56 protein-coding genes, 3 tRNA genes and 1 riboswitch (1 of these 60 running past the window's edge) are annotated in these 55919 nt (G+C 69.1%); of the genes, 24 read left to right on the top strand and 35 right to left on the bottom strand.

Going from position 1 to position 55919, the window contains the following annotated elements; genetic code table 11:
* Positions 1 to 466, top strand: the final stretch of a protein-coding gene (locus JL108_RS14985) for an RNA degradosome polyphosphate kinase (RefSeq protein WP_205199039.1). It extends 1610 nt beyond the left edge of the window; the window shows 466 of its 2076 coding nt (coding positions 1611–2076); its start codon lies off the left edge, out of view; it ends in the stop codon at positions 464 to 466.
* Between the two features lie 175 nt (positions 467 to 641).
* On the opposite strand, the gene JL108_RS14980 is transcribed toward JL108_RS14985, so the two are convergent.
* The 4 genes from JL108_RS14980 to JL108_RS14965 all read right to left on the bottom strand — a co-directional run bounded on the left by JL108_RS14980 (position 642) and on the right by JL108_RS14965 (position 4889).
* The gene (locus JL108_RS14980) at positions 642 to 1796 is read right to left on the bottom strand and encodes an ABC transporter permease (RefSeq protein ID WP_205199020.1); all 1155 of its coding nucleotides are present in this window, start codon (positions 1794 to 1796) and stop codon (positions 642 to 644) included.
* A 5-nt stretch (positions 1797 to 1801) separates the two neighbouring features.
* Entirely contained in the window at positions 1802 to 2971 is a 1170-nt protein-coding gene (locus JL108_RS14975) for an ABC transporter permease (RefSeq protein WP_205199019.1), read from the bottom strand.
* Positions 2972 to 2974: 3 nt separating this feature from the next.
* Positions 2975 to 3958, bottom strand: a complete 984-nt coding sequence (locus tag JL108_RS14970; RefSeq protein WP_205199018.1) for an ABC transporter ATP-binding protein — start codon at positions 3956 to 3958, stop codon at positions 2975 to 2977.
* Positions 3959 to 4241: 283 nt separating this feature from the next.
* Entirely contained in the window at positions 4242 to 4889 is a 648-nt protein-coding gene (locus JL108_RS14965; RefSeq protein WP_205199017.1) for a hypothetical protein, read from the bottom strand.
* Between the two features lie 95 nt (positions 4890 to 4984).
* Between JL108_RS14965 and JL108_RS14960 the strand changes: the two genes are divergently transcribed.
* Genes JL108_RS14960 through mnhG form a run of 6 tightly spaced genes read left to right on the top strand, consistent with a single transcriptional unit; the run spans position 4985 to position 11152 of the window.
* Positions 4985 to 7843: a Na+/H+ antiporter subunit A gene (locus JL108_RS14960; protein WP_205199016.1), complete on the top strand. Its 2859-nt coding sequence runs from the start codon at positions 4985 to 4987 to the stop codon at positions 7841 to 7843.
* A 37-nt stretch (positions 7844 to 7880) separates the two neighbouring features.
* Entirely contained in the window at positions 7881 to 8363 is a 483-nt protein-coding gene (locus JL108_RS14955; RefSeq protein ID WP_143914510.1) for a Na(+)/H(+) antiporter subunit C, read from the top strand.
* Positions 8360 to 9976: a Na+/H+ antiporter subunit D gene (locus tag JL108_RS14950; protein WP_205199015.1), complete on the top strand. Its 1617-nt coding sequence runs from the start codon at positions 8360 to 8362 to the stop codon at positions 9974 to 9976. Before JL108_RS14955 ends, JL108_RS14950 begins: the two co-directional genes overlap by 4 nt.
* Positions 9973 to 10515, top strand: coding sequence for a Na+/H+ antiporter subunit E (locus tag JL108_RS14945; protein WP_205199014.1), 543 nt, complete (start codon positions 9973 to 9975; stop codon positions 10513 to 10515). The genes JL108_RS14950 and JL108_RS14945 overlap by 4 nt, the downstream gene beginning before the upstream one ends.
* Entirely contained in the window at positions 10512 to 10832 is a 321-nt protein-coding gene (locus tag JL108_RS14940) for a monovalent cation/H+ antiporter complex subunit F (RefSeq protein WP_205199013.1), read from the top strand. The genes JL108_RS14945 and JL108_RS14940 overlap by 4 nt, the downstream gene beginning before the upstream one ends.
* Positions 10829 to 11152, top strand: a complete 324-nt coding sequence (mnhG, locus tag JL108_RS14935) for a monovalent cation/H(+) antiporter subunit G (RefSeq protein WP_205199012.1) — start codon at positions 10829 to 10831, stop codon at positions 11150 to 11152. Before JL108_RS14940 ends, mnhG begins: the two co-directional genes overlap by 4 nt.
* A 95-nt stretch (positions 11153 to 11247) precedes the next feature.
* On the opposite strand, the gene JL108_RS14930 is transcribed toward mnhG, so the two are convergent.
* The 5 genes from JL108_RS14930 to JL108_RS14910 form a co-directional block, all read right to left on the bottom strand.
* A complete protein-coding gene (locus JL108_RS14930) occupies positions 11248 to 12036 on the bottom strand; it encodes an exodeoxyribonuclease III (protein ID WP_205199011.1) in 789 nt (262 codons plus the stop codon).
* Between the two features lie 156 nt (positions 12037 to 12192).
* Positions 12193 to 13479 carry a class I SAM-dependent methyltransferase gene (locus JL108_RS14925; RefSeq protein WP_205199010.1) on the bottom strand — a complete coding sequence of 429 codons (1287 nt, stop codon included), beginning with the start codon at positions 13477 to 13479 and terminating at the stop codon, positions 12193 to 12195.
* Entirely contained in the window at positions 13476 to 14834 is a 1359-nt protein-coding gene (locus JL108_RS14920; protein ID WP_205199009.1) for an FAD-binding oxidoreductase, read from the bottom strand. The genes JL108_RS14925 and JL108_RS14920 overlap by 4 nt, the downstream gene beginning before the upstream one ends.
* 98 nt (positions 14835 to 14932) lie before the next feature.
* Entirely contained in the window at positions 14933 to 15586 is a 654-nt protein-coding gene (locus JL108_RS14915) for a pirin family protein (RefSeq protein ID WP_205199008.1), read from the bottom strand.
* Positions 15579 to 15926 (bottom strand): metallopeptidase family protein, encoded by a 348-nt coding sequence (locus JL108_RS14910; protein WP_240191120.1) that lies wholly within the window; start codon positions 15924 to 15926, stop codon positions 15579 to 15581. Before JL108_RS14910 ends, JL108_RS14915 begins: the two co-directional genes overlap by 8 nt.
* 82 nt (positions 15927 to 16008) lie before the next feature.
* Here JL108_RS14910 and JL108_RS14905 point away from each other — a divergent pair.
* Positions 16009 to 16084: transfer RNA gene (locus tag JL108_RS14905), tRNA-Glu, on the top strand.
* A gap of 260 nt (positions 16085 to 16344) precedes the next feature.
* Here JL108_RS14905 and JL108_RS14900 read toward each other — a convergent pair.
* Positions 16345 to 16566 carry a hypothetical protein gene (locus JL108_RS14900; protein ID WP_205199006.1) on the bottom strand — a complete coding sequence of 74 codons (222 nt, stop codon included), beginning with the start codon at positions 16564 to 16566 and terminating at the stop codon, positions 16345 to 16347.
* A gap of 274 nt (positions 16567 to 16840) precedes the next feature.
* Here JL108_RS14900 and JL108_RS14895 point away from each other — a divergent pair, with 274 nt between their 5' ends.
* Both JL108_RS14895 and gluQRS read left to right on the top strand, forming a co-directional pair.
* Positions 16841 to 17041 (top strand): hypothetical protein, encoded by a 201-nt coding sequence (locus tag JL108_RS14895; protein WP_205199005.1) that lies wholly within the window; start codon positions 16841 to 16843, stop codon positions 17039 to 17041.
* An 87-nt stretch (positions 17042 to 17128) separates the two neighbouring features.
* A complete protein-coding gene (gene gluQRS, locus JL108_RS14890) occupies positions 17129 to 18004 on the top strand; it encodes a tRNA glutamyl-Q(34) synthetase GluQRS (protein WP_205199004.1) in 876 nt (291 codons plus the stop codon).
* 10 nt (positions 18005 to 18014) lie between these two features.
* Here the strand turns inward: gluQRS and JL108_RS14885 are convergent, their stop codons facing one another.
* Genes JL108_RS14885 through JL108_RS14870 form a run of 4 tightly spaced genes read right to left on the bottom strand, consistent with a single transcriptional unit; the run spans position 18015 to position 21092 of the window.
* On the bottom strand, positions 18015 to 18917 hold the full coding sequence (locus JL108_RS14885) for an ABC transporter substrate-binding protein (protein ID WP_205199003.1): 903 nt from the start codon (positions 18915 to 18917) through the stop codon (positions 18015 to 18017).
* Positions 18914 to 19609, bottom strand: coding sequence for an ABC transporter permease (locus JL108_RS14880; RefSeq protein ID WP_205199002.1), 696 nt, complete (start codon positions 19607 to 19609; stop codon positions 18914 to 18916). The genes JL108_RS14885 and JL108_RS14880 overlap by 4 nt, the downstream gene beginning before the upstream one ends.
* Entirely contained in the window at positions 19609 to 20286 is a 678-nt protein-coding gene (locus tag JL108_RS14875; RefSeq protein WP_143914496.1) for an ABC transporter permease, read from the bottom strand. Before JL108_RS14875 ends, JL108_RS14880 begins: the two co-directional genes overlap by 1 nt.
* Positions 20283 to 21092 carry an ABC transporter ATP-binding protein gene (locus JL108_RS14870; RefSeq protein ID WP_143914495.1) on the bottom strand — a complete coding sequence of 270 codons (810 nt, stop codon included), beginning with the start codon at positions 21090 to 21092 and terminating at the stop codon, positions 20283 to 20285. Before JL108_RS14870 ends, JL108_RS14875 begins: the two co-directional genes overlap by 4 nt.
* 148 nt (positions 21093 to 21240) lie before the next feature.
* Between JL108_RS14870 and JL108_RS14865 the strand changes: the two genes are divergently transcribed.
* Positions 21241 to 21314: transfer RNA gene (locus tag JL108_RS14865), tRNA-Asp, on the top strand.
* Between the two features lie 70 nt (positions 21315 to 21384).
* Here JL108_RS14865 and JL108_RS14860 read toward each other — a convergent pair.
* Positions 21385 to 21735, bottom strand: coding sequence for a hypothetical protein (locus tag JL108_RS14860; RefSeq protein ID WP_205199001.1), 351 nt, complete (start codon positions 21733 to 21735; stop codon positions 21385 to 21387).
* Between the two features lie 79 nt (positions 21736 to 21814).
* Between JL108_RS14860 and JL108_RS14855 the strand changes: the two genes are divergently transcribed.
* The 4 genes from JL108_RS14855 (at position 21815) to JL108_RS14840 (ending at position 24670) form a co-directional block, all read left to right on the top strand.
* Positions 21815 to 22426: a malonic semialdehyde reductase gene (locus tag JL108_RS14855; protein ID WP_143914493.1), complete on the top strand. Its 612-nt coding sequence runs from the start codon at positions 21815 to 21817 to the stop codon at positions 22424 to 22426.
* A 76-nt stretch (positions 22427 to 22502) separates the two neighbouring features.
* Positions 22503 to 22576 (top strand) — tRNA-Phe (locus tag JL108_RS14850).
* 284 nt (positions 22577 to 22860) lie between these two features.
* On the top strand, positions 22861 to 23496 hold the full coding sequence (locus tag JL108_RS14845) for a hypothetical protein (protein WP_205199000.1): 636 nt from the start codon (positions 22861 to 22863) through the stop codon (positions 23494 to 23496).
* A gap of 289 nt (positions 23497 to 23785) precedes the next feature.
* Positions 23786 to 24670 carry an MBL fold metallo-hydrolase gene (locus tag JL108_RS14840; RefSeq protein ID WP_205198999.1) on the top strand — a complete coding sequence of 295 codons (885 nt, stop codon included), beginning with the start codon at positions 23786 to 23788 and terminating at the stop codon, positions 24668 to 24670.
* A 109-nt stretch (positions 24671 to 24779) separates the two neighbouring features.
* Here the strand turns inward: JL108_RS14840 and JL108_RS14835 are convergent, their stop codons facing one another.
* Positions 24780 to 25238 carry a MarR family winged helix-turn-helix transcriptional regulator gene (locus JL108_RS14835; protein ID WP_205198998.1) on the bottom strand — a complete coding sequence of 153 codons (459 nt, stop codon included), beginning with the start codon at positions 25236 to 25238 and terminating at the stop codon, positions 24780 to 24782.
* A gap of 91 nt (positions 25239 to 25329) precedes the next feature.
* On the opposite strand from JL108_RS14835, the gene JL108_RS14830 reads away from it, so the two are divergent.
* The 4 genes from JL108_RS14830 (at position 25330) to fmdA (ending at position 28736) form a co-directional block, all read left to right on the top strand.
* Positions 25330 to 26421 (top strand): substrate-binding domain-containing protein, encoded by a 1092-nt coding sequence (locus JL108_RS14830; RefSeq protein ID WP_205198997.1) that lies wholly within the window; start codon positions 25330 to 25332, stop codon positions 26419 to 26421.
* Between the two features lie 97 nt (positions 26422 to 26518).
* Positions 26519 to 26803, top strand: coding sequence for an FmdB family zinc ribbon protein (locus JL108_RS14825; RefSeq protein WP_205198996.1), 285 nt, complete (start codon positions 26519 to 26521; stop codon positions 26801 to 26803).
* Between the two features lie 3 nt (positions 26804 to 26806).
* Positions 26807 to 27418: an AmiS/UreI family transporter gene (locus JL108_RS14820; RefSeq protein WP_205198995.1), complete on the top strand. Its 612-nt coding sequence runs from the start codon at positions 26807 to 26809 to the stop codon at positions 27416 to 27418.
* 70 nt (positions 27419 to 27488) lie between these two features.
* The gene (fmdA, locus tag JL108_RS14815) at positions 27489 to 28736 is read left to right on the top strand and encodes a formamidase (protein WP_143914487.1); all 1248 of its coding nucleotides are present in this window, start codon (positions 27489 to 27491) and stop codon (positions 28734 to 28736) included.
* 60 nt (positions 28737 to 28796) lie between these two features.
* On the opposite strand, the gene JL108_RS14810 is transcribed toward fmdA, so the two are convergent.
* The 8 genes from JL108_RS14810 to JL108_RS14775 form a co-directional block, all read right to left on the bottom strand.
* The gene (locus JL108_RS14810) at positions 28797 to 29117 is read right to left on the bottom strand and encodes a monovalent cation/H(+) antiporter subunit G (RefSeq protein WP_205198994.1); all 321 of its coding nucleotides are present in this window, start codon (positions 29115 to 29117) and stop codon (positions 28797 to 28799) included.
* The gene (locus JL108_RS14805) at positions 29114 to 29371 is read right to left on the bottom strand and encodes a monovalent cation/H+ antiporter complex subunit F (RefSeq protein ID WP_205198993.1); all 258 of its coding nucleotides are present in this window, start codon (positions 29369 to 29371) and stop codon (positions 29114 to 29116) included. The genes JL108_RS14810 and JL108_RS14805 overlap by 4 nt, the downstream gene beginning before the upstream one ends.
* A gap of 31 nt (positions 29372 to 29402) precedes the next feature.
* Entirely contained in the window at positions 29403 to 29753 is a 351-nt protein-coding gene (locus JL108_RS14800; RefSeq protein ID WP_205198992.1) for a Na+/H+ antiporter subunit E, read from the bottom strand.
* Positions 29750 to 31225, bottom strand: a complete 1476-nt coding sequence (locus JL108_RS14795) for a monovalent cation/H+ antiporter subunit D family protein (RefSeq protein ID WP_205198991.1) — start codon at positions 31223 to 31225, stop codon at positions 29750 to 29752. The genes JL108_RS14800 and JL108_RS14795 overlap by 4 nt, the downstream gene beginning before the upstream one ends.
* A complete protein-coding gene (locus tag JL108_RS14790) occupies positions 31222 to 31536 on the bottom strand; it encodes a sodium:proton antiporter (protein ID WP_205198990.1) in 315 nt (104 codons plus the stop codon). The genes JL108_RS14795 and JL108_RS14790 overlap by 4 nt, the downstream gene beginning before the upstream one ends.
* On the bottom strand, positions 31533 to 34247 hold the full coding sequence (mbhE, locus tag JL108_RS14785; protein WP_205198989.1) for a hydrogen gas-evolving membrane-bound hydrogenase subunit E: 2715 nt from the start codon (positions 34245 to 34247) through the stop codon (positions 31533 to 31535). Before mbhE ends, JL108_RS14790 begins: the two co-directional genes overlap by 4 nt.
* Before the next feature lie 737 nt (positions 34248 to 34984).
* On the bottom strand, positions 34985 to 37240 hold the full coding sequence (locus JL108_RS14780; RefSeq protein WP_205198988.1) for a SpoIIE family protein phosphatase: 2256 nt from the start codon (positions 37238 to 37240) through the stop codon (positions 34985 to 34987).
* A 47-nt stretch (positions 37241 to 37287) separates the two neighbouring features.
* A complete protein-coding gene (locus JL108_RS14775) occupies positions 37288 to 37881 on the bottom strand; it encodes a helix-turn-helix domain-containing protein (RefSeq protein ID WP_143913568.1) in 594 nt (197 codons plus the stop codon).
* A 65-nt stretch (positions 37882 to 37946) separates the two neighbouring features.
* On the opposite strand from JL108_RS14775, the gene JL108_RS14770 reads away from it, so the two are divergent.
* From JL108_RS14770 to JL108_RS14760, 3 genes are all read left to right on the top strand, one after another.
* A complete protein-coding gene (locus JL108_RS14770) occupies positions 37947 to 38876 on the top strand; it encodes an NAD(P)/FAD-dependent oxidoreductase (protein ID WP_205198987.1) in 930 nt (309 codons plus the stop codon).
* A 166-nt stretch (positions 38877 to 39042) separates the two neighbouring features.
* The gene (locus JL108_RS14765; RefSeq protein WP_205198986.1) at positions 39043 to 40470 is read left to right on the top strand and encodes a hypothetical protein; all 1428 of its coding nucleotides are present in this window, start codon (positions 39043 to 39045) and stop codon (positions 40468 to 40470) included.
* Complete coding sequence (locus tag JL108_RS14760; protein ID WP_143913574.1) at positions 40460 to 41503, top strand: hypothetical protein; 1044 nt, start codon at positions 40460 to 40462, stop codon at positions 41501 to 41503. Before JL108_RS14765 ends, JL108_RS14760 begins: the two co-directional genes overlap by 11 nt.
* 231 nt (positions 41504 to 41734) lie before the next feature.
* Here the strand turns inward: JL108_RS14760 and JL108_RS14755 are convergent, their stop codons facing one another.
* The 5 genes from JL108_RS14755 to cobN all read right to left on the bottom strand — a co-directional run bounded on the left by JL108_RS14755 (position 41735) and on the right by cobN (position 49577).
* Positions 41735 to 42526: a sulfite exporter TauE/SafE family protein gene (locus JL108_RS14755; RefSeq protein ID WP_307837280.1), complete on the bottom strand. Its 792-nt coding sequence runs from the start codon at positions 42524 to 42526 to the stop codon at positions 41735 to 41737.
* A 76-nt stretch (positions 42527 to 42602) separates the two neighbouring features.
* Complete coding sequence (locus JL108_RS14750) at positions 42603 to 43355, bottom strand: cobalt-precorrin-6A reductase (protein ID WP_205198985.1); 753 nt, start codon at positions 43353 to 43355, stop codon at positions 42603 to 42605.
* 16 nt (positions 43356 to 43371) lie between these two features.
* Positions 43372 to 44853, bottom strand: coding sequence for a cobyric acid synthase (locus JL108_RS14745; RefSeq protein ID WP_205198984.1), 1482 nt, complete (start codon positions 44851 to 44853; stop codon positions 43372 to 43374).
* A gap of 238 nt (positions 44854 to 45091) precedes the next feature.
* Positions 45092 to 45841, bottom strand: a complete 750-nt coding sequence (gene cobF, locus JL108_RS14740; protein WP_205198983.1) for a precorrin-6A synthase (deacetylating) — start codon at positions 45839 to 45841, stop codon at positions 45092 to 45094.
* A 157-nt stretch (positions 45842 to 45998) separates the two neighbouring features.
* Entirely contained in the window at positions 45999 to 49577 is a 3579-nt protein-coding gene (gene cobN / locus JL108_RS14735; protein ID WP_205198982.1) for a cobaltochelatase subunit CobN, read from the bottom strand.
* Positions 49578 to 49603: 26 nt separating this feature from the next.
* Positions 49604 to 49736: riboswitch (cobalamin riboswitch) on the bottom strand.
* Between the two features lie 101 nt (positions 49737 to 49837).
* On the opposite strand from cobN, the gene JL108_RS14730 reads away from it, so the two are divergent.
* Together JL108_RS14730 and JL108_RS14725 are read left to right on the top strand one after the other, a co-directional pair.
* Entirely contained in the window at positions 49838 to 50056 is a 219-nt protein-coding gene (locus tag JL108_RS14730) for a hypothetical protein (RefSeq protein WP_205198981.1), read from the top strand.
* Positions 50057 to 50078: 22 nt separating this feature from the next.
* Positions 50079 to 50333, top strand: coding sequence for a hypothetical protein (locus JL108_RS14725; protein WP_205198980.1), 255 nt, complete (start codon positions 50079 to 50081; stop codon positions 50331 to 50333).
* A 127-nt stretch (positions 50334 to 50460) separates the two neighbouring features.
* Here JL108_RS14725 and JL108_RS14720 read toward each other — a convergent pair whose 3' ends face one another.
* The 6 genes from JL108_RS14720 to JL108_RS14695 form a co-directional block, all read right to left on the bottom strand.
* Positions 50461 to 51210 (bottom strand): class I SAM-dependent methyltransferase, encoded by a 750-nt coding sequence (locus JL108_RS14720; RefSeq protein WP_205198979.1) that lies wholly within the window; start codon positions 51208 to 51210, stop codon positions 50461 to 50463.
* Positions 51207 to 52208, bottom strand: coding sequence for an ABC transporter substrate-binding protein (locus JL108_RS14715; protein WP_143913587.1), 1002 nt, complete (start codon positions 52206 to 52208; stop codon positions 51207 to 51209). The genes JL108_RS14720 and JL108_RS14715 overlap by 4 nt, the downstream gene beginning before the upstream one ends.
* Positions 52205 to 52855, bottom strand: coding sequence for a ferredoxin (locus tag JL108_RS14710; protein ID WP_205198978.1), 651 nt, complete (start codon positions 52853 to 52855; stop codon positions 52205 to 52207). Before JL108_RS14710 ends, JL108_RS14715 begins: the two co-directional genes overlap by 4 nt.
* Entirely contained in the window at positions 52837 to 53646 is an 810-nt protein-coding gene (locus tag JL108_RS20620; RefSeq protein WP_143913589.1) for an ABC transporter ATP-binding protein, read from the bottom strand. Before JL108_RS20620 ends, JL108_RS14710 begins: the two co-directional genes overlap by 19 nt.
* Before the next feature lie 162 nt (positions 53647 to 53808).
* Positions 53809 to 54825 carry an iron ABC transporter permease gene (locus tag JL108_RS14700; RefSeq protein WP_205198977.1) on the bottom strand — a complete coding sequence of 339 codons (1017 nt, stop codon included), beginning with the start codon at positions 54823 to 54825 and terminating at the stop codon, positions 53809 to 53811.
* Positions 54826 to 54869: 44 nt separating this feature from the next.
* Positions 54870 to 55847, bottom strand: coding sequence for an ABC transporter substrate-binding protein (locus JL108_RS14695; protein ID WP_205198976.1), 978 nt, complete (start codon positions 55845 to 55847; stop codon positions 54870 to 54872).
* Positions 55848 to 55919 lie beyond the last annotated feature (72 nt).

Below are 55919 nucleotides of genomic sequence, written 5' to 3'. Positions count from 1 at the left end.
GGGGACGATCCGGATCAAGGTCAACGCGCTCGTCGACGAGGAGATGATCGACGCCCTGTACGAGGCATCGCGCGCCGGCGTGCGCATCGATCTCATCGTGCGAGGCATATGCGCCCTCCGCCCCGGAGTTCCGGGACTGAGTGAGAACATCCGGGTACACAGCGTGCTCGGTCGGTTCCTCGAGCACAGCCGGGTGTTCTGGTTCGCCGGCGGCGGCGAGCCGGAGGTGTGGATCGGCTCGGCCGATCTGATGCACCGCAACCTCGATCGCCGCGTCGAGGTACTCGTCCGGGTGCCCTCGCAGCAGCACGTCGACCAGCTCTCGGAGCTCCTCGCGACGATGGCCTCCCCCGAGACGATGTCCTGGCATCTGGACTCCGAGGGGGCGTGGACCCGCTACGGCGACCAGGACATCCAGGCGAGCCTCATCGACCAGGCCCGGTCTCGCCGTTCCCGCCGCGACTGAGGACGCGTCCCGGCGCACCGGCCGGGAGGAGGGCGAGGTGGCGCATACTCCGGGTCTACTTCACGGCCTTCTTCCCACCCGTGGGCGGAACCGATGTACGCCTTACCGCCGCGTTGGCCACACTCTGTCGCAAGCCTAACGACAGGGGTCGCGGAGTGGACCGGGCAGCGAGTGCTCAGAGCGAGCGTTCGACGCTGCGGCGCAGGCTCCAGGTGCCGGCGGCGAGGACCACCGCGGCCATCGCCACGAGCACACCCAGCTGCGGCAGGATATCGATCAGCCCGCCGTCATGACGCTGGATATCGGCGAAGGCGTCGTAGGCCCAGGCATGCGGGGTGATGTGGGCGACCCTGCGGAGGGTGTCGGAGAAGATCTCCAACGGGGCCATGCCGCCGCCGAGACCGGCCAGCACCAGGCCCAGCCCGACGCCGATCCCGCTCGCGGCCGCCTCATTGTCGACGAGCGAGCCGAGCAGCATGGCCGCTCCCGCCGCCACCGCACCGAAACACGCCAGGATGAGGACGGCCAGCAGCGGATCGCCCCAGTCGACATCGAAGATCAGCGCGGTGGCGACCATGATGTACAGGCCCTGGAACATCGCGATGGCGAATCGTCCGGTCGCCTGGCCCATCAGCACCTGCCCCGATCGCACCGGCGCCGAGAGCGATCGGGCGATCACCCCCTCGCGCCGGGCCTGGATCAGGGTCGCCGACCCTGCCAGCGAGGTCAGGAAGACGAACAGCAGCAGCTGCGAGGTGGCGCCCACCTCGAACTGGCCGACGCCGGAGAAGGCCTGTGCGACGTCGTCGACATCGCGGACCGTGACCCCAGGTGGCGTCACCCGCTCCTTCGCGGCATCGAGGGCCGACTCCGCCGCGGGTGCCTCGATGCCACGCTGCGTGAGCGCATCGAGCTCGGCGCGATCCAGTTGGAGCGTCTCGACCGCCGTGGCCACCTGTTGTCGCATGGCCATCCCCGCCGCTCCCGCCGCGGGCACGACCTCCAGCTCGATGCGGTCGCCACGCGCGTAGGCATCCTCCGCGCCATCGGCAAGGATCAGCCCGGCGGCGGCCCGGCCTCGTGACACCTGTTCGAGCGCCTCGTCCTCATCCGCGACACGGACGGACAGATCCTGCGACTCCAGCTGAGCGACCACGGCATCGCGCAGCGCCCCGCTCTCGCCCACGACCTGCACGCCGCCTTGGGTGCCACCGCCGCCGAAGGTCGAGCCCAGCACGAACACCAGCAGCATCGGGAACACGAAGACGAAGAAGATATTCGACTTGTCGCGCAGGAAGCGCAGCAACTCCGCCCACGCGACGGCTGCCACGGCCCTCACAGGGACGTCCCACGGTCGGGCACCAGGCGAGAGATCGCACCGACCACGACGGCGAAGCCGAGCATGATGAGCACCGGTCCGACGATGTCGGACACACCGCCGCCCCCGGAGGTGATCCCCAGACCACGGACGAAGGCGGCGATCGGATTCAGGTCCAAGAGCCTGGCGAGCAGGCCCGACGCGGCCAGCGGGAAGAACGCCCCACCCGCGACGCCCAGGGTCACCGCGATGATCGACTGCGCGATATTGGCCTGCTCGGCGGTCTTGGCCACGCGCGCGATGACGAACATCAACGAGGCCGCCGCTGTCACGACCGACAGGACCAGCAGGCCCACCGCCGGCAGCGAGCCGAAATCGACACCGAACATGAGGCCGCCCACCACCAGCAGGATCGTCGTCGCCACGATGCCGAGCAGGAAACTGACCAACCCCTTCGAGATGAGCACAGCGCTCGGGCGCATCGGCATCGACAACAGGCGCGGGAGGGTTCCCTGGTCCCGCTCGGCGTTCAGGGAGAGCACGCCGAAGCCGACCGTGAAGAGCAGGAACAGCCCGGCCTGACCGGCGACCAGCGCCCCGGAGTCGCTCAACTGCTCGTCGGAGGCCTGCCCGTCGACCAGGGAGATCGACGGCTCGGCGGTGGCCACGTCCTGCGCGATGGCCTCCAGATCCGTCGGAGGCACGCCGAGCGCGCCGGCCGCCTGTGTCGCGACCGTCGCGGCCCCGAAGCGGTCGACGATGCCGGTGAGCACCGAGGTCAGGACCTGGCCCTCCAGCCCGGCGCCGTCACCCTCGATGACGGTGATATCGCGCCCGTCTCCGCTGCTCAGGCCTTCGCCGAAGCCCTCGGGTATCAGCAATCCGATGGTGGCGGTCCCGTCGCGAGCCTCGGCGCGAGCCCGATCCTCGTCGACCTGGTCCACGGTGATCGACAGCCCGTCGATGCCCTCGAGCGCGCTGACGATGGCGCCGGCGGAGGCATCGCCCTGGGGAACCGAGGCGGCCACCGTCATGTCGCCGAGTTCGGTGCCCTCCTCGGCCCCTCCGATGATCAGGTTCAGGATCCCCATGAGCGCGAGTGGGACGACGATCGCGAAGATGATGACCGACCGGTCGCGGATGCGCTGTTTGAGGTCTGCGGCGGTCATCGTCCAGATGCGGCCCATAGGTCAGTCCCTCAAGGCCTTGCCGGTCAACTGGAGGAACACCGACTCGAGATCCGGTCGGGTGATCTCCACATCGGCCAGTGACATCCCGGCACCGGTGGCTCGTGTGACGATCTCGGCGACGGCGGTGGGCGCATCGTGGACCGTCAGCCGCAGCGCGAGACCGTCGTGGTCGACCTGCTCGACCGCGGACAGCTGCCGGAGGCTCTCGATCGCCTGCGGGAGGTCACCGGTGCCGGCCAAGCGGATCTGGTCCACACCCCCGGTGAGCCGGATGAGCTCGTCACGCGTGCCCTCGGCCTGGATCCGGCCGGTGTCGATGATGCCGATCCGGTCGCAGAGACGCTCGGCCTCCTCCATGTAGTGGGTGGTGTACAGCACGGCCATTCCAGCGGTAGACAGCCGCTCCACCGATTCCAGGATGGAATTGCGGGACTGCGGGTCGACGCCCACCGTCGGCTCGTCGAGGATCAGCAGATGCGGCTCGTGCAGCAGCCCGATGCCGATGTTCAAGCGCCGCTTCATGCCGCCGGAAAAGTTCTTGCTCTTGTCCTTCGCCCGGTCGGCCAAGCCGATCAGGTCCAGGACCTCCTGGACACGGCCCTTGAGATCGGCGCCACCCATCCCCTGCAGCCGGCCGAAGAAGACGAGATTCTCCCGGGCGGACAACTCCGGATAGATCGCCAGGTCCTGCGGCACCAGACCGATGTGACGCTTGGGCTGGGGGTGCGAAGGGGACATCGGCTGACCGGCCACTCGCACCGTGCCCGCGTCCGCGCGGATCAGTCCGGCGACCATCGAGATCGTGGTGGTCTTGCCGGCTCCGTTGGGCCCCAGCAGACCATAGGTCTCACCCGGAGCGATGCGGAAGCTCACCTCGTCCACGGCCATCAGATCGCCGAAACGTCGCGACAGGCCGTCGACGACCAGCACGTCATCGGCAGCGGGTCCTTCGGTGTCCGCCGCCTGGTCCTCGTGCACCGTCATCGTCACTCCCGACTCGGTCTGGTTGGAATCATCCTAGATGAGCGAGACCTCCGTGATGCGGATGCTCGAACGCCAGCCGTCCCGAAGAATCGCCGTCACTCCTCGTGAACCCGGCCGGGATCGACGCAAGAGGTGATTCTGTGATTGCGGGGACAGCCACAGAGGCACATCCTGCGCGCGATCGATCACGCCTGCGCGAGCACCGTGACGGCAAATCGCCCCCATCTCCGCCGCATCGAAGAACGGCATGAGTGTCAGCCCGCGGCAGCGAGCGACACCGCGGTCAGCGGTTCTCGGCGAGGTCGGGCGGCTCGTCTCGACGGCGCTCGGCCTCCTCGCGCTCCTCTGCCGTGCGCCGCAGCCGATCGGCCTCCTCACGATGGAGCCGGTCCGACTCGGAGCTGACCTCCAGGTCGCGGCGCAGGACACCGAGCTGCCGCCTCCTCCGGACGGCCGACCAGCGGGCCAGAATCAACAGGACCGCGGCGAGCGCCCCCGCTGCCACGCCGATCCAGGTCCCGGTCACGAAGCCGGGCGCCTCGCGCGACCAGATATCGCGTCCGTCACTCGCGGCGTCGTTCCCACCGAGCACGACCGACAACGTCAGCAGATTGGGCACCGCCAGCAGGACCGCGAGCAGCACCAGAGCAGCCCGGACCTTCCATCGCGGCCTCAGCACGAAGGCCAGCACGAACACCGGCAGAGCCGCGAAGACGGCGCCGATCAACAGCCCCCAGAGAACCCCGGTCGGCGTCGAACCGCCGACCAAGGCGCCGATGCGCTCCCCCCACCAGCGGGGAAAGAACGCTGCCGCGAGAGCGTACGCGGCCAGAACCAACAGCACGGCGACCACGATGACGACCGCCCGCCGCGCCCACCGAGGCGGCTCGACACCGCGGGGTTCCGTGGCCTCCTGGCGTTCTTCGGACATGCCCTCATGGTGACACCACTGGACGTTTCTCGCTGGCCGGCGCACAATACTCAGATCGGCGCAGCTGGGACCGTTCCGCTACGCTGTGGTCAACCATGCTCTGGTTGATTGCGCTCCATTTCCTCGCCGCTGCGGTCGCCCCTGCCCTCATTCGCCTGCTGGACCGCCGTGCCTTCTGGATCATGGCGCTGGCCCCCGCCCTCTCCTTCGCCTGGTTGCTGCCGAAGACCCTCGAGGTCACGCGCACCGGCGAGGCAGTCGTCGAGCAGATCGTCTGGGTCGAGTCGATCGGACTCGACCTCGACTTCGCCATGGGTCCCTTCGCGGCGATCCTGGCCCTGCTGGTGACCGGCATCGGGGCACTCGTCCTCATCTACTGCTCGTGGTACTTCCGCCCCGGCGACCCGGAGATCTGGCGCTTCGCCGGCGTTCTCACCGGTTTCGCCGGCGCGATGCTCGGGCTGGTGCTCTCGGACAACGTCTTCGTGCTCTACACCTTCTGGGAGCTCACGACCGTCCTGTCCTTCCTGCTCATCGGTCACAACCCGGATCGGCGCGCCAACCGCCGCGCGGCCATGAGCGCCCTGATCGTCACCACGTTCGGCGGCCTGACGATGCTGATCGGGCTGGTGATCCTCTACGTGCAGAGCGGCACGGCGCTGCTCAGCGAGATGATCGCCTCCCCGCCGGAGCCCAACGCCTGGGTGACCGCCGGTGTCATGACCGTCCTGGTCGGCGCGCTCTCGAAGTCCGCGCTCGTCCCGTTCCACTTCTGGTTGCCCGGCGCCATGGCCGCACCGACCCCCGTCAGCGCGTACCTCCACGCCGCGGCCATGGTCAAGGCCGGTGCGTTCCTCGTCGCACTCATGGCCCCCGCCTACGCCGATACACCGGGCTGGCGACCCCTGCTGGTCACGCTGGGCATCCTCACCATGATCGTGGGCGGCCTCCGCGCACTGCGGCAGTACGACATCAAGCTGCTGCTCGCCTACGGCACGGTCAGCCAGCTCGGCTTCCTGGTCGCGATGGCCGGCACCGGCACCCGCGCCGCGGGCTTCGCCGCTCTGTCCCTGCTGTTCGCGCACGCGCTGTTCAAATCGGCGCTGTTCCTCATCGTCGGCATCATCGACCGGTCCGTCGGCACCCGCGACCTGCGTGAGCTCAACGGCCTGCGCCAAGCCCGTCCGGTGCTGTTCGTCACGACGCTCATCGCGGCAGGCTCGATGGCCGGCATCCCGCCGATGCTCGGTTTCACCGCCAAGGAGGCGGCCCTCACCGCCTATGTCGACCTCGGCCACGATCTCGGCTGGGGCCTCGGCGGCTGGCTCGCCCTCGCCGGCATCGTCGCCGGGTCGATCCTCACGATGGCCTACACGGCGCGATTCGTCTGGGGCGCGTTCGGCAGCAAGCCGAACGTCCCGCTCTGCGCGCCACGACGCTTCTCCCCGGGCTTCCAGGCCGTTCCCGTCTTCATCACGATCTTCACCGTGGTGGGCGGATTCGTCGGCGGCTGGCTCACGCCGCGGGTCGCCTCCTACGCCGAGGCGTTCCCGGAGGGGGCCCACGAGCCCGTCCTCGTACTCTGGCACGGGGTCACCCCGGCGCTCGGGCTCTCGGCCCTCTGCATCGTCGCGGGCCTCGCGCTGTTCTACTTCCGCCGGCCGGTCGCGGTGGCCCAGCACGCCGTGGTCGACCGGCTGCCGATGCCCGATGCCGACCGCTCCTATCACGCGATCATGCGCGGAGTGGATCGCCTGGCGGTCGAGGTGACCGGCCGCACGCAGCGCGGTTCACTGCCCTTCTACCTCGGCGTCATCCTCGTCACGCTCATCATCGTCCCCGGCTGGGCGCTCATCCGCGCCTGGGAGACACCCCAGGTGAGCGATATCCGACTGGCCGACAACTACCTCCAGATGGCCGCCGGGATCCTGATGATCATCGCCGCGGTCCTCACCGTGCGCTCACGGCGTCGCCTGCGCGCCGTCCTGCTACTCGGACTGACGGGATACGGCACCGCCATCCTCTTCGTGGCCCACGGCGCCCCCGACCTCGCCCTCACCCAGGTGCTCGTCGAGACCTTCCTGCTCGTCACCTTCGTGCTCGTGCTGCGGCGCCTCCCCCCGTTCTTCTCCGACCGGCCCTTCAACGTGATGCGCTGGGTGCGCATCGCGATCGGCACCGGTGTCGGGCTCCTGGTGGCCGGGGTCGCGCTGATCTCCTCCAACGCCCGGATCGCCGACCCCATCTCCGCCGGCTGGCCCGACCCCGCCTACGAGTACGGCGGCGGCAAGAACATCGTCAACATCACCCTCGTGGACATCCGCGCCTGGGACACGCTCGGCGAGCTGAGCGTGCTGGTGGTCGCGGCCACCGGTGTCGCGAGCCTGATCTTCCTCATCACCGATCGCTCCACGCGCAACCTGAGCCGCCCGCACCGCGTGGTCACGCCGGACTCGAATCAGTGGCTGGCCGCCAACCTGCACGACGCCCGCCGCTCGATCGTCTTCGAGATCGTGACGCGCCTGATCTTCCACACGGTGATCGTGTTCTCGATCTACCTCATGCTCGCGGGTCACAACTCCCCCGGCGGCGGTTTCGCCGGCGGTCTGATCGCGAGCCTGGCCCTGATGATCCGCTATCTCGCGGGAGGCCGCGAGGAGCTCGACAACGCGGCTCCGGTGGACGCCGGACTCGTCCTGGGCACCGGGCTCGCGATCGCGGCCCTCTCAGGCATCATCCCGACCCTGCTCGGCGGAGGAGTGCTGCAGAGCGCGATCTTCGACATCCCGCTCGGCCCGCTCGGCGAACTGCATCTGGTGACTTCGGTGTTCTTCGACATCGGCGTCTATCTGGTCGTCGTCGGCCTGGCGATCGACGTCCTGCGCAGCCTCGGAGCGGGCATCGACCAGCAGGCAGAGGCCGAGGATCTCGACGAGGAGGCGACCCCCGCATGAACGAGCGCGAGCATCCCTCCCCGCAGGAGGTGACGGCATGAGTCCCAACCTGATCCTCGTCATCGTGGCCGGCGTGATGGTCGGCACCGGCGTCACGCTCATGCTCGAGCGCAGTCTCACCCGCATCCTGGTGGGCTTCGTGCTGATCGGCAACGGCCTCAACGTCCTGCTGCTGATCGCCTCGGGACCGGCCGGACGCGCCCCGCTCATCGGCGAGGGCGAGGGGCCGATGAGCGACCCGCTTCCTCAGGCGATGGCTCTCACCGCCATCGTCATCACGATGGGCGTCACGGCCTTCGGCCTGGCCCTGGCCTATCGCGCGTTCCAGCTGACCGGCACCGACGACGTGCAAGACGACCTCGAGGACGACTTCATCCGCCGCCGAGCCGAACGCGACGAAGCCTCCACCACCTTCGAGGACACCGAGCTCGACGAGTCGCTGCCCGACGAGGAGGGTGCCGACGAGCCCGATGACATCGGGGTCTCCACGGACAGCCCTCGCGGGGAGGACGCCCGATGAGCGAACACATCCTCGAACAGCTGGTGCTCGCACCGGTCATCCTCCCGCTGCTCGGTGCCGGGCTCTGCCTGGCCTTCGGGCGCTATGCCTTCCTCCAGCGCATCATCAGCATCGTCACCCTGGCGCTCGTGGTCGCCGCATCGGCGACGCTGCTGTATCGCGCCGACGCCTTCGGTCCTCAGACCTTCAATGTCGCGGGCTGGCCGGCCGAGCTCGGCATCAGTCTGGTCGCGGACCGGTTCAGCTCGCTGATGCTGATCGTGTCCACGATCGTGACCCTGGTGGTCCTGCTGTACTCGATCGGCCAGGGCATCGTCGAGTACGGGCGCGAGACACCGCTCTCGGTCTTCTATCCGACCTTCCTGGTGCTGAGCGCGGGCGTCTCCAATGCCTTCCTCTCCGCCGATCTGTTCAACCTCTTCGTCGGCTTCGAGATCCTGCTGGCATCGTCCTATGTACTGATCACCCTCGGCGGCACGAACGCCCGCGTCCGGTCGGGCACGATCTACATCATCGTCAGCCTGATCTCCTCGGTCCTCTTCCTCATCGCCATCGGCGCCGTCTACGCGGCGACCGGAACCGTCAACTTCGCGCAGCTCGCGACCCGGTTCGGCGAGCTGCCGACGGGTGTCGCGACGCTGCTCCAGTTGCTGCTCCTGCTCACCTTCGCGGTGAAGGCGGCGGTGTTCCCGCTCTACGCCTGGCTGCCGGACTCCTATCCGACCGCCCCGGCCCCGGTGACCGCTGTGTTCGCCGGCTTGCTGACCAAGGTCGGCATCTACGCGATCCTGCGGACGCAGACCCTGCTGTTCACGCCCGACACGCTACGCACCCTGCTGCTCTGGGCGTCGATCCTGACGATGGTGATCGGCATCCTCGGCGCGGTCGCACAATCGGACATCAAACGTGTCCTGTCCTTCACGCTGGTCAGCCATATCGGCTACATGCTGTTCGGCATCGCCCTCGGCACCCAACTGGGCATGCAGGGCGCCGTCTTCTACATCGCCCACCACATCACGGTGCAGACCACGCTGTTCCTGGTGGCCGGGCTCGTAGAATACCGCGCGGGGACCACCAACCTGGACCGCCTCGGCGGCCTGGCGCGACTCGCCCCGATCCTGTCGATCATGTTCTTCATTCCGGCGATGAATCTCGCCGGCATCCCGCCTTTCTCCGGTTTCCTCGGCAAGCTGGCCCTCGTCCAGGCCGGTGTCGAGGACCACGAATGGCTGGCGGCCACCGGTGTGGTGGCGGCGATCGCCACGAGCCTGCTGACGCTCTATGCGATCGCCAAGATCTGGAATCGCGCCTTCTGGCAGCCCAAGGACGAGGATGAGCTGCCCTCCGCGTCGCTGACGATGGACTGGACTCCCACCGGCGGCTCGCTCCACGGCACCAAGAGCGTGGCGACCAAGACCCAGCGGGCGACGAGCTGGAAGGAGCTCGAGGACGACTCCCGGCTCCCGGCGCGCATGGCGATGCCGACGCTCGCGCTCGCCCTCGTCACGGTCGGGCTGACGGTGTTCGCCGGCCCGATCATGGGCTATGCCGACCGCGCCTCGACCGAACTGCTCGAGCGCACCCCTTACATAGAGGCGGTGTTGAGCAAGTGAACCGGCTGCGCATCCCCGTCATCGTCGGGCTCACCATCGTCTGGTCGATGCTCTGGGGCGAGGTCACCGTCCTGAACGTGATCGGCGGCCTCATCGTCGCGACCCTGGTGATCGTGGTCTTCCCCTTCCCCTCGGTCGACCTGCACGGACGCTTCCGCCCGTTGTCGGCGCTGGTGCTGCTCGCGCGTTTTCTCTTCGATCTGGTGGTGGCGAGCTTCCAGGTGGCCTGGATCGCGATCCGCCCGATCGCTCCCCCGCGCAGCGCGGTAATCGAGGTGCATCTGGTCGGGAAGTCCGATCTCCTGCAGGTAATGACGGGCGAACTCGTCTCACTGGTGCCGGGATCGTTGTTGATCGAGCTGGACGCCGACACCGGGCGGATGTGGCTGCACGTGCTCGACGGCTCGACACCCGAGGCGATCGAGTCGGCGCGGCACAAGGCGCGACTCCAGGAGCATCGGGTCCTCGCGGCCTTCGGCTCCCGTGAGGACTACGAGACCAGTCGCGATCAGCTGCGGGCTGAGGGGGCGAAGGCATGACCACTGTCGGCATCATCTGCGCGATCATCCTGGGGCTGACCGGCGTCCTGTGCATGGTCCGCATCGTGCGCGGGCCGACGATGCTCGATCGCACCGTCGCCGCCGACGTGTTCGTCGCCGCGTGTGTCGGCGCGATCGGCGTGGAGGCGGCCGTCAACAACCACACCAACACCCTGCCGGTCCTGGTGGCGCTGGCTCTCGTCGCCTTCCTCGGCTCGGTGAGCATCGCCCGCTATGCCGCGCCGGACTCGGACCGCAGCGCGGCCAAGCGCCCCGATACGCCTGAGCAGACGCAGCGAGAGGACGAGATCCGATGATCGACTACATCGCCGGGGCGCTGCTGATCTTGGGAGCGAGCTTCGCGCTGGTCGCGGGTATCGGCATCCTTCGCTTTCCCGAGCTGCTGACCCGCATGCACGCGGCCACGAAGCCGCAGACCCTCGGGCTCCTGCTGATCCTGGCAGGGCTGGCGCTGCGTGCTCAGGACCTGGGCGACATCACGGTGATCGTGGTGGTGGCGATCTTCCAGATGCTCACCGCGCCCGTCTCGGCGCATATGGTGGGCCGTGCGTCGTTCCGCACCGGCTTCGTCGACAAGAGCCGCCTCAACGCGATCGAGATCCCCGACCAGTCCTGATCCCTCCAGGTCCGACTTTTGCCGGGTTGTGGCCCCTCAGGAGTGCTCGTGAAGGGCCACAACCCGGCAAAAGTCGGACGTAGCGAGGGTGTGTCTCAGTCGGCGAGATCGACGACGACGGGAGCGTGGTCGCTGGCGCCCTTGCCCTTGCGCTCCTCGCGGTCGATGAACGCATCGGTCACGCGCGCGGCGAGCGCCGGCGAGCCCAGGATGAAGTCGATCCGCATGCCCTGGCGCTTCGGGAACCGCAGCTGCTGATAGTCCCAGTAGGTGTAGACGCCGGGGCCCGGAGTGTGGGGACGGACGACATCGCTGAACCCGGTCTCGACGATGGACGAGAACGCGGCGCGCTCAGGCTCCGATACGTGGGTCCTGCCGTCGAACTCGGCTATATCCCAGACGTCGTCGTCCTCGGGGGCGATGTTCCAGTCGCCGGTCAGCGCGACCTGTGCCTGGTCGTCGGCCTGGAGCCAGCCGCGCCCGGCGGCCTCGAGGCGCTTGAGCCAGTCCAACTTGTAGGCGTAGTGCTCGTGGTCGAGCTCGCGTCCGTTCGGGACATAGAGGCTCCACATCCGGATGGAGCCGGTGGTCGCTCCGATGGCACGCGGTTCGAGGATCTCACCGAAGTGCGGCTGATCGTCCGCGAACTGGCGATGCACGTCGGTCAGCCCGACGCGGGAGATCAGCGCGACACCGTTCCACTGGTTGACGCCGAAGTGGGCGAACTCGTATCCCATCGACTGCAGTTCGAGACCGGGGAACTGGTCCTCACGGCACTTCGTCTCCTGGATCGCCAGGACGTCGACATCGTGACGTTCCAGGAAGGCCAGAACGCGGTCGATCCGGCTGCGGATGGAGTTGACATTCCAGGTCGCGATACGCACGCCTCGAACCTATCGAACCGGGTGAGGCGGCCGGGGCGCGGGCAGCACGCCCGCCGTCTGCGGCCGGTGAGCTATCCCGCACGTCGAGGCCGATAGTGCGTGATGGCTCACCGCCCACGGACCGGGTGCGTGACAGCTCACCGCCCGGCGGACGGATCAGAACGAGGGGCGCAGCGGGTAGTGGGCGTTGCCGTCGGCATCGGGCTTGACGCCGAGCACATGGTGCAGCTCGATCTCGTCACGCTCGAAGGCCAGCCGCGAGCCGGCCATGTACAGGCCCCAGACCTTCGCTCGTCCGAGCGTGACCTCGCCGAGCGCCTCGTCCCAGTTCGCCTCGAGGTTCTCGCACCAGGCCTTGAGGGTGAGGGCGTAGTGCTCGCGCAGGTTCTCCTCGTGCCGCACCTCCAGGCCGACATTCTGCATCGCCGTCACGATGGTGCCCGAGCCGGTGAGCTCGCCGTCGGGGAACACGTAGCGGTCGATGAACGCGCCCGCCGTGGCTCGCGAGGTGTTGTCCGACCGGGTGATGCAGTGGTTGAGCATCCGCCCGCCCTCGCGCAGCCGGGAGTGCGCGAACGCGAAGTAGTCGGGATAGTTGCGCACGCCGATGTGCTCGGTGAGACCGATCGAGCTGACGGCGTCGAACTCGGTCTCGGGGACGTCGCGGTAGTCGCTGAACCGAATCTCGGCCAGGTCGCCGAGTCCCTCCTCGACGACCTTCTGCTGTCCCCACTCGGCCTGCTCGCGCGAGAGGGTCACGCCGAGCACCTTCGCACCGTAGTGCTTCGCGGCGTGCCGCACCATGCCACCCCAGCCGCAGCCGAGATCGAGGAGCCGGTCGCCGGGCTTGAGGTCGAGCTTGCGGCAGATCAGGTCGTACTTCTCGAACTGCGCCTCCTCGAGCGTCGCGTTCTCATGCGGGAAGACCGCGCACGTGTACGTCATCGACGGGCCCAGCACGAGCTCGTAGAAACGATTCGAGACGTCGTAGTGGTGGTGGATCGCGGCGGCGTCGCGAGTCTTGTTGTGCCGCAGGCCCTCCAGCGCGCGACGCCACTTCGGCAGATGCTCCTCAGCCGGCGGCGCCGGGGGACGGAGGTGCTCCAGCCCGAGGCTGCGCAGGACCTGCAGCATCTCCCCCGCCGACGGCACCCTGAACCGCAGCTGGCTCATGATGAGCGACATCGCCGCGTAAGGGTTGCCGGGGTGGTCGCCGTCGACCTCGAGGTCGCCCGACACATAGGCCCGGGCGAAGCCGAGATCGCCCGGTGCCGTCATCAGATAGGACAGTCCGCGCTCGTTGACGAGCCGCAGCGTGATCGGCGAATCCTCCGGACCGCCGACACTGCCGTCATATGCCTCGAACCGGAACGGAAGTCCGCCCCGCATGATGCGCCCGAGCGCGTCGGCGATGGAGAGCTTGGCATTGGTGTCGATCGTCATGAATTCCTCACTGCCTTGTCATACAGAGTGCTGAGACGGCCGTCGGGGTCGTATCGCTCACGCAAGCGATCGAGGCCGGCAGTGTCGTACAGCGAATCGAAAGTCGGCCTGTCGTAGAAGGCCTCCGAATACAGGGACTTGTGGCCGCCGAGCTCGTGCACGGCGGTCTCGATGCGGCGGTTGACCGCTCCGGGCGGGCTGTCGGCCGGGACCACGACGGTGCCCCAGAAGCCGGCGTTGACGTAGATGCGTCCTGGCTCGAGCGGGTAGGTGGGCCAGGCCCCGGAGGTGCGCAGCGGGCAGATCCACACCGGCCGCATGCCGACCTCGGCGTCGAACCACTCGAGGAAGTCGCCCATCCGTTCGAGGGGGACCTCGATGTCCTGGATGACCTTCTCGCGCCCGGGCACCTTCTTGAAGCGGTCCAGGATCTTGCTCAGCCCGTACTTCGTGTCGAGGCCGACGAGCTTGTGGAAGACGTCGCTGCGGCGGTAGCGGCGCGGCCAGAGCCGTCGGACGTAGGGATTCTGGGCGCCGAACGCGCGGGAGCACCAGAACCAGTCGGTGTCCCAGCGCCACAGGTAGTCGTACATCGTGAGCCGGTCGTAGCGGCGTTGCGGGATCGACTGGTAGTAGATCTGCTGGCCGGAGTAGTCGCTGACGGGGCCGGGATCGTCGGTGAAGGTCGCGAGCGTCACATAGATCTCGTCGGGGGTGAACGCCGTGGCGTCGATGGCGTCGACACGGTCGCCGTCGTACCGGGCGGAGTCGGCGACCTCCTCGATGATCTTGGCAGCCTCGGTCGAGCCGTCAGTGCGCACATGGCGCAGACGTACGTACGGGGGCACCTTCTCGAGCCGGATCTTCAGGCGCACCGCGTAGCCGAGGCTGCCGTAGGAGTTGGGGAAGGCGGCGAAGAGATCAGCGTGCTCGTTGTCCGGGGTGGCGGTCACGAGATCGCCGGCGCCGGTGAGGAGGTCCATCTCGAGGACGGCCTCGTGCGGCAGGCCGTTGAGCAGCGAGGTGGACTCGATGCCCAGACCGGTCACGGCCCCGCCGAGCGTGATGGTCCGCAGCTGCGGCACCACGGTGGGGATGAAGCCGTACGGGAGGGTGGCGTCGACGAGGTCCTCGTAGGTGCACATGCCCTGGACGTCCGCGGTGCCGGCGACCGGGTCGACCTCGATGACGCCGCCGAGACCGGACACGTCGAGTCCCGGTCCCGTGGCCGCTTGCCGCGGACGGAAGAGATTCGAGGTGCGTTTGGCGAGTCGTATGGGCGAGCCTGGCGCGATGGACCGGTAGGAGGTTCGTAACGCGTCGACGGCCTGGCGATGTTGATCCCATCCGTGCATACCTGCAGGCTATCCCTCCCCTCTGTCAGCGCACCGGAGGAGGTCTTCGAGATCCCGTTGAATGTGGGGCGCCTCCCACACTCAACGGGATCTGGCGGTCAGCTCAGGAGCCAGACGAGGGCCTCGGTCGCGGTGTCGGCACGCAACTCGCCCACGGGGTCGTCCGTACGGATCTCATCACCGGGCGTGAGGCGGTCGCCGTCAACGAGCAACGCGCCTCGCGTGACGTGGATGAGCGTGCGCGGCGCGGTGGGCATCTCGATGACATCGCCCTCGCCCAGGGTCGCGACCCGCAGCTCGGCCGGGGCATGGACGTCGACCGCCCGGTACAGTCCGGCGATCTCGGTAGCCACCTCGGCCTGCGCGTACTCCGGGTCGCCCTCGTTGTCGCTGCGCAGCATCATCTGGACGAAGGTCAGGCCCTCGACCGTCGAGGCATTGCGTTCGGTGTGTTCGACTCCCGATCCGGCACTCAGTCGTTGCGCGAGACCGGGTGGGATCTCACCTCCGCCTCCGGTGGAGTCCTCATGGGCGAGGAGCCCGTCGAGCACCCAGGTGACGATCTCGACATCGCTGTGCCGGTGGGTGTCGTAGCCGGCTCCGGGGGCGAGGTGCTCGGTGTTGATCGCGATGATCGCGCCGAAGGCGATGTTGTCGGGATCGTAGTGGGCTCCGTAGGAGAAGGAGTGGAAGGTCTCGACACCCTCGCCGGTCGTGTGGAAGCGCTGTTCGGCGCGACGGATCTCACGCATAGCCGAGCTCGTGGAGGCGGTCGTCGTCGAGGCCGAAGTAGTGGGCGATCTCGTGCACGACGGTGATGTGCACCTCGTCGACGACCTCCTCCTCGCTGTCGCAGATCGCCAGGGTCGGGTTGCGGAAGATCGTGATGCGGTCGGGCAGGTGGCCGCCGTAGTGCGAGTCGCGTTCGGTGAGGGGGATGCCGTGGTAGAGACCGAGCAGATGCGGCTCCTCGGGCGGGGCGTCGTCCTCGATGAACATGACGACGTTGTCCAGCAGCGCCGTCAGTTCCTCGGGCACCTGCTCGAGCGCGGCGACGCACAGCTGCTCGAACCGCTCTTCGCTCATCTCCATCACGCGGCCCAGTCTGCCGCACCCGGTCCAGCCGGGCAGGTGCATCGGGTGGCGGGGCGACCGACTATGCTGGCCGGGTCCGGCCCCCTTCGTCTAGCGGCCTAGGACGCCGCCCTTTCAAGGCGGTAGCGCGGGTTCGAATCCCGTAGGGGGTACCAGATGTCCTTATCAAAAGTGCTGACGACCTGAGTGCGGCTCCACCGGAGCCAACTCAGGTGGTCCCGGAGTCGGCTGCTTCCTTCAACTCGTCATCCGGCTTGTTCAGCTCCACACAGATTTCGATTCGAGACACTCAAACGGGTTGGTTGAGAGCCACCCCTCCCGTAATCTCGCCGACGCTCTCAGTGCGTTCCGCGTGCCGCGGCGGCGAGGATCTCCATGCAATGGCCCGTATCGCACGAGTACCTCCCCGATCGCATTACGCACCCGGACCGGAACGATGGCGCGCGAGCCCCCACCAGGCGTACCAAAGCCAGAAGGCAGTCATCGCGACGAAGACTGCGGCTCGGATCAGCTCGAAGGTGTCGGCGGAACCGTCCACCAGCCGGGCGACCAGGATGGCCGTGAATGCGAAGAGAACGATCGAGAAGACGCGCGCCATGATGAGAAACGATCTCGGCGTAGTGGGCCGTTCGCTCATGCCACCACCGTAGGCGACGCGCGGGGAACACCGATTCTGCCTAGGACGGTTGACATCTCTGTGAGACTGGAGACATGAGTCCAGGACCAGCGCCGCGGCGTCCCTGGAGCGAGCCGTCCCGGTGCGTGTGCGGCGCCCGGGGCGTCCTGCACTTCGATGACTCGCACGTGGCTCGCGGCGATCTGCCGCCGCGCGACGACGCCTCTTTCTTCGACTGCCTGGATGGCGGACTGTGGACCATGAGCCGCCGCGCTCCGCACCGCCCGAGGTTCCTATGAGCACGCAACCGCCGGACCGCACCTATGTGGTCACGATGGCCTGCATCACCTTCATCGTTGCCTGGCTGGCGATCGGCGCTCCGTTGGGCCTCGCGGCGGGCTGGCCTTGGTTCGTCTGGGTGCCCGCCAGCGTGTTCGCCGGGCTCGTCACGGGCGCGATCGCCTACCGGATCTGGCGCGCCAGCAACGGCGACTGACGGTCGCGCTCAGTCGTCGAGCTCACGGCACGCGCCATCGCCGCCGTGCTCACCAGCGCAGAGGCAGGCATCGCCATACTGGAGACCATGTCCGCCACCGGCCGGTTCGCGCCCTCCCCCTCCGGAGACCTGCACATCGGCAACCTCCGGACCGCGCTGCTGGCCTGGCTGTTCGCGCGCTCCAGCGGCCGTGGGTTCCTCGTCCGGATCGAGGACCTCGATCGTGTGAAAGAGGGGGCCGCCGAACGACAGCTCGAGGACCTGCGCGAGCTCGGACTGGACTGGGACGGCCAGCCCGTCCGGCAGACGGATCGCCGTGCCCTCTACGACGCTGCGATCGACGGGCTCGTGACCCAGGGACGGACCTTCGAGTGCTTCTGCACCCGACGGGAGATCCTCGAGGCGCCGAGCGCACCGCATCGGCCGCCGGGTGCCTATCCGGGCACGTGCCGCGACCTGACGCCGGCCGAACGTGAGTCGCGTCGCGTCGAGCGGAATCCGGCGATCCGGCTTCGGTCGGATGTGGAGACGTGGACCGTGCGTGATCTCCTGCACGGCGAGGTGACCGCGGGAGTCGACGATCTCGTGCTGCGCCGTGGCGACGGCGTGCCCGCCTACAATCTCGCGGTGGTCGTCGACGACGGCGATCAGGGAGTCGATCAGGTGGTTCGCGGGGACGACCTGCTGACGTCAGCGCCCCGCCAGGCGTACCTCGCCGAGCTGCTGGGGATCGAGAAACCTCTGTACGCCCACGTGCCGTTGGCCCTCAATACCGAGGGCCAACGGCTCGCGAAGCGCGACGGGGCCGTGACCTATCGCGAGCTCACCGAACGCGGCATCGACGTGTTCGCCACGATCACCGGCTCGCTCGGACTCACCGGCTCCACACCGGAACAGCTGCTCGACACCTTCGATCCCGCAGCGCTCCCCCACGCACCCTGGACCTTCACGCCACCCGCCTGAGGGACGACGGTTAGATGAGGCCCTTGTCCTCGAGCCAGTCCTTCGCGATCGTGGCGGGAGCGGCCTTCTCGTCGCCGGAGTTGCGGGTGTTCATCTCGATCAGGTCCTCGGTGGTCAACTCGGCCGAGACCTTGTTGAGCACCTCGATGGCCTCATCGCTGACCGTGTCGCTGCTGATGACCGGCACCACGTTCTGCGCAGCGATCATGTTCTCGGGGTCCTCCAGCGTCACCAGGTTGTTCTCGACGATCGACGGTGTGGTGCTGTAGATGTCGGCGACGTCGACCGTGCCGTCGAGCAGGGCGCTCAGCGTGGCGGGGCCGCCACCGTCGTTGATCGGCGTGAAGTCGACTCCCGTGATGCCGTACACCCGCTCCATCCCGGGGATGCCGTAAGACCGCTCGGCGAACTCGGGATTGGCGGCGAGGCTCAACCCGTCGACATCGGCGAGGTCCGCGATCGAGGCGACATCATTCTCACTCGCGAAGTCCTCGGTGACGTTGAGGGAGTCCTTATTCTCCGCCGGCGCCGGATCGAGGATCTCGAGGCCGTCGGGAAGAGCATCGGGAAGCTCGGCCTCGATGTCCTCCGGAGAGGTGGCGGTGGTCTCGGAGTCGATATAGCTGAGCAGGTTGCCCGTGTACTCCGGCAGCATGTCCAGCTCGCCGTTCTCGAGCGCCGGCAGGTAGACCTCGCGGGCGCCGATCTGCATGCGCCGCTCCACCGAGAAGTCCTCGGCCTCCAGCGCCTGCGCGTAGACCTCGGCGATGATCTCGCTCTCGGGGAAGGCGGCCGAGCCGATGCGGACGGTGCTGTCGTCGTCGCTCCCACCGCCTGACGAGCTCGGATCGCTGCAGGCCGTGAGGGCGAGCGCGGCAGCGGCCGCGACGAGCGCGGTGCGTGTGGTTCTCATGCTGTCTTCTCCTTCAGCTGGGGGTGAGAATCGGCCGGCGAGGCATGCCGGAAGGCGAGCCGTTGACAGACGGCGAAGAGGGCGTCGATGAGCAGCGCCAGCACCACGACGATGATCGCCCCACCGAGGACGCGGGGCGTGTCTCGAACGGCGAGACCGTCGATGATGTACCGCCCGAGGCCACCGACGCCGATGAACGCGGCGACCGTGGCCGTGGCGATGACCTGGAGCACGGCGGAACGCAGGCCACCGATGATGAGCGGCATCGCGAGCGGCAGCTCGACACGGGTGATGACCTGGGTCTCGGTCATGCCCTGGGCGCGTGCGGCATCGACCGTGGCCGGGTCGACCGCCTCCAGCCCGGAGTAGATGCCTGCCAGCAGTGGCGGGATGCACAGGACCGCCAGGGCGATGATCGCCGGCGTCAGGCCCACCGAGGTCAGTAGCACGATGAGGGTGATCAGTCCGAGCGTCGGGAGTGCCCGCAACGCGCCGGTGGCCAGCACCGCGGTGTTCTTCCAGCGCCCGGTATGACCGACATAGAGTCCGAGCGGAACCGCGATGACCGAGGCAGCGAGGACGGTGATGGCCGTATAGCCCAGGTGCTGGGCGATACGCCACGGGACGCCCGAGCCGCCGCTCCACTGCGCCGAATCGGTCAGCCAGGCGACCGTGTCGTTGATGAGGCTCATCACTCACCGCCTCCCACGCGCACGACCCGGGACCAGGGCATGAGGAGCCGCCCGGTGGCGACGATGATCGCGTCGAAGACGAAGGCCACGATCACGGTCAACACGATCCCCGTGGCGATCTCCGTCGTGAAGTCACGGTTGTAGCCGTTGGTGAACAACGATCCGAGGTTGCGGACCCCGGTGAGCGCGCCGATGCTCAGCAGGCTGACGGTGCTGACCGAGACGACTCGCAGCGAGGCGAGCATCACGGGCCCGGCCAGCGGGAGGGTGACGGTGAGCGCCCGTTGCGTGCGGCTGTATCCGCAGGCGGTCGCCGAGTCGAGCACCATGGGCGGCACCGAACGCAGCGCATCGGCCACGCTGCGGACCATGATCGCGAAGGCGTAGACCGTCAACGCGATGACGATGCTGAGGACGCTGAGCCACGGCAGCCCGAGGAGCGACGGCAGGATCACCAGCAGCGGCAGCGACGGGATCGTGTAGAGGATGCTGCCGATGCTCAGGACGCCTCCGCCCAGCTGACGCAGCGAGCGGCGAGGCGAGCCCCCCGCCGCATAGGCGAACCATCCGACGGGGAGCGCCAGGGCGAAGCCCAGCACGATGCAGACGGCGCTGACCCACACGTGCTGCCAGGTCAGCTCGAAGAGAAGATCCCGGTTGGCGAACGCCCAATTCACTGAAGGACCCCTGCCGGGCGGCCGTACTCGTCGACGACGATGCGCTGCCCGTCCTTCTCCTCGATGCGCAGAGCGCGCTGGCCGCGTTCGAGTCCGACGAAGCTGCGCACGAAGTCGTCCGCGGGATCCGCGAGGATCTCCTGGGGTGTGCCGATCTGTGCGACCTCGCCGCCCTGCTTCAAGATGACGACCTGGTCGCCGAGCGCGAAGGCTTCCTCGATGTCGTGGGTGACGAAGACGGTGGTCTTCTCGAGTTCACGCTGCAGGCGCAGCATCTCGGTCTGCAGTTCGGCACGCACGATCGGATCGACGGCGCCGAAGGGCTCGTCCATCAGCAGGATATTGGGGTCGTTGGCCAGCCCCCTGGCCACGCCGACGCGCTGGCGCTGGCCACCGGACAGCTGACTCGGGTACTTGGTGTAGAGCGAGGAGTCGAGTCCGACGGTGCCGAGGACCTCGGCGGATCGGTCGAGGGCCTGCTTCTTGGGGACCCCGCACAGCCGCAGGACGGTGGCGACGTTGTCGATCACCTTGCGGTGCGGGAGCAGTCCCGCGTGCTGCATGACATAGCCGATGCTGCGTCGCAGCTCGACCGGGTTCTGTGTAGCGACATCGACATCGTCGATGAGGATCTGGCCCTCGGTGGGCTCGACCATGCGGTTGATGCTGCGCAGCAGCGTCGTCTTGCCGCTGCCCGATGACCCCACCAGCACCACGGTGGCGTGCGAGGGCACGACGAGGTTGAAGTCCGACACCGCGCGGGTGCCGTCGTCGAACTGCTTGCCGACCGATCGGAACTCGATCATGGGTCTCCTGACCACAGGGAGTGATACTTCGAGACAGTCTTCCAACGCCCACTGACAACGGCAATCGGAAGAGCCCGACCCCCATGTTGGCCGGTTGGGTGGGGTGCAGTAGAGTAGCGTTCGCGATCGATGAGATCGCAACGCACAAGGCCCCGTGGCGCAGTTGGTTAGCGCGCCGCCCTGTCACGGCGGAGGTCGCGGGTTCGAGTCCCGTCGGGGTCGCGTAGAAATGCCGGAAAGTCCGTACCGTCAGGTGCGGACTTTCTCGCATTTCGGAGCGACCGCCACATGATCAGAGCGGTTCGCCGGTGCCCGCATCGAGCAGGTGCCAGCCGTCCTGCGCGTGCAGTTCCCGGAAGACGTCGATCACCTCGCCGGTCGGGCCGCTCACCAGGATGAAGCGCACCTGTCCATCCCCCACGGTGAAGCTGATGCTGCCGACCCCATCGGGGAGGATCACGCCCGAGGTGTCGTCGAGAGCTCCGGAGTCGAGGCCCAGAGCGCGCAACCGGGCGTTGAGCCGCTCGGCCAGGTCGGCGGGCGCCCCGAGGGGCGGGTAATCCTCCAGTCCGGCCACTTCGGTGAACGCCGACGGATCGGCCACGTCATCGGGCGCGCGGAACGCCATCATCATCATGCCCATGACCTGAGGATAGGGACCGCATGACGTATCCCACAGCCCGATGAGGAATTCCACGACCGACCATCTAGTTGAAACCCGTATGACTTCAGCGACCTTGGATCATCTGACCCCTCTGGACGAGCGCGCCCTGGACACCCTCTTCCGCGAGGGCCGGACGAGCAACTCGTTCAGCGACGAGCCCGTCTCCCCCGAGACGTTGCGCGACATCTATGAGATCGCCAAGTACGGCCCCACGGCCGCCAACAGCCAGCCGCTGCGCATCGTCTTCCTGACCAATGACGAGGCGAAGAGCCGTCTGCTCCCGCTCATGGCCGACAACAACCGGCCGAAGACCGAGTCCGCCCCGGTCGTCGCGATCCTCGCCGCGGACGCGGACTTCAACCGTCGCATGCCCGAGGTGTTCCCTCACGCTCCGGAGTCCGAGCACTGGTTCGGCGATCTGGAGTCGCGTCGGCGCGTGGCAGAGTTCAACGCCGGCCTCCAGGTGGGTTACACGATCATGGCCGTGCGGGCCGTCGGCCTGGCCGCGGGCCCGATGAACGGCTTCGATCATGATGCCGTGGATGCCGAGTTCTTCGCTGGCACGAACCTGCACTCGGTGGTCGTCATGAACATCGGCAAGCCGGGCGACAGCCCCTGGTTCGACCGCCTGCCGCGCCTCGACTACGAGGACGCCGTCACAGTGCTCTGACCCGCACCCCGAATCGGCCGGAGCCCAGACGATGCGATAGTGTGAACGTCGCTCGCGGCTCCGGCCGATGAGTATCGGCCAGGTAGCTCAGTTGGTACGAGCGTCCGCCTGAAAAGCGGAAGGTCGCCGGTTCGACCCCGGCCCTGGCCACGGTGAGAGCGCCGGTCCCGCAGCGAAGCAAGGGGCCGGCGCTCTCGGCGTATCCAGCCCCACGGGGAGAACCGGCGACGCCTGGGGGTCCCCCCTGCTCGGAGCGCAGCGGAGAGCTTGGGGGAGCTTGGTGGGGGAACCTCCCGCTGGCGAAGCCAGTGGGGGACCCGGCCCTGGCCACGATGAGAGCGCCGGTCCCGCAGCGAAGCAAGGGCCGGCGCTCTTGGCGTATCCAGCCCCAGGCAGACTCTCACGACGCCAACGGTTTCCCTATACTGTGCCGAATGCCTCCCCTGCTTCCCGCGATGGTGCGCTGTAACCGTGGTGTTGGGCGGTGGTTCTGGATCTGCATCGGGATCATCGCCCTGGTGACGGCCATCGCGATGCTCGGCTCTGGTGAACCGCCATGGACGATGGCCCTCATCGGTCTGGGCGCTGCCGCCCTGTTCACGCTGACCAGAGCCATTCTGCCGCGACTCACCATCTCTCCGGCCGAGCAGTCGATCCACACGCGACGCCGAGTCGTGCCCTACAGGGCGGTCTCGGCCATCCACTTCCGCAGACCGCAGAAGGCCGGCATCTGGGTCGACTTCGCCGGCGAGGATCGCCGTCGCCCTCTCGCACGTCTGGCGATCGACGAGACGCTGATGGCGCCAGCGACCGTCGAGCAATGGGCCGCGTTACGGCAGATGATCGCCCTCGTCGCGGGCCGGGGATCGGCATCGCACGTTGGCACGGAGCTGGTCCCCGATGAGGGGCGCATTCCGGCCTGGCGAGACAGACCGGTAGAGCCGGCCCAGGCCATCGCCGCCCTGGATGCCCAGATCGCATGGTGTCAGGCGGGGAACCGATCGGGGCATCGGCGCGCCCCCATGCGAGCGCTATTGGGGCGGGTGGTCGTGATCCACATACACGCATGAGCGCTTCTGTCATCGGTCCATGCCGCAGTCATCACCGGCTTTCCGGCTGATCTCGCGGTGGGCTGGCGACAGGGGACCCGAGCTTCCGGACTCAGGTGAGGGAATGGCGTCGGTGGAGTGCGACTGAGCACGACTCTGAGCCTTCGAACGAGCGTGACGAACCGATGCTTTCGTCACCACCGGACCCCGAACATCGGCGATGGGCGCGCTCAGGACGCGACGCGGATCGCCCCGTTCCTTTGAGAACACGGCGCCGCGGAGATCGCCATGGGGCATTACCGTGCTGTCCATGCCCGGATCGTTCCCGCCCGATGCCGTCGCCGACGGATGGGCAGAGGTCGCGCCCGGCGTGTTTCAGCGGCGCTACGAGCCGGTGGACATCTCGGTGGGGGCCATCGTCGGCAGTACCGGGATCACTGTCGTGGACACCCGCAACAATCCCGCGGAGGCTGAGGAGATCATCCGCGATGTGGCGGACGCCTTCGCGCTGCCGATCGTGGCCGTCGTGAACACCCATGCGCACTACGATCACACCTTCGGGAATCAGGTCTTCGCCGCACGCGGCATCCCCATCTACGGACATCAGCTGATACCCCGGCACTTCGCCCGGCACGAAGGACCGCGGTTGCGCAGGGTTCAGCAGCAGCCGGAGTCAGAGCCGGACAAGGACTGGGCGGATGTGAGGCTGACGCCGCCCACGCTCCCGGTCGAGGCCCCGCTCCACCCCACGCCCGGTGGACGCACGATCGAGCTCCTACCGCTGCCGGCCGGCCACACCGATACCGACCTCGCCGTCCTCGTCCCCGACGCGAGAGCCTGGTTCCTCGGGGATGTCGTCGAGGAGTCGGGGCCGCCGATGTTCGGCTCGGGTTCCTACCCGCTCGGCTGGCCCGATGCGCTGGAAGTGCTGCTCGGTCGGATCCAGTCCGGGGACGTGCTGGTGCCGGGGCACGGGTCGGCCGTCGACCGCGGATTCGTGGAACACCAGGCATCGCGACTGCGGTCCGTCGCGGAGTGGATAGGCGACGCGTACGAGGCGGGGCGATCACTCGATGACGTGCGCCCGGGCCGCTCACTTGAGGAGTACTGGCCGGAGAGCTTCCTGCGTTCTGCCCTGGAGGACGGATACGCACAGCTCTCAAACGCTCCGGCCATCGCCGACGAAGGAGGATAGGCAGCGGCAGGCGGTGAGGCAGCGTCCGTTCTCGCCACGGCGATGGACGCTCATCCACCTCCTCAGGCGAGGAACGGACGCTGTATCACCGATCTCGTTCGGTGACTCGCTATGCCCCGGGGTCGCTCGACGTCGAGATCCGGTGCAGCAGCCGTGTCAGCTCGTCGCGCTCTTTCGTGCTGAGCTGAGCCGTCGTGCGATCCTCCGCGGCGCGGATGCGGGGTCGCAACTCCTGTGTCGTCTCGCGGCCTCGTTCGGACAGGTGCACGTGCACGCGCCGCCGGTCCCCTCGATCGGCATTGCGATAGACGAGGGCGCGGCTCACGAGCCGATCGACGATCCGCGTCAGCGTCGCGCCGCTGATCCCCGTCGCGTTCGCCAGAGCCGTCATCGTGCACGGCCCGGTCGCCTCCAGATAGTCGAGGACGCTCCACTGATCGACCGACAGTTCGTCGGGGGCGAGCACGGTCCCGATATCGCGGTTGACGCGCCCGGCGACCAGGGTGAGCAGGCGGATATCCAGCCTGCCGCCCGCGTGCGCGGGTCGTCCCGCCGCCGTTCCGCCCATCGACACCCCTTCCCAAGTGGCGACCGATGTCCTACGTTGGTCGCATCCTTTTCAGATGAAAATACCATCTGGGACACCCGTGGTGGTTGCGATGAACAGACAATCGGCGAGCCGGGGACGCGAGGGAGCGGGGACCGCGGACGCGATCCGGATCGGCCTCGCCATCCCGCTGCAAGGGCCGGGCGGCATCTTCGGCCCCTCCTGCGAGGCCATAGCCGAGCTGTGCCGCCGGCAGACGAATCAGTCCGGGGTGCTCGGCCGGCCGATCGAGTTCGAGGTGATCGACGCCGGCCGGCGACCCGATGAGGTCGCGCGGGATGTGCGGAGCCTGATCGACGCCGGCCGCATCAATGCCCTCACCGGGTGGCACATCTCCTCGATCCGGGAGGCGGTCGCCCCCATCACCCAGGGTCGTATCCCATACGTCTACACCTCCCTCTACGAAGGAGGCGAGTCGCGCGCCGGCGTCTTCTGCGCCGGCGAGACCCCTGCCGATCAGATCGGACCGGCCCTGGCGTGGCTCCGGGACGAGATGGGGCTGCGGCGCTGGCACATCGTCGGATCGAACTACGTCTGGCCGGTGCGCTCGGCGCGAGCCGCCTCCGCCTATGCCAGGGCCCTCGGCCTCAGGGTGCTGAGCACGAGCTTCTCCCGCTTCGACACCCAAGACTTCGGGACGATCCTCGACACCATCGAGCACGGAACCCGCGCCGACGGCGTGCTGATGTTCCTCGTCGGCCAGGACGCGGTGCGCTTCAACCGGGCGTTCGCCAGACGCGGCCTCGACGAGTCGCTGATCCGGCTGACGCCGCTGATGGAGGAGAACATGCTGCTCGCCTCCGGACCGGAGGCCGTCCGCGATCTGTACGTCGCGGCCGGCTACTTCCGCTCCCTGCCCACCGGCCACTCCCTCGACTTCGTCGGCGACTACGCCGCCGCCTTCGGCCCGGAGGCGCCACCGCTGAACAACCAGGGCGAGTCGTGCTACGAGGGGATCACCCTGCTGACCTCGCTTTTCGCCGCCGCACAGGACACCTCGCTCGAGGCCGTTCTGCGCGTCTCCGAAGGGATGGGCTACGACGGTCCTCGCGGGGCGATGGAGCTGCGATCGGGGCACCTCAAGCAGACCATCTACCTGGCCAAGGCCGACGTCACGGACTTCGACGTCGTCACCTCCCTCTGATTCCAGCGCTCGCTCGCGACAGCGGTCGCACAGCGACCTTTCCTTGACAATTACTTCCATATGAAAATATTGTGATTGAAATCACTGGAGGTATCTCGTGCCGACCTACACCTACACCTGCCGCACCTGCGGACCCTTCGACCTGGTGCGCACCATCTCCCGCCGTGTCGAGCCGGCGAACTGCCCGGCCTGCCAGCGACAGAGCATGCGCGTGATCAGCGCACCCCACCTGAGCCGACTCGACTCCTCCCTCGACCGGTCCGTGACCAGCGCCGGCCTCAGCAGCGAGAGCCCCGGCGTCACCCGCCACATCCCGCCCGCGCTGCGCAGTGCTCCCCCACCCGCGCGCCGCCCCGGCCACCCCTCACTGCCGAGACCGTGACCCATGTCCTCCGTCGGGCTCATCTATGTGGGGATCGTCCTCGTCGTCAACGGCCTGCTGCTCCTCAACTGGGTCACACCTCGTGAGGCGGCGCCGCTCAATCTGTTCGTCGGCGCGCTGCAGGTGCTGACGCCCACCTACCTGATCGTCATCGCCGCCGGCGACGTGGACGCGATCTTCGCCGCCTCCGGCATCTACCTGTTCGGGTTCACCTACCTCTGGGTGGGGATCAACGCGGCCAAGGACATCAGCAACCGAGGCTTCGGCTGGTTCGCCCTGCTCGTGGCCCTGTGCGCGGTCGTCTACGCCATTGAGAGCTTCGTGCGGGCCGATGACGCGGGCTTCGGCGTCATCTGGCTGCTCTGGGGCATCCTGTGGTTCCTCTTCTTCCTCGTCCTCGGGCTCGATCGAGCAGCCCTCGGCCCGGCGACCGGCGTCTACACGATCGTCACCGGCATCATCACCACGACGGCGGCCCTCATGACGCTGCTCGACGGCTGGAACGGCGACTGGATCGTCGCCAGCGTCATCGCCGCCGTCGGCATCCTCGCGCTCGCCGTGGCGACACCGGCCGCGCGAACCCTCACCGCGCCGGACCGGGAGGTGGTCGACTGACCAGCCCGGCCCACACTCCCGACCCCACCCGCCCAGTTCCCTCCCCACTTCCGACAGATAGGTGATCTCCATGCCTGACGTGATCTTCAGCGTCGATCAGTCCAAGTCCATGACGGACCAAGCCGTACCGGGCCACAACCGCTGGCACCCGGACATCCCCGCGGCCGCATCGGTCAAGCCGGGAGCGACCTACCGGGTCGAATGCAAGGAATGGACCAACGGCCAGATCGGCAACAACGACTCCGCCAATGACGTGCGCGATGTCAATCTCGACTTCAACCACATGCTCTCGGGGCCGTTCGCGATCGAGGGCGCCCAGCCGGGCGACCTGCTCGTCGTCGACATCGTCGACATCGGCCCGGTCCCGCAGACTCAGGGCGACTACTGCGGTGAAGGCTGGGGCTACTCCGGCATCTTCTCGAAGGCGAACGGCGGCGGCTTCCTCACCGACTACTACCCCGATGCCTACAAGGCGATCTGGGACTTCCGGGGCCAGGAGTGCACCTCGCGCCACATCTCCGGGGTGCGCTATACCGGCATCCAGCACCCGGGCCTGGCCGGCACCGCTCCCTCACCGGACCTGCTCGCCCAATGGAACCGCCGCGAGCAGGCGCTCATCGACACCGAGCCGAACCGGGTCCCGCCGCTCGCCATCCCACCGACGATCCCCGGGACCCTCGCGGGGACCGCGGACGAGGAGCTCGCGGAGCGGGTCGCGCGAGAGGGCGCCCGGACGGTGCCGCCGCGTGAGCACGGCGGCAATATGGACATCATGAACTTCACCCGCGGAAGCCGGGTGTTCTACCCGGTCTACGTGGACGGGGCGATGTTCTCGATCGGCGACCTGCACTTCAGCCAGGGCGATGGCGAGATCAACTTCTGCGGCGCCATCGAGATGGGCGGCTTCGTCGACCTGCACTTCGAGCTCATCAAGGGCGGCATGGAGACCTACGGGGTCACGCACAACCCGATCTTCATGCCCAGCCGCGTGGAGCCGGTGTACTCCGAATGGCTGACCTTCACGGGCATCTCGGTCGATCATCGCGATGACACCAATCTGTACATGGACGCGACCGAGGCCTACCGCAATGCCTGCCTCAACGCGATCTCCTATCTGGAGAAGTGGGGCTACACCGGCGAACAGGCCTACCTGATCCTCGGAACCTCGCCCATCCAGGGCCGGCTCAGCAGCGTCGTCGACATCCCCAATGCCTGCTGCACCGTGTTCCTGCCGACGGAGATCTTCGACTTCGACATCCGTCCCGGCGGCAAGGGGCCGGTGAAGCAGGACCGCGGCCAGGTCGCCGTCGCCTCCTGACTCTCCGCACCAACCCGTTGAGTGTGGGGGGGGTACCGCCCACACTCAACGGGTTGGGGGTCAGCCGTCGAGGTCGGTGGTGTCGGTGCCGGCGAAACGATGACCGGACAGGACGGCCGAGCGGGCGATCGCCACACCGCCCACCACCGACGTGGCCAGCTGCAGACCGATCGCGATGATCACCTTGATGAGATCGTCCAGGCTCGGGTCCACCAGAGCAGTGCCGCCCACGACGAACGCGACACCGAGGCCCGCCGCCGTCGCCACCGCCGAGATCCGCATGTACACATCACGCAGCCGCAGCAGCCCCACCCCGGCGATCACGAAGATGACGGCGCCGATCACCACGAAGCTCTGCCCGAGCCACTCGTACCAGCTCATCGCCGCCCCCTGACCATCACACGTGCCAGCGACACCGCCGACAGGAACGCCACCAGCGTGGCCACGAGCACGAGATCGTAGGTGCCCATCCGGCCGAGCCGGGTGCCCAGCAAGGCCAGTTCGGCGATGAGTCCGAAGCTCAGCAGGTCGGCTCCCACCGCCCGGTCCGCCGGGGTCGGCCCGATGACGATACGCACGATCGACAGCACGATCGCGACCGCGACGCCCACCATGGCGATCTCGATTCCCGTCATGCCGTCACCGCCTGGACCGAGATGTGCTCGCTCATGCCGGGACCTCCCCGTGCCAGGTCAGCGCGCGCAACATGCGCGCCTCCATGTCCCGCAGGTTCTCGACGGCCGTCGGGTTGTCGGCGTCGTACATCGAATGCACCAGCAGGTCGCGCCCGCCCTCGCGCTCCACCACGCCGATCGTCAACGTACCGGGCGTGAGGGTGATGAGCGCGCCGATCGCCGCCACCTGGAAGTCCGTCTGCGATTGGCACGGCATCCGCACAACCCGAGGTGTCGCCTGACGGCCCGGAGTCGCGATGTCGCGCAGCACCTGACCCGCACTCACGAACACCTGGCCGACGTACCAGATCACGAACCATCCGAATCTCAACGGCCAGGTCATCGCAGCACCTCCGCCACATAGGTCGAGGTGTCGAGCAGGCCGCCCGCCGCCACCTCGGTCAGGCCGAGCAGCCCCTGGGCGCCGAGGCCGAGGACCACCGTGACCGCCGCCGTCAGCACCGCCGGGGCGGCGAGCCACCAGCCGATCCGCCGCTCGCGCCCTTCCCCCTCGGGCAGCGGCGACACGAAGACGTTGTTCCAGATCTTCAGCATCGACTGCAGGGTCACGAGGCTGACGACGATCGCGATCACGACGACGGCGATCTGCCCCGCGTCGATCGACGCGATGATGAGCGTCAGCTTGGCGACGAAACCGGAGAACGGCGGCAGCCCGGCCAGCGACAGCGCGGCGATCGCGAAGGCCGCCGCGACGACCGGCTCACGGCGACCGATACCGCTCAGCTCGCCGATCCGGTTGGTGCCGTAAGTGTCCTCCACCGCTCCCGTCGACAGGAACAGCGAGGCCTTCACGACCATGTGGTGCAGCAGATAGAACAGGCCCGCCGCGAGCCCCGCGGCCGTGAACAGCCCGACGCCGACGAGGATGTAGCCGATCTGACTGACCATGTGGAAGGCGAGGATGGATCGGGTGGTGTGCTCCCCCACCGCCCCGAGCACCCCGATCGCCATCGTCAGCGCGAAGATCGTCAACCCGATCGGGAGCCAGCGCTGGTCACCGTCGAAGAGCACGGCGTACAGGCGGTAGATCGCGTAGATCGCGACCTTGGTGTGCAGCCCGGAGAACAGCGCCGTGACGGCCGGCGACGTGGAGGGGTATGCCCTCGCAAGCCACCCGTGCGTGGGGATCGTGGCGGCCTTCATCATCAGCGCCGCCAGGGCGACGCCCGCTCCGACGGCGACCCGGCCGTCCTCGGCGGCGACACCGGCCAGCTCGCCGAGGTTCACCGTCCCTGCGGTCCCGTAGATCAGTCCGACCCCGGCCAGGAACAGCGTGGAGACGAAGAGATTGAAGGTCACATACAGCCGCGATCCGGTCACCGAGCGCAACGTGCCGCGCCCCCGCCCCGCCAGCACGAGCAGCCCGTACGAGGGCAGCAGCATGACCTCGATGAAGACGAAGAGATTGAAGATGTCGGCCGTCAGCAGCGCCCCGTTGACACCCGCAGTGAGGGCGAGCACGAGCGGTGCGAACAGCCGCACTCGGCCGATCCCGGAGGCCACGGCGTACCAGGAGCACATCAGCGTGAGGAAGCCGGTGAACAGCAGCATGAGCGCCGCGAGCATGTCCCCGGCGAAGGGGATCGCGATACCCGGCACCCACGCTCCGACACCGTGCGCGAGGACCTCGCCGTCTCGTGTCGCGGCGACGAGGGAACCCGCGGCCGTCAGCTGCGCGGCGAGCACGGCGAACAGCAGGACCAGAGGCCAGCGGCGCCGGTCGCCGGCGAAGGCCGTCACCCCCGCCGCCAGCAGCGGGACGCCGACGAAGAGCGGCAGAAGCTCCGGGGTCATCCGTCAGCCTCCTCGTCGTCGCCCTCGCCGCGGCCGGTGACCGCCAGCGTGAGCAGGTACATCGTGATCGCGAAGGCGATGACGATGGCCGTGAGCACGAAGGCCTGCGGCAGCGGGTCGGCCGTGACGGAGCCGAGCAGGCCCGAGCCGAGCGGCTCACCGCGCCGCTCCGAGCCGCCGGCGCTGAAGAGCAACAGGTTGACCGCGTGGCTCAGCAGCACGAAGCCGAGGACCACGCGCAAGAAGGTGCGCTGGAGCATCAGGTAGACGGCGCCGCCGATGAGGAGGCCGACCGAGAGCGCGAGCATCATCGGGTCTCACCCGCCGTCCCTGCACCAGCCCGGGGCACCCCGAGCTGGTTGAGCGCTCCGAGGATCACCCCGAACACCGCCAGGTAGACGCCGAGGTCGAACACCAGCGCGGTGGTGAAGTGATAGCCCAGGACATCGGCGTGTAGCGGCTTGAGGAAGGATCCCTCGGCCAGCCCGAGGAATCCGGTGATCGCCGCGACGGCGATCCCGGCGCCGGCGATCGGTAGATACGGCAGCCTCGACCGCGCGGCCTCGTCGGTGGGCGCGGCGAGGTAGTGCATCGCGAGCGCCGCCGCGCCGATGAGTGCGGCGATGAACCCGCCGCCAGGCGCGTTGTGGCCACGGAGCAGCGCGTAGACCGATCCGATGAGCATGAGCGGCACCAGCACGCGGCCGAGCACCCTGATGAAGACCATGTTCGGCTCCGCGGGGACGAGCAGGCGGTTGTCCGGGGGCGTCTCCGGGCGGGTGACCTGGCGGCGCGCCTGCAGCAGCGCGGTGATCGACAGCGCAGCGATCGCGAGCACCACCAGCTCGCCGAAGGTGTCGAGCGCGCGGAAGTCGACGAGGATCGTGTTGACGACATTGCCCCCACCGGTCTCGGCCTCGGCATTGCGGACGAACCACTCTCCGGCCGGCGACAGATCGGGCCGGCCGGTGAGTACGAGGGTCGCCATCGTCGCCGCCGCGCCCGCAGCCACGGCCGGCACCGCTCGCCGCGCCCGCGAGCCCACCGGCACCCGCGGGAAGCGCTCCGGCAGGTGACGGAGGGCGAGGACCATGATGACCACCGTCAGGATCTCGACGAGCAGCTGCGTCAGCGCCACATCGGAGGCGCCCAGCGCGAAGAACCACGTGGCGACGCAGAAACCCGCGACGCCCACGCTGATCACCGCGCCGAGCGGCGTCCGCGCGGCGACCGCGGCGCCGACGCCCGCGAGCAGGAAGGCCGTCAGCACCACGTCGGTGGCCTCGAAGCCCGTGGCCGCGACGGACGGGTCGAGTGCGACGAAAGCGGCGATGCCCAGGGCTCCGATGATCGTGATGGGGACTGCCAGGTGGAACGCGGGAGCGTCGGTGCGGGTGAGATCGCCGACGCGTCGGCCTGTGTCGATCGTCCAGCGCTGCAGCGCATCCGCCACAGCGACCCCGCTTCCGGGGAACAGGCGCCGGTCCAGCAACCGGTCGATCGGCCGGCGCAGCACGATCAACAGGAGGCCCAGTCCGATGGCGAGCACCGAGAGACCGAGCGCCGGAGTGAGACCGTGCCACAACGCGAGGTGCACGGCTCCCGTCCCACCGGCAGCGGTCACGGCGCGGCCCATGATGCCGTCGAGTGTGCCTGGCACGAGGCCTAGCCCGACGGCGGCGAGGGCCGTCAGTGCCACCGCTCCGAGCATCGGGCCGGTACCTGCCGACGGTGTGAGCTCGGTGGGGCGGCCGGGCAGGGTCCACACCAGCATCCGGCCGCAGTAGGCGACCGTGATCGCCGCCGAGAGCGCCACGGCAATCGCGAGCCACCAGCCGCGGCCGTCGAGCACGCCCTCGAGCACCGACTCCTTGCTCACGAACCCGAGGGTGGGCGGCAATCCGGCCATCGCCGCCGCGGCCAGCGCGATCATCGCCGAGGCGACCGGCATGCTGCGCGCGAGCCCGCTCACCTCGTGGATCTCCCGGGTCCCCGCGCGTTTCTCCAACAGACCGACGTACATGAAGCCCGCCGACTTGAAACAGGCATGCGCGATCACATGCACGATCGCCGCGGTGAGCGCGGCGGTGGTGCCGATGCCGATCGTGAGGGTCAGCAGACCCAGATGGCTCACGGTCGAGTACGCGAGCAGCGCCTTGAGGTCGGTGCGCTGGAGGGCGAAGACGGCACCCATGACCGAGGTGATCAGGCCGATCGCGATGAGCAGCACCGGCCACACGGAGGCGTGCGAGGCGGCATCGGCGAAACGCAGCAGCAGGTAGATGCCGGCCTTGACCATCGCCGCGGCGTGCAGATAGGCGCTGACCGGCGCGGGGGCCACCATCGCGTCCGGCAGCCAGGCGTGGAAGGGGAACTGCGCCGACTTGGTCATCGCCGCGACCGCGACGAGCACCGCGACGGTCGCAGCGAAGCCCGGCCGCTCGGCCCACGCGGGATCGGCGAGGGCCGCGCTCAGCCGTGTGGTGCCGGTGACCACCACGATCGTCGTGACCGCTGCGAGCAGGGCGAGCCCGCCCGCCACCGTGATCAGCAGCGTGCGCGTCGCCGCCGGCGCTGCCTCCGGGCCCGAGCGCAGGATGAGCAGATACGAGCACAGCGTCGTCAGCTCCCAGCTCACGAACAGGAGCACCAGGTCGTCGGCGAGCACGAGGGTCGTCATCGCAGCGGCGAAACCGACCATCAGGGTGTAATACCCGGCGGTCGCCTTACCGCGCAGGTAGGAGGACGAGTACGCGACCACCACCGCGCCGATGAGCAGCACCAGCAGGACGAAGACCAGCGACAGGCCGTCGAGCCGCAACCGCAACGCGACGTCGAGCGAGGGGATCCACGGGACCGACTCGATGACAGTGCCATCTCGGCCGAGGGCCATCGCGAGGGCGGCGAGGCCCAGGAGTCCGGCGGCGAGAGGCCAGCCGGCCCGTGCGCCGAGGCCACGTGCCAGCACGGGCGCCACGGCGGTCAGCGCCCAGCCTCCGGCGAGCAGGCCGATCAGGGTCATAGGTGGACTTTCCGGGGTCGACGACACGATCGCCGACCAGACTTCCCGGCACACCTGACGAGCACCCTACCGCGCCCACGTGGCGCCCGTCACCCTCCCCCACCGAGAGCTCGTATCGAGATCACCCTCGCCTGATGTGGCCTCGATACGACCACCGAGGACCGGGAGAACTCGGTGGTTGAGTAGGAAGCTCGCTCAGCGAGCGACCGTATCGAAACCACCCACCCGAGCGTGGCCTCGATACGCGTCGGCCGCCGACGGCCTTTAGCTACTCGACCACCGAGGGTCGGCATCGGCGGTTGAGTAGCCGCGACGGACGAGCGGCGTATCGAAACCATCTTTCGCAGCGTGGCCTCGATACGCGTCGGCCGCCGACGGCCTTTAGCTACTCGACCACCGAGGGTCGGCATCGGTGGTTGAGTAGCCGCGACGGACGAGCGGCGTATCGAAACCATCTTTCGCACCGTGGCCTCGATACGCGTCGGCCGCCGACGGCCTTTGGCTACTCGACCACCGAGGGTCGGCATCGGTGGTTGAGTAGGAAGCTCGGTCAGCGAGCGACCGTATCGAAACCACCCACCCGAGCCTGGCCTCGATACGCGTCGGCCGACGACGGCCTTTAGCTACTCGACCACCGAGGGCCGGCATCGGTGGTTGAGTAGGAAGCTCGCTCAGCGAGCGACCGTATCGAAACCACCCACCCGAGCCTGGCCTCGCTCGAGGTGGTGGGCCTTCGGTCAGTCGATGCGGAGGACGACCAGGGTGGTGTCGTCGTCGAGGGTGCCCGGGACCGCCTCGACGAGGGCGTCGGCCCACTGCGGCAATGGCGCGGTCCGCGGACCGCCCTCGCTGGCCTGACGCAAGATCTCCAGGGACTCGTCGATCGGCACCTGTCGTCGCTCGACGAGGCCGTCGGTGAACATCAGGACGATGTCCTCGGAGCCCAGCTGCAACCGCGTCGACACGCCGCCGTCGACGCCGATCCCCAACAGCGGGCGCGGCTCGACATCGATCTGCCGGGCAACCCCGCCGTGGACGCGGATGGGACCCGGATGCCCCGCGCTCGCCAACTCCAGGGTGAGGTCGCGGGCGTCGAAGATCGCGATGAGTGCCGTGGCGGTGCGGCCGGGCACGAGCGATCCCATCAGCCGGTCCAGCTTGTCGAGCGCTACGGCCGGAGAACCCGCATCGTCGAGATAGGCCCGCAGCGCCGTGCGGATCTGCGCCATCGCCGTCGCGGCGGTGAAACCATGGCCCGCGACATCGCCGATGACGAATGCGGTGCGGCCGTCCCGCAAGACGATCTCGTCCCACCAGTCGCCGCCGAGCTGCTGCCCTTCAGCGGGACGGTAGCGCGCGAGCACGCTCAGGCCCTCGACCTCGGGAGCCTCGTCGAGGACGATCGTGCGCTGCAGGGACTCCGCGATCGCGATCTGCTCCCTGGAGCGCCTCACGATCTTGGCCTCCAACAACTGCCGGAGCCGGTCGGCCGTCTCGAGATGCCACGCGCTCCACGACGCGCTGCGCCCGCGCACCGCGCCGCGCCACTTCTCGAAAGACTTGCGTGGACTCAGCCGGACCTCGGGATTCTCCGCGAGCGCGAGCTCCTTGTTGCGCGGATCGCCTCCCCAGGTGACGACCTCGACGAGCTCGTTGCGGGTGAACAGCAGCCAGCCGCCCGCCATGGTCACCAGCAGGGCGCCGGCAGGGGCGTCCTCCACCTCGGCCAGCTCCGGAGCGAGTCGCGCGAGCCGGCTGCTGGCCTGGACCAGCCCATCGTCATCGCGGCGCGTCAAGGCGACGACCCGCTTCAGCAGGGCTTCGTCGCGGGAGATGTCCCCGACCGCATGCAGACCGGAGTCGTCCCAGAGCGCCGCTCCATCGGCGCCCACGAGCTCCAACAGCGCGGGATCGTCGATCAACGCCTCCAAAGGCGGGCGCCCGTCGGCGGCCAGGCGGGCGGTGATGCCCGCGAGCACGGCCTGTAGATAGAGCTCCTCGACACGCGAATCGGATCGCTCGCGCTCGTCGATCAGCTGCGAGGCGGTCTGCCCGAGGAACTCGGCCATCGACCGGACGTCGTGGGGCACATGGTGCGGACCGGAGTAGTGGTGGCACGCCACCAGCCCCCACAGCTCGCCGTCGCGGACCATCGAGACCGACATGGAGGCCGTGACCCCCATATTGCCCAGGTACTCCAGGTGGATCGGGGAGACGCTGCGCAGTGCCGAGAAGCTCAGGTCCAGGGGCGCGCCGGTACCGGGATCCAGCACCGGCTCGAGGGCGACCGGCGCGTAGCCGATATCGGCGATGAGCCGCGTCCAGTTGGCGGTATAGAGGCGCCGGGCCTGCGCGGGGATGTCCGTGGCCGGATAGTGCAGGCCGAGGAAGGTGTTGAGATCATCGCGCTTCTGCTCCGCGACGACCTCGCCGTTCCACTCCTCGTCGAACCGATAGACCATCACGCGGTCGAATCCGGTGAGCTCGCGGACCTCGATCGCGAGCCGGTCGCAGAGCTCGGCGATGGTCTGAGTCTCCGTCAGTCGGCTCATCGCGGCACGCGCCGAGCGGTAGGTGACGCGCCGTTGCGTCACGAAGTCCTCGGGCTCGATCTCCACGACGATCCGCTCGCCGGAACGGTGCAGGACGAGGTCGACGAGCACGCCGAGCAGGGTGCCGCGACGGACATCGTCCGGCAGCACCAGGTGGATCGGCTCGGTGAGATCCTCCTCGTCGATGGCGGCAACCACGGAGGCGGCGGCGACGGTGCCGATCGCGTGGGCAAGCTCGCGGCCGATCAGCTCCTCGACGGGCACACCGAGGGCGGACTGGACATTCTGGGAAGCCACGACGATCCGGAAGTCGAGATCGAGCGCGAGGAGCACGCCGTGCGGCTGGATGGCACCGGGGATGTGGATCGGCTCGCGGTCACAGGTGGTCAGCGTCGCCGTCTCGTAGGCCGGAGTGTGAGCAGCGGGTGGTTGTTCGGGCACCACGACGTACAGTCCTCAACTTTCATCGTCGGGAACCGCCTGACTGCTCAACCGGTCCCGACGATGGTATCGCCTGGTACCGACACATGGACACGTTGACCCTCGGCGTCGAACAGGGCGAGGATCTCGACCGGTTCGCGATCGGCCGCGGAGAACCAGTGCGGAGTGCGGGTGTCGAACTCGGCCGGCTCACCGGGCTCGAGGATCATGTCGCGGTCGCCCAGCACGAGCCGGAGCCGTCCGCTGAGGACGTAGAGCCATTCGTAGCCGGGGTGTGCCCGCGGCTGCGGGGTGGCGGGAACGTCTCGTCCCTGGATGATCTGCTTGTAGGCCATGACCCCGGTCGCCCCGCGGCTGAGCGGGAGGATGATCCGCCCGTCGCGGCGGATGGGGCGCACGTGCACGCGTGGGTCACCCGTCGCGGGAGCACCTACCAGCTCGTCGAGGGGGATCGCGTACTCGCTCGACAACGGGAGCAGCAGTTCCAGGGTCGGCTTGCGCTGCCCCGATTCCAGCCGGGAGAGGGTGCTGACGGAGATGCCGGTGGCGTCGGCGACATCGGCCAGGGTTCGATGCCTGCCCCGACGCACCGCTCGGAGGCGCTCACCCACCCCGGAAAGGGCCGCATCGATGGAGTCCATGCCCTCAGTTTGCCACAACGGCAAACACGCTTGCTGGAAGCCGTCCGGAGGAGCAAGGTGGTGCCATGACTGATTCCTATGACGTCGCCGTCATCGGCGGCGGCCCCGCCGGTATCGGTGCCGCGACCGCCCTCGGACGTTCCCGACGCTCCGTCCTCGTGATCGACGCCGGCCACCCCCGCAACGCGCCCGCCGAGCACGCCCACAATGTCTTCACCCGCGAGGGCACTCCCCCTCGCGAGCTTCTCGCCCTCGGCCGCCAGGACACCGCTCCCTACGACGTGACCTATGTCGACGGCAGTGTCACCGCGGCGCGCCCTGTCGACGACGGCCTGTCGATCACCGTCGGCTCGGGCGAGGAGTTCGTCGTGCGCCGGCTGATCCTCGCGACCGGCGTCACCGACGAGCTCCCGGCCGTTCCGGGGCTCGCCGACCACTGGGGCACCCAGGTGCTCCATTGCCCGTACTGCCACGGCTGGGAGGTCCGCGACCAACGCATCGTGGTGCTGGCCACCACCCCCATGGCCGCACACCAGGCCTTCCTCTTCGGCCATCTCGCCGGCGAGCTCACCGTCGCGGGTCCGTCGGTGGACGAGATCGAGGCGGACACCCGGCGGCAGCTGGAGGCGCTCGGATATCGCCTGGTCTCGACCCCCGTCGACCACATCGAGTCCGAGGATGGACGACTGGTGGGGGTCGCGCTGACGGACGGGAGCGTCCTACCTGCCGATGCCGTCACGGTCGCACCCCGGTCGGTGGCACGAGCCGATGTCTTCATCGGTCTCGGCGGCGAGCTGGAGGAGCACCCGATGGGCGGGTTGATCATCCCGAGCGATCCGCTGACGGGCCGTACCCCGGTGGATCGCGTCTGGGTCGCGGGCAATGCCCGGGATCTCTCCGCGATCGTCGGGCAGTCGCACAACGACGGCGTACGCGTGGGAGCCGGGGTCAACGCGGACCTGGTGATGGCGGACGCTGCCCGCGCCGCCGGATAGTCCGGCGCCAGGAATCGGTCGCCCCGCGGGAGCGGTACGTGGTCAACCTCGAACGGCAGCGATGAGGTTCACCACGTACCGCCGCCGAGAGTGAGACGTTGATGGCCTACCGCCACGGTGGGAGAGAGGTCTCACCTGGACTCTTTTCACCGGAGTGGGAGAATCGGTGACCATGGGGACTCAGCAGCCGACATCGACACCCGCCGGTGAGGCCGGCGGGGGTGTCGCCGCGCTGCTGCGCCGTGCCCAGGAGGTCGCCGATCAGCTGCGCCGCGACGCCGAGGCCGAGGCCGAACGCGCCACCGAGGAGGCGCACCGCCTCGAAGCCGAGGCCCAGCAGCTGCACGCCGCCGCGCGGGAGGCCCACGACGAGGCCGCAAGCGCGCTCAATCGCGCCCGCGGCCAGTGGGACGAAGCATCCAAGGACGCTCACGAGCTCCTGCTCGAAGCCAGCGACCAAGCCAGCGTGATGATCAGCACGGCCGAACAGCAACGCGATGAGCTGCTCGGCGAGGCCCGGGCGGCCGCCGAGACCGAAAGGGCCGAAGCGCGCGCCCTCCTCGACCGCCACAGCGAAGAGGCCCGCACCACCCTCGAATCCGCGCGCGCCGAAGCCGAACGGCTCCTCACCGAGGCCACCGACCGGGCTGCCGAGCAGGACACGGCCACCGAGAACCTCGTCGCCACCCGCGAGGCGGAGGCCCAGGCCGCCGCGGACACCATCACCGACGAGGCCACGCGGCGAGCCACCGAGCTCGTCGAGCAGGCCACCGCCGAGGCGACGCAGCTGCGCGAGACCGCCCAGGCCGATACCGAGAAGCAACGAGCCCAGGCCGCCCAGGAGCTCGCCGACGCACGCGACCAGGCGACCACCCTCGTCGACGAGGCCCGCGCGGAGGCCGACCGGCTCGTCACAGAGGCCGGGGAGCAGATGACCTGGGCGCGCGAGACCGTCGCCTCGCTCCTGCAGACCGCCGAGCTCGAGGTGCAGCGGATCCGGCTGAGCGGCCACCGCGACGCCGCGGCGGTCGTCCGACGCACCCGCGCGCAGACGCTCGAGGTCGTCCGGCGGCTGCGCCTGCGCCTCGCCGGCCAGATCGCCGATGCCGACCATCAGGCCCAGGAGCTGGCGGACGCCGGCCTCGCGGTGCAGCGCGAGGCCGAGCAGCGCGCCGCCTCACTGACCGCCGAGGCGGAACGCCACGCCGCCACGGTGCGACGCGAGGCCGATGACTACGCCGCCGCCTCCCGGGAGCGCGCCGACCGCCGGCTCGGCGAGGCCGAGTCGGGAGCCAAGATGCTGCGGACGCGGGTCGCCGAAGAGGTCGTCCGCAAGCAGCGCGAGGCACACGACGAAGTACAGACACGCCGCGAGGAGGCCCATCGCCTGCTCGCATCGGCCCGCCAGGAGGCCGACGAGCTGCGCAGCGCCGCCCGCACGATGCTCGACGAGGCCCGTGACGAGGTCACCAGCCTGCGCCAGCGTCGCGATCAGATCACGTCCGAGCTCGGTCAGCTGTCCGGTGTCATCACCGCACTGAGCGTGCCGGAGCATCCCACCACGACCCCTGAGGAAGACGCCCATGACGCCTGATTCCCCTTCCGACTTCCGCATGGTCCTGCGCGGCTACGAGCCGTCGCAGGTCGACGCCCGGCTCCAGTCGCTCGCCGACGAGGCCGCGATCGCTCGCCGGCGGATCAACGAGCTCACCGCCTATCTGGAGAAGCTCGAGGCGGAGCGGGAGTCCGAGCGCACCGCCAGCGAGCTGCCCCAGGAACCGCCGAGTTTCGAGCACCTGGGCGCTCGCGTAGGCCAGATCCTCGCCCTCGCCGAGGAGGAGGCGAGTGAGCTGAAGGAACGCGTCGGCAGCGAGCTCGACGCGCGCCAGGCCGAGATCGAGGGCTCCGCGCAGCAGATCCGCGACGAGGCCGATCTCTACGCCGAGAAGCGCCGGGCCGATGTGGACGCCGAGGTGGCCCGACTCCTCGAGGACGCCCGCCGCACCGCCGACGACCGGATCGATGCCGCCGACCGCGAGGCCGCCGGACGCCTCCAGGAGGCCGAGGCGATCTACGAGAGCCAGCGCGCCAAGGCAGCCAAGGCGGCGGCCGACTTCGAGAAGACCCTCGCTGAGCGCCGCGAGGCCGTCGAGGCGGACTTCCAGCAGCAGATGGCCGAGGCCGAGCGACGCAGCGCGGAGCTGGAGTCGCGTCTGGAGAAGCGCCAGGCCGAGGCCGATGCCGAGTACCAGGATCGGCTCCGCGAGGCCAACCGGCTCCTCACCGAGGCTCAGCAGCGCGCCGAGCAGATCGTCGGCGAGGCGAAGACGACGGCCGCCAAGGTGCGGTCGGAGTCCGAGCGCGAGCTGGCGGCGGCATCGCAGCGCCGGGATGCCATCAACGCTCAGCTGTCCAATGTGCGGCAGATGCTCGCGACCCTGACCGGCGGCAATGTCCAGTTCGCCGACCCGTTCGCGGACGCGGAGGAGGTCGAGACCGAGGGAGTCGTCGACGGCGAGACCGACTCCGCGGAGTCCGACGAGACCTCGCAGATCGAGCCGGTCGAGGACGAGGACGCGACCGAGCGCACGCGCGTCATCGACCTCGGCGGCGACGACAAGTCCTGACCCCATCCCTCGGCACCCTCGCGCCTCCGCCGTACGGGGGCGGTGACTTACGCACTCCTCGCCCGCGGGGGCGGTGGGTTACGCACCTCTCGACCGTGTTGAGAGGTGCGTAACCCACCGGGGGGGGGGGGGGGTGGGGCCCCCACTCCCGGCGGGTTTGGTGCGCGCCCCCCCCCCCACCGCTCGGGGTGAGGAGGGGTGCGTAAGTCACCGCTCCCGCTCACGGTCGGGTCAGAGCCGCACCAAGGTCCAGATCGCCACGAGGCCGAGCACGACGATGCAGGCTCGCAGCACGGCCGGCGGGAGTCGGCGACCGACGCGCGCGCCGATCCAGCCGCCGACGAGGGAGCCGGCGGCGATCAGCCCGACGGCCGTCCAGTCGATGGGGTGCCTGCCGCCGGTGGACGCCACGATGACATAGGTGGTCGCGGCGACGCTGTTGACGGCCATCACGAGGATGTTCTTGAGCGCGTTGTGACGCTGCAGCGTGTCCGGGAGCAGGAGTCCCAGGATCCCCACCAGCAGGATGCCCTGTGCGGCGGCGAAGTAGCCGCCGTAGACGCCGCAGAGGGCGATCAGCGGGAGCAGGAGCGCCCCGCGCCCCAGGCCGATCTCCCGTTCCCCTGGTGGGCGAGGACCACGGCTCCGCACATAGCGCTGGAGCATCGGCTGGGCCACGACCAGCACGAGGGCCAGGACCAGCAGCCACGGCACGATGGAGACGAACGCGTCCTCGGGCAGGTGGAGCAGCAGCCAGGCTCCGCCCAGCGCGCCGGCGAGGGAGGCCGGCAGGAACAGCGCGACGCGGCGCCCTTGTCCGGCGAGCTCACGACGGTAGCCGAACGAGCCGGAGATATTGCCCGGGATGAGGCCGACCGCATTGCTCATCGTCGCGGTGACCGGGGGGACGCCGAAGGCGACGAGCGTGGGGAAGGTGATGAGGGTCCCCGATCCGACGATCGTGTTGATGACCCCGGCGCCGACTCCCGCGAACAGGACCAGCACCATCTCCACGACGCTCACCGGACGGCACCGATGATCGTGGCGGACCTCCGCCCCTCCCCATGCGTCACCGCAACAGCGTATCTGCCGCGCTTCCTCACCCGATGAGAGCGGTGATCGCTGAGACGGCGCTCGTCGGCTCGGCATGCTCGACGACCTCGCCGGGCGGCCACGGGGACGGTGCACGGCGCACGACCACCACCGCGGCGCCGCGTTCGGCGGCGACCTCGAGTTTCGGCCACGTGTACGAGCCGCCGGAGTCCTTCGTGACGACGACATCGATGTCGTGCTCGCGCATCAACGCGCGTTCGCCGTCGAGGGTGTACGGGCCGCGGCTCGGCAGAACCGTCCAGCCGGACGGCACCTGATGGTCGGGCTCGTCGACCACGCGGACCAGCGCCGGGCGGTCGGCGAGCGGGCCGAGGAAATGGCCGAGGTGGCGGCGGCCGATCGTGAGCATCGGTCGCCGACCCAGCGATGCGGCGGTCGATGCCGCCTCGTCGTGGTCGGCGACCCAGTGCCAGGTCCCCGCCCCCGGGGCGTCGCTCCATCCGGGACGGGCGAGGCGCACATACGGCAGGTCCTCCGCACGCGCTGCCGCGTAGCCGTTGCGGGTGATCTGCTCCGCGAACGGATGGGTCGCGTCGAGGACGGCCGTGATGTTCTCGGCGCGCAGGTAGGCTCGCAGGCCGTCGACTCCCCCGAAGCCGCCGACCCGCACCGGGCCCACCGGCAGGCGAGGCCTCGCGACCCGTCCCGCGAGCGAGGAGAGGAAGGGTGTCCCGGCCTCGTCGAGCAGTCGGGCCGCCTCCCGCGCCTCACTCGTCCCGCCCAGCACCAGAACCGTCATGCCGTGCCTCGCTCACTCATGCCAGGGTCCGCATCCGTCCCGGTCCGGACGTGGCCAGATCGAGGAGGGCATCGAGGTCGAGATGGGACTCGGCGAGGTCGGCGAGCAGGTCGATGCGAGCCTCACGCGCCGTCGCGAAGGAGACGTCCGATGACGGGAGTTCGCGCCCGATCCTGCCGGCGACCTCCGTCAGCAGCGCTCGGCGGAATCCGTCGGACTCCAGGCTGCCGTGCCACATCGTGCCCCAGACGGATCCCGCGTGGGCGCCGCCGAGGAACTCCTCGCCGCCCCGCACGGTGACCCGCCCGTGATGGATCTCGTACCCGGACACCTCGTGACCGAGAGCCTCTCCCACCGGGAGCCGCAGGACCTTCTCGGCCTCGAACCGCGTCTCGACATCGAGCAGTCCGAGTCCTTCGACCCGTGCCCCACGGTCGCCTTCGACACCGGCCTCGTCGGTGATCGACCGCCCGAGCATCTGGAAGCCCCCGCAGATCCCGAGCACCGCTCCCCCCCGGCGAGCGTGGCTGACGATGGGCTCCTCGAGGCCGCGGGCGCGGAGCCAGGCCAGGTCGCCGATGGTCGTGCGGGTGCCGGGCAGGACGACGAGGTCGGCATCGTCGAGTCCCCGTGCATCGCTCACGAAACGCACGTCCACACCGGGTTCGAGGGCGAGCGCGTCGACATCGGTGAAGTTGCTGACCCGCGGGAGGCGGACGACGGCGACCCGCACAGGATCGGAGCTGCGCTGATCGCGGCGGCTCTCCAGGTCGAGGGCGTCCTCGGAGTCCAGCCACAGTCCGGCGTCCCACGGCAGCGTGCCGTAGACGCGGCGGCCCGTGCGCTCCTCGATGGCGTCCAGGCCCGGGCGCAGCAGACGCTCGTCGCCGCGGAACTTGTTGACCACGAAACCGGCGACGAGGGCCTGATCGGCGGCGTCGAGCAGCGCGACGGTGCCGTAGAAAGCCGCGAACACGCCACCGCGGTCGATATCGCCGACCACCACGACAGGCATCCGGGCGTGCTGCGCGAGGCCCATGTTGACGTAGTCGCTGGCGCGCAGGTTGATCTCAGTGGGGCTGCCCGCGCCCTCGGCGATCACGAGGTCGTAGCGGCCCGCGAGGTCGTCGAAGGCATCGTGGGCGAGCGTGGCGAGGTGGCGCCGGCCCCGGGCGAAGTCCATCGAGGAGATGGTGCCGGCGGGCCTGCCCATCGCGACGACATGGCTGCGGCGGTCGCTGCCGGGCTTGAGCAGCACGGGGTTCATGGCCGGCTCGGGGCGGGCGCGCGCGGCGAGCGCCTGGATCCACTGGGCGCGGCCGATCTCGGCGGTCGTGCCGACCTCGTCGGCGCACACCATCGAGTTATTGGACATGTTCTGCGCCTTATACGGCGCGACCCGGATGCCGCGCCGGGCATAGGCGCGGCAGAGTGCGGTGGTGACGACCGACTTGCCCGCGTCCGAGGTCGTCCCCGCGATCAGCAGCCGCGCACTCACGGTGCCCCGCCTGGTGTGGTCTCGATACGCCCGCTCGTTCCTCCCCCGCAAGCGGGAGGTGCCGCCAGCGGGCACTCGACCACCGAGTTCCCGATAGCCGAGTTCCCGGTGATTGAGTAGCCGCGAGGGACGAGCGGCGTATCGAAATCACTTCGAAATGTGGTCTCGATACGCGTCGGCCGTGAACGGCCTTCGGCCACTCGACCACCGTGGATTCGACCACACGTTCGCGACCGGTTCACGCCGGGGCTCGCAGGAGGGCGAGGTCCATGATCCAGCCGGCCTCGTCCTTGACCCGGTCGCGGGCAGCGCGGATGTCGGGAAGCACCTCGGCGACCGTCCCGTGGGCGAGCGCCTCGTGAGCGGTGCCGAGATTCGCGCCCCACCAGACCGTCCAGTCGCTCAGCGCGGCGAAGGAGTCGATCGAGGACAGCAGCATCGCGGCGATATTGCCCTCGCCGCGTTCGACGGCCTCGGACAGCTTGCGGCCGGTGGTCAGGTGCAGCGGCCGGCCGATCTCGTGCAGCACGATGGCGTGCCGGGCGGCGAGCAGTTGCAGACTCGAGACGCCGGGGATCACGTCGACATCGAGGGATCGGTCCGCCGCCACGCGATCGAGGATGCGGAGGGTCGAGTCGTAGAAGGCGGGGTCGCCCCAGACGAGGATCGCGACATCTCCGTCGGCTTCGTCGAGGGCGGTGGCGAAGCGTTCGGCTCGTGCGGCATGCCAGTCAGCGACGGCTCGCTGGTAGGCGGACTCGTCGCCGGCTACCCGGGCGCTGCGCTCCCTTTCGGGGTCGCGGACGGTGATCATCGGCGGCGGGTCGGGGACGTGGCGCGCGATGATCGCCTCACGGGCGGCGACGAGGGGATCGTCCTCGCGCTTCTCGACGACGAGATAGGCCGAGACCGATCGCAGCGCTTCAACCGCCTCGACCGTCAGCTGATCGACACCCCCCGGCCCGATCCCCACGACCCGCACCCTCATCGCACACCCCCGGTCGCGACGGACGCGAGATGTGCTTCGGTGGTCGTCATAGCAACCACAGGGTCACATCCTGCGTCACCCGACGACGCGAGATGTGATTCCACGGTAGCCATAGCAACCGCAGAGTCACATCCTGCGTCTCGTCCCCGCGCTTCGGTCACTGGCGGTCCTCGAGCTCGCCCTCGACCTCGAGGTAGACGGACTGGAGGGCGGCGAGGGTCTCGGGGTCGGGCTCGGCCCACAGACCCCGGTCGGCAGCCTCGTGCAGGCGCTCGACGATGCCGCGCAGCGCCCACGGATTCGACTGCCGCATGAACTCCTGGGTCTGCTCGTCCAGCACATAGGACTGCGCGAGCTGCTCGTACATCCAGTCGTGCACCACACCGGTGGTCGCATCGAAGCCGTAGAGATAGTCGACCGTCGCCGCGAGCTCGAAGGCGCCCTTGTAGCCGTGCCGCTGCATCGCGCCGATCCAGCGCGGGTTGACCACACGCGAACGGAACACGCGGCTGGTCTCCTCCGACAGCGTGCGGGTCTTGACCGCATCGGGCGTGGTCGAGTCGCCGACATAGGCCTTGGGGTCCTTGCCCGTCAGCGCCCGCACCGTCGCGACCATGCCGCCGTGGTACTGGAAGTAATCGTCGGAGTCGGCGATGTCGTGCTCGCGCGTGTCGATGTTCTTGGCCGCGACCTGGATGCGCCGGTAGTTGGCGCGCATGTCGTCGGCCGCGGGGGCCCCGTCGAGGTCGCGGCCGTAGGCGAAGCCGCCCCAGGCGGTGTAGACCTCGGCGAGATCGTTGTCATCGCGCCAATTGCCAGCCTCGATGGTCTGCAGGATGCCCGCTCCATAGGACCCCGGCTTGGAGCCGAAGATGCGGGTGCGGGCGCGGCGCTCGTCGCCGTGCTCGATCAGATCGGCCGCGGTGTGGGCGCGGACGTAGTTCTGATCGGCGGGCTCGTCGAGCTCGGCGACGAGGGCGACCGCGTCGTCGAGCATCGCGATGACATGCGGGAAGGCGTCGCGGAAGAAGCCCGAGATCCGCACGGTCACGTCGATGCGCGGGCGGCCGAGCTCCTCCAGCGGCACGATGTCGAGACCGTTGACGCGGCGCGAGGCCTCGTCCCAGGACGGGCGCACGCCGAGCAACGCCAGCACCTCGGCGATATCGTCGCCGCTCGTGCGCATCGCCGACGTGCCCCACACCGACAAGCCGACCGAGGTGGGGTACTCCCCCGTCTCGTCGAGGTGGCGCTGGACCAGCGAGTCGGCCATCGCCACGCCGGTCTCGTAGGCGAGTCGCGAGGGCACGGCGCGCGGGTCGACGGTGTAGAAATTGCGCCCGGTCGGCAGCACGTTGACGAGACCGCGCAGCGGCGATCCCGACGGGCCGGCGGGGATGAATCCACCGTCGAGGGCGTGCAGAACCGCGTCGAGCTCGTCGGTGGTCTTGGCCAGCCGCGGCACGACCTGCGTGGCGGCGAACTCCAGCACGCGCACCACCTCGGGATCATCGTGCAGTCCGGTGGCCGCCGAGGCGTCCCAGCCCGCCTCCTCCATCGCGAGGACGAGCTCACGGGCGCGTTGCTCGATCTCGTCGACGGCCCCCAGCTCGTCGGCACCTTCCTTCAGCCCGAGTGCGGCACGGAGCCCGGGGACAGCACCGGTCTCACCGCCCCAGACCTGTGAGGCGCGCAGGATGGCCAGCACGAGATTGACACGCGCTTCGCCGTCGGGGGCCTGGCCGAGCACGTGCAGACCGTCGCGGATCTGCGCGTCCTTGACCTCGCACAGCCAGCCGTCAACGTGCAGCAGGAAGTCGTCGAACTCCTCGTCCCCGGGGCGCTCGTCGAGGCCGAGGTCGCGGTGCATCTCCGCGGCGTGCATGAGGGTCCAGATCTCGGCGCGGATGGCCGGCAGCTTGGCGGGGTCCATCGCCTGGATATTGGCGTACTCGTCGAGCAGCTGCTCCAGCCGGGCGATATCGCCATAGGACTCGGCGCGCGCCATCGGCGGGATCAGATGGTCGACGATCGTGGCGTGCGCGCGGCGCTTGGCCTGCGCGCCCTCACCGGGATCGTTGACGAGGAAGGGGTAGATGAGCGGCATGCTGCCGATCGCGGCATCCGTGGCGCACGAGGCCGAGAGGGCGGCGTTCTTGCCCGGCAGCCACTCCATCGACCCGTGCTTGCCCAGGTGGACCACCGCGTGCGCACCGAAGCCGCGCTCGAGCCAGCGGTAGGCGGCGAGATAGTGGTGGCTCGGCGCGAGATCGGGGTCGTGGTAGATCGCGACCGGGTTCTCGCCGAAGCCGCGGGGCGGCTGGATGAGGATGACGATATTGCCGCTGGTGATCGTGGCCAGCACGATCTCCTGACGATCGTTGACGAAGAGCGTGCCCGGTGCGGCACCCCACGCCTCGGTGACCTCGTCGACCAGTTCGGCAGGCAGGTCGGCGATCCACTGCTCATAGTCGGCGGCCGGGATGCGCACGTGGCTCTCGGTGAGCTGACCCGAGGTCAACCACTCCTCGTCCTGCCCACCGGCGTCGATGAGCGCGTGGATCAGCGTGTCGCCGGCCTCCGTGTCATCGTCCATGTCGAGCACGCGGCTGATGGTCGGGTCGTCGCCCAGGTCGTAGCCCGCATCGCGCAGACGACGCAGCAACCGCACCGTCGAGACCGGGGTGTCGAGGCCGACGGCGTTGCCGACCCGGCTGTGCTTGGTCGGGTAGGCCGACAGCATGAGGGCGAGCTTGCGCTCCGCCGGCGGGGTGCGGCGCAGGCGCGCGTGGTTGACGGCGATCCCGGCGACGCGGCGGCAGCGCTCCTCATCGGCGACGTAGCGCGGCAGGCCGTCGGCGTCGATCTCCTTGAAGGAGAACGGCGCGGTGATGATGCGGCCGTCGAACTCGGGGATGGCGACCTGGTTGGCCGAGTCCAGCGGGGTCACGCCGTCGTCATTGGCCTCCCATTCGGCGCGGCTGGAGGTGAGGCACAGGCCCTGCAGGACCGGGATGTCGAGGGCGGCGATGCGCTCGACATCCCAGGTCTCGTCGTCGCCGCCCGCGCTCACGGCGCCGGGCACCTGGCCACCCGCCGCGAGGACGGTCACGATGAGCGCATCGAGGGTGCCGAGCGCCGCATAGAGGTCATCGGGGGCCGAACGCAGCGAGGAGGAGAAGACCGGACTGCCCACGGCCTCGCCGGTGGCGTCGATCGCATCGGCGAGCACATGGGCGAACTCCGTATTGCCGCTCGCCTCGTGCGCGCGGTAGTAGAGGATGCCGATGCGTGGGAGATCCGCGGGGCGCTCGGGGCGCTCGCTCCACCCCCACGTCGGCAGGACGGCGGGCGGCTCGAAGCCCTCGCCGGTCAGCAGGATCGTGTCGGAGAGGAAGGCGTGGAGCTGGGCGAGGTTGGCCGGACCGCCCTCGGCGAGATAGCGATGCGCCTCGGCGGCCACACCCATCGGGACGGTGGAGTGCTCCATGAGCTCGGCGCTCGGCTGCTGCTCGCCGCCGAGGACGACGATCGGGACGGTGGCCTCGCGCACCGCCGTCGGCACGTCGTCGGGCGATCCGAGGATGCGGGCGAGGACGAGATCGGCCTCGTCCACGAGCGCCGCGATCTGCTCGTCGGTCAACCGCACCGGGTTGGCGAAGCGGTAGTCGGCACCGCTCGCGCGCGCGGAGAGCAGATCGGTGTCGGATGTGGACAGCAACGCGATGCGCGTCATGCTTCCTCCTCGGGGTTCTCGCCCCTATCAGTCGGAATCGTCGCGTTCAGTGTCTGGCTCGGCCTCGCGGACGATGCCCGCGCGGCCTCACAGTGGCGGAACCGCCCCGGTCTCGCACCGGGTTCCTGAGATCGCGTCGACGTGAGTGCGCCCAGCGTATCCGGGCAGCGCGCGCCCCGGTCCGAGGGGCGGCCCGCGTGCTGAGCGAGGGTGTGGATAACGATCTCGACACGACGTAGAATGCAATTAATGTTGCATTCGTGAGGATCACGGCCAGCGCACGACGGCACGGCATCGCCGATGAGGACATCCTTCACGCCCTTCGTCACCTCCTTCGGGTCTATGAGGGCAGAGACGAGGTCCTGTTGGTGATCGGCACCGCCCGCGATGGTCGGATCATCGAGGTGGGGATCGCGGACCCCGACCTCGATCCGCGAGTGGTTCACGCGATGCGAGCACGGCCGAAGTTCTGGCCCTGAGACGACCGAAGGGAGCATGACCATGACGGCACGGATACGGCTCAGTGACCAGGAAGCCCTCGACAGGATCGAGGAGATCGATCCTGCCACCGCCCCGATGCGCGATATCTCGGCGACGGAACCGATCAGAGCAGCGGTCGCGAGCCGCGCCGCAGCCGAGCGAGCGGTCACCGATGCAGTGCACGATGCCCGGGCCCGAGGCGTCACCTGGGTGGAGATCGCCGCCGCTCTCGGCGTCAGCCATCAGGGCGCCCGCCAACGGTACGGAACTCGCTGATCCCCTCCTGGGATCTGTGGGCGGTGGATTATCACGCACCGCCGCACCTTGAGTGCGGGATGGCTCACCGCTCGGGGCCGGTCAATGGTCGGGCGCGGTCTCGTCGTCGCGCGGCAAGGCGGAGGCGTCAACCGCGCACGGCGTAGGTGACGTAGTCGTCGTAGAGCTGCCAGGCGGTGCCGACCTCGGCGAAGCCGGCCTGCGACAGCGCCGCGAGCCGGAAGTCGATCGCGGTCGACGGCGTCGCGTCTCGGCCCGCGAACCGGCGGTCGCGCTCGGCGACGCGCTCCGCGTGGCCGAGGCGCTCGCTCAGCGAACCCCACCATCGGTCCCAGCTCTGCGCGCCGGCGGCGAAGGCCTCCTCCTGGGTGCGACGATCGTGGTCGGCGGCCCAGCGCGCGATGTGCGGCGAGCGTCCGTCGAATCGGAAGTGGTCGCCGTCGAGGAAGACCCCTCCCGGTCGCAGGACCTCGGCAACCTCCGCGAAGAGGCGGACGAGGTCAGCAGGCCACAGCCAGTGCAGCGCCGTCGTCGACACGGCGCCGGCGAAGCCCTCCTCCGCCATGGCCCCCCGCCACTCGCCGGTCAGATCGGCGTCCACGATCCGCACCCGATCGCCATAGGGCGCCAGGTACTCCGCCGCCAGGTCCAGGAGCACCGGATCGTAGTCGACCGCCACGACCCGGGAGTTCGGCACCGCGTCGAGGACGCGGGCGGCCAGCGAACCCGGCCCGCAGGCCAGGTCGAGGACGGTCATCGGCTCGTCGCCCGCGACCTGCCGCAGCACATCGACCATGACGGCGAACCGCTGCTCGCGTTCGGCGATGTAGGCGGCCTGCTGGTCGTCCCAGTGCCGCACGAGATCGGCGGCGGTCATCCGACGAGCCCCAGATCCCGCAGCCCCTCGGCGATCTGCTCGATGCCGTCGACATTGCGGATCGAGGGATCCATCGTCGTCCCTCCGAGGATGATGTAGCGACGCTCCTTGACCGCCGTCAGCCGGCTCGCCACCGGATCGGACTCCAGGAAGGCGATCTTGGCCTCCGCGCTGTCACCGTCGTCGCCACGCTCCAGGTCGGCGAGCACCAGCACATCGGGGTCGCGGTCGAGGATCGACTCCCAGCCGATCTCGGGCCACAGCTGACGCTGATCCTCAAAGGCATTGGTCGCGCCGACCGCACGGGTCATCAGGCCCGGCGCCCCGCAGCATCCGGCCATATACGGGGTGCGCGTCGAGGAGTACCACCACGCGAGCGAGACATCCTCCGCACCGAGGTCCTCGGTCGCCGCCTCCGCTCGGTCGCGCAGCTCGGTCGTCAACTCGTCGCCGGCATCCTGGACATCGAAGAGCTCGGCGACATCGGCGATCTCGTCGTACAGGTCGTCGAGGCTGAGCTCGCTGGTCTGCTCGGCGTCCTGGCCGCCGCACTCGCTCGGCGACTGATACGTCGGTACGCCCAGCTCGTCGAACCGCTCCTGATCTCCGATCCCCTCGGAGGTGAAGGTGTACGCGAAGGTCGAGTAGACGAGATCGGGTTCGACGTCGAGCACGCGCTCCAGCGCGGGGAACTCCTCGTCGAACTTGTCGACCTTCTCGAAGTCCTCCTTGACGTCCTCGATGACCTGGGAGTCCGACACCCCCACGGCCTCGATCCGATCAGCGAGTCCGAGGCTCAGCACGAGCTCGGTCGCCGGTTGATTGATGACCACGGCGCGCTCGACCGGGGACTCGATCGTGACCTCGCGATCGCAGTTCTCCACCACGATCGGGTAGCCCTCGGCGGAGGTGCCGGCATCGGTCGTGTCAGTGGTCGAGCCGCAGGCGGCGAGCAGGCCGAGGGCGCTGACGCCCGCGACGAAGGATCGGGTTCTCATGAGGTGGTCCTTTCGGAGATGATGCGCGGTCGGCGCAGGCGGTCGACGGGGCGGCCGTCGATGAGGTGCTGGTCGACGAGCTCGCCGACATCGGCCCCCGTGACGGGCCCGTACCAGGTGTCGTCGGGGTGCACCGCCACGACCGGCGCGTGATTACAAGGGAAGAGACAGCCCGTCTGGGTGACGAGTACGTCCTCGTCGCCCAGCTCGCGCTCGTGCAGCGCGGTGCTGAGGGCTTCGGCGGTGGTCGCGGCACCGGATGCGGAACAGCGCGGGCCACGGCACACGAGCAGATGATGGCGGAAGCCCGGAACGTCCTCCCAGGCGGACGACCGCAACGGCGCCTCGCGCCCGGTGACCGCGGAGGCGACCACCTCGACCCGGACTCCGGGATGCTCGCGCACCCAGTGCGCCGCCACGCGGCGCAACCAGGAACGGGCCGGGGCGGCACCGGCGGCGGGCAGCCGGACGAGTCGCACGTGAGCGACCCCGTCGTCGGCCAGCCGGCTCAACTCATCGACCAACGAGGGCTCTCCTCGCTGGAGATAGGCGACCGACGCGCCGGTGACCTCCGCGAGTTCGGCCAGGGCCGAGTGGTCGTTCACCGCGTCGACCGCCATCGCGACGATCACGACGGACGCCGGCATGCGTGCTCACCTCCCGCGACCCACACGATCGTGCGGCGCTGAGCCACCGGATGCGTCTCGACGACGGCCTCGACACCGTAGACGTCGCGGATCAACTCCGCGGTGAGGACATCGTCGGTGGCACCGTGAGCGACGATGTGCCCGCCTTGCATGACGATCAACTCGTCGCAGTAGGCCGCCGCCAGGTCGAGATCGTGCAGCGCGGCGATCGCGGTCGGCGCGGTCTCGCGGACCGTGCGCAGGAAGGCGATCTGGTGGCCGAGGTCGAGGTGATTGGTGGGCTCGTCGAGCAGGAGTACCTCGGGTTCCTGGGCGAGCGCCCTCGCGAGCTGGACGCGTTGCCGTTCACCGCCGGAGAGCGTCGCCCACCGCCGGTCCCCGAGGGCGGTGACCCGGCCCCGATGCATCGCCCGCTCGATCGTCTCCGCGTCGTCGTGCACGGCACCGGGCCAACGGCTGCGGTGCGGGATGCGGCCGAGCTCCACGACATCGCGGGCCGTGAGATCCAGTCCCGTCTCGGCATGCTGTTCCAGCAGCGCCACTCGGCGGGCCCGCTCCCTGGATCGCAGGCTCGTCAGGGCCTCACCGTCGAGTGTCACGAGGCCGCTCGACGGCTGGTTGACGCCCGCGAGCAGATGCAGCAGCGAGGTCTTGCCGGAGCCGTTCGGGCCGATGATCCCGGTGAACAGACCGGGTTTGAAAGTCACGTCGATGCCATCGAGGATCGTCGTGCCGCCCGCGATCCACGTGACCCCTTGGGCCGTCAGACTGCCCATCGTCCGCTCGCTCATGCCGCCACCGCCTCGAAAAAGCACACAGTAGGACGCCGGCGGCATGAGATAGAGCCCAACCGTCGCTCGCTCCGCTCGCTCATGCCGCCACCGCCTCAAAGAAAAGAACGCTAGGACGACGGCGGCATGAGATAGAGCCCAACCTTCGCTCGCTCCGCTCGCTCATGACCGGGCTCCTCTCCACAGCAGATAGCCGAACAGGGGCGCTCCCACCAGGGCGGTGACGACACCGACCGGCAGCTCCTGACCGGGAACGATCGAACGGGCGATGAGATCCGCCCACACCAGCAGCACCGCTCCTCCGAGGGCGCTCGCCGGCAACAGGATGGTGTGCCGGGGCCCGAGGACGAGGCGCATGACGTGCGGCACCACGAGGCCGACGAAGCCGATCGCGCCGCTGAAGGCGACGAGCGAGGCGGTCACGAGTGCCGTACCGGTAAGGGCGATCCACCGGAACACCGGCACGCTCACCCCCAACGCGCTCGCGGCGACCTCGCCGAAGGCGAAGGCATCGAGCGTGGACGAGAAGGACCAGAGCACGATCACGGTCAGCACCGCGACGACCAGCAGGAAGATCGCGGCTCCCCAGCGCACCCCCGCGACCGAGCCCAGCGTCCAGCTGAGGACACGACGCGCGGCATCGTGCTGGTCGCTCACGACGACGGTGAACGAGGTGTACGCCGCACAAACCTGACCGACGGCGACACCCGCGAGGACGGTCCGGGCCGGCGTGAGCCGGCCACTGCGTCCTGCCGCGACGATCAGCACCACGACGAGCGCCATGAGCGCACCGGCGAAGGCCCCGACCGTCAGCGCGGTGGTCGCGGCCAGGCCGGCGCCGAAGCCGAGGACGAGCACCGAGACCGCGCCGACCGTGGCGCCCTGGGAGATGCCGAGCAGGTACGGATCGGCGAGGTCGTTGCGGGTGATCGACTGCAGGACCACCCCGACGATCGCGAGACCCGCTCCGACGGCCGCCGCACCGAGCACACGCGGCATCCGCATCTGCCACACGATCCGGTCATCGATCGGCTCGACGGGAAGATCGGCCAGCCCCATCCGGCGGACGACCACCTCGAGCACCGTCGGGAGCGGCACGTGCACGGATCCGATCGCGAGTGCGACGCCCAGCGAGCCGACGAGCGCCACCGACAGCAGGACGATCGACCAGGAGCGCACCGCCTTCGGCGTCCTCGTTCTGCCCGGAGGGGCAACGAGGGTCGTCACTGAGCGGTCAGCTGCTGGGCAACCGACGACGCGCCGTCGACGAGCCTCACTCCCGGAGTCGAGGCCGAGAATGGCACGGTCACGAATCGCTCCTCCTGGACGGCCCGCAACTGGCTCAGGGCCGGATCGTTCCGCAGGAACTCGATCTTGTCGTCGGCGGTCGACCATCCGGCATCGGCGAGCACGATCACATCGGGGTCCTCGGCGACGACCTGCTCCCAGCTGACATCCGCCCAGCCACCCTCCTGGTCGCCGAAGACGTTCTCGGCGCCGATCGCGTCGAGGATCAGCTGAGGGCCGCCGTCCCCGGCGCCGGCGAAGGCCGTGTCGGTGCCCGAGTCGAACCAGAAGATCCGCAAGCCGTCGCCGGCGGCATCCGCGCCGAGGTCGTCGAGCGTGCTCTGCTGCTCCTCGCGGATCTCCTCGGCGCGTTCCGACACCCCGAAGGCGGCGGCGACATCGTCGACCTCGCCCCAGACGCTGTCCCAGCTGACCTCGGCCTTCTCGCCCGACGGGCAGCCGAGCGGAGAGACATAGGTCGCGATGTCGGACTCGGCCAGCTCCTCGCGGGAGCCCGCCGCCTCGGCATCGAAGGCCGACGCGTAGGAGGCGTAGATGAAGTCGGGGCGCTCGGCGAGCACCGTCTCGCTGTCGGGATAGGCGTCGGCGATCACCGGCACCGACTCGTAGGCCTCGTGCCACTTCTCGGGGATCTCGTCATCGAGATAGGCGGTGCCCGCCAGCTGGTCCTCGACACCCAGCGCGAGCGCGACCTCGGTCGCGCCCTGGTTCATGGTGATGGCGCTCTCGGGCCGGTCGGCGACCTCGGAGGTCGTCCCGCAGCTGGTCAGCTCGATCGGAAAGCCGGCATCGGAGCCGTCCCCGCCGTCGCCGGAGGTGGGGGCACCGGCGCAGCCGCCGAGCAGGAGTGCCGCCGCGGCGGCAGCGAGGGTGGGAAGGGTACGGACGACCATGACAGGTCCCTTTCGTCCGAGGCTCAAACGCGAAGCCTGCAACTGGATGGATCACACACGCGAACGTGCGAC

The sequence above is a fragment of the Aeromicrobium sp. YIM 150415 genome, assembly GCF_016918125.1.
In the GTDB taxonomy this organism is placed as follows: domain Bacteria; phylum Actinomycetota; class Actinomycetes; order Propionibacteriales; family Nocardioidaceae; genus Aeromicrobium; species Aeromicrobium piscarium.
This window is presented reverse-complemented; position numbering and strand designations above follow the sequence as displayed.

Coding starts and splice junctions, on each gene's coding strand:
- JL108_RS14920 (WP_205199009.1), bottom strand. CDS start 14,834: ATGCACGGATGGGATCAACATCGCCAGGCCGTCGACGCGTTACGAACC.
- JL108_RS14795 (WP_205198991.1), bottom strand. CDS start 31,225: ATGACCCCGGAGCTTCTGCCGCTCTTCGTCGGCGTCCCGCTGCTGGCG.
- JL108_RS14725 (WP_205198980.1), top strand. CDS start 50,079: ATGACGGCACGGATACGGCTCAGTGACCAGGAAGCCCTCGACAGGATC.
- JL108_RS14810 (WP_205198994.1), bottom strand. CDS start 29,117: ATGAGCTGGTACGAGTGGCTCGGGCAGAGCTTCGTGGTGATCGGCGCC.
- JL108_RS14800 (WP_205198992.1), bottom strand. CDS start 29,753: ATGACCTGGCCGTTGAGATTCGGATGGTTCGTGATCTGGTACGTCGGC.
- JL108_RS14845 (WP_205199000.1), top strand. CDS start 22,861: ATGCCTCCCCTGCTTCCCGCGATGGTGCGCTGTAACCGTGGTGTTGGG.
- cobN (WP_205198982.1), bottom strand. CDS start 49,577: ATGACGCGCATCGCGTTGCTGTCCACATCCGACACCGATCTGCTCTCC.
- JL108_RS14950 (WP_205199015.1), top strand. CDS start 8,360: ATGAGCGAACACATCCTCGAACAGCTGGTGCTCGCACCGGTCATCCTC.
- JL108_RS14820 (WP_205198995.1), top strand. CDS start 26,807: ATGTCCTCCGTCGGGCTCATCTATGTGGGGATCGTCCTCGTCGTCAAC.
- gluQRS (WP_205199004.1), top strand. CDS start 17,129: ATGTCCGCCACCGGCCGGTTCGCGCCCTCCCCCTCCGGAGACCTGCAC.
- JL108_RS14860 (WP_205199001.1), bottom strand. CDS start 21,735: ATGGGCATGATGATGATGGCGTTCCGCGCGCCCGATGACGTGGCCGAT.
- JL108_RS14960 (WP_205199016.1), top strand. CDS start 4,985: ATGCTCTGGTTGATTGCGCTCCATTTCCTCGCCGCTGCGGTCGCCCCT.
- JL108_RS14805 (WP_205198993.1), bottom strand. CDS start 29,371: ATGACGGGAATCGAGATCGCCATGGTGGGCGTCGCGGTCGCGATCGTG.
- JL108_RS14870 (WP_143914495.1), bottom strand. CDS start 21,092: ATGATCGAGTTCCGATCGGTCGGCAAGCAGTTCGACGACGGCACCCGC.
- JL108_RS14750 (WP_205198985.1), bottom strand. CDS start 43,355: ATGACGGTTCTGGTGCTGGGCGGGACGAGTGAGGCGCGGGAGGCGGCC.
- JL108_RS14880 (WP_205199002.1), bottom strand. CDS start 19,609: ATGAGCCTCATCAACGACACGGTCGCCTGGCTGACCGATTCGGCGCAG.
- JL108_RS14970 (WP_205199018.1), bottom strand. CDS start 3,958: ATGACGGTGCACGAGGACCAGGCGGCGGACACCGAAGGACCCGCTGCC.
- JL108_RS14715 (WP_143913587.1), bottom strand. CDS start 52,208: ATGAGAACCCGATCCTTCGTCGCGGGCGTCAGCGCCCTCGGCCTGCTC.
- mbhE (WP_205198989.1), bottom strand. CDS start 34,247: ATGACCCTGATCGGCCTGCTCGCCGGAGGCTGGGCGCTGACCGCCGTG.
- JL108_RS14710 (WP_205198978.1), bottom strand. CDS start 52,855: ATGCCGGCGTCCGTCGTGATCGTCGCGATGGCGGTCGACGCGGTGAAC.
- cobF (WP_205198983.1), bottom strand. CDS start 45,841: ATGAGGGTGCGGGTCGTGGGGATCGGGCCGGGGGGTGTCGATCAGCTG.
- JL108_RS20620 (WP_143913589.1), bottom strand. CDS start 53,646: ATGAGCGAGCGGACGATGGGCAGTCTGACGGCCCAAGGGGTCACGTGG.
- JL108_RS14835 (WP_205198998.1), bottom strand. CDS start 25,238: ATGGGCGGAACGGCGGCGGGACGACCCGCGCACGCGGGCGGCAGGCTG.
- JL108_RS14720 (WP_205198979.1), bottom strand. CDS start 51,210: ATGACCGCCGCCGATCTCGTGCGGCACTGGGACGACCAGCAGGCCGCC.
- JL108_RS14840 (WP_205198999.1), top strand. CDS start 23,786: ATGCCCGGATCGTTCCCGCCCGATGCCGTCGCCGACGGATGGGCAGAG.
- JL108_RS14900 (WP_205199006.1), bottom strand. CDS start 16,566: ATGAGCGAACGGCCCACTACGCCGAGATCGTTTCTCATCATGGCGCGC.
- JL108_RS14910 (WP_240191120.1), bottom strand. CDS start 15,926: ATGGAGATGAGCGAAGAGCGGTTCGAGCAGCTGTGCGTCGCCGCGCTC.
- JL108_RS14830 (WP_205198997.1), top strand. CDS start 25,330: ATGAACAGACAATCGGCGAGCCGGGGACGCGAGGGAGCGGGGACCGCG.
- JL108_RS14760 (WP_143913574.1), top strand. CDS start 40,460: ATGACGCCTGATTCCCCTTCCGACTTCCGCATGGTCCTGCGCGGCTAC.
- JL108_RS14925 (WP_205199010.1), bottom strand. CDS start 13,479: ATGACGATCGACACCAATGCCAAGCTCTCCATCGCCGACGCGCTCGGG.
- JL108_RS14915 (WP_205199008.1), bottom strand. CDS start 15,586: ATGCGTGAGATCCGTCGCGCCGAACAGCGCTTCCACACGACCGGCGAG.
- JL108_RS14885 (WP_205199003.1), bottom strand. CDS start 18,917: ATGAGAACCACACGCACCGCGCTCGTCGCGGCCGCTGCCGCGCTCGCC.
- JL108_RS14695 (WP_205198976.1), bottom strand. CDS start 55,847: ATGGTCGTCCGTACCCTTCCCACCCTCGCTGCCGCCGCGGCGGCACTC.
- JL108_RS14975 (WP_205199019.1), bottom strand. CDS start 2,971: ATGGGCCGCATCTGGACGATGACCGCCGCAGACCTCAAACAGCGCATC.
- JL108_RS14770 (WP_205198987.1), top strand. CDS start 37,947: ATGACTGATTCCTATGACGTCGCCGTCATCGGCGGCGGCCCCGCCGGT.
- JL108_RS14775 (WP_143913568.1), bottom strand. CDS start 37,881: ATGGACTCCATCGATGCGGCCCTTTCCGGGGTGGGTGAGCGCCTCCGA.
- mnhG (WP_205199012.1), top strand. CDS start 10,829: ATGATCGACTACATCGCCGGGGCGCTGCTGATCTTGGGAGCGAGCTTC.
- fmdA (WP_143914487.1), top strand. CDS start 27,489: ATGCCTGACGTGATCTTCAGCGTCGATCAGTCCAAGTCCATGACGGAC.
- JL108_RS14965 (WP_205199017.1), bottom strand. CDS start 4,889: ATGTCCGAAGAACGCCAGGAGGCCACGGAACCCCGCGGTGTCGAGCCG.
- JL108_RS14855 (WP_143914493.1), top strand. CDS start 21,815: ATGACTTCAGCGACCTTGGATCATCTGACCCCTCTGGACGAGCGCGCC.
- JL108_RS14895 (WP_205199005.1), top strand. CDS start 16,841: ATGAGCACGCAACCGCCGGACCGCACCTATGTGGTCACGATGGCCTGC.
- JL108_RS14790 (WP_205198990.1), bottom strand. CDS start 31,536: ATGATGCTCGCGCTCTCGGTCGGCCTCCTCATCGGCGGCGCCGTCTAC.
- JL108_RS14940 (WP_205199013.1), top strand. CDS start 10,512: ATGACCACTGTCGGCATCATCTGCGCGATCATCCTGGGGCTGACCGGC.
- JL108_RS14955 (WP_143914510.1), top strand. CDS start 7,881: ATGAGTCCCAACCTGATCCTCGTCATCGTGGCCGGCGTGATGGTCGGC.